Below are 45,100 nucleotides of genomic sequence, written 5' to 3' on the forward strand. Positions count from 1 at the left end.
CGCCGAAAGCCGACGGTGGTGATGTCAGCGTCAATGAAGACGATCTGCTTGCTTCTCGCAGCAGCGGTGAATCGGCGGGGTCCGATGCGAGTAAGGAATCCACCACCCAGGGCGGTACGTTCACGATCTCCGCTCCGGATGGCGTCCAGGGCCTGACTGTCGGTGGACTCAATGTGATCATCAACGGTAGTTTTGCAGCGGTCAGCGGCAGCACGCCACTGGGCAACACCTTGGCGATCACGGCCTACGATTCGGCGACAGGAACGGTCAGTTATACGTATACGCTGAACGACAATGAAGCGCACGCTTCTGGATTGGGAACGAATTCACTTTTTGAAGATCTCGCCGTATTGCTCACGGACCGTGATGGAGATAACACCCCCAGCACGTTGAGCGTGAATATTGTTGATGATGTGCCGACGGCGGTAGCAGACAGCAATGTTGGAACAGCGAGTGAGACAAATCTTACGCTGAGCGGCAATCTGATTAGCAACGACACCCAGGGCGCTGATGGTGCTGCGGTTGTTGGTGCCAGCCTCAGCGGCACCTACGGCTCGATCGTCATCGGTACAGATGGCAGCTACACCTACACGCTCAATGCAGCGGATGCTGATTTCGTTGCTTTGGTTGGTGGTGCCACCGCCACGGAAACCTTCTCCTACACACTGCGTGACGCGGATGGTGATGAGAGCACCGCTCAGCTGACCCTCAACATCCGCAACGATGATGACAGTGTCACGATCACCGATCTAACGCCGAAAGCCGACGGTGGTGATGTCAGCGTCAATGAAGACGATCTGCTTGCTTCTCGCAGCAGCGGTGAATCGGCGGGGTCCGATGCGAGTAAGGAATCCACCACCCAGGGCGGTACGTTCACGATATCGGCACCCGATGGCGTGCAGAGCCTGACTGTCGGTGGTCTCAATGTGATCACCAACGGTGTTTTTGCAGCCGTCAACGGCAGCACGCCACTGGGGAACACCCTGTCGATCACGGCCTACGATGCGTTGACGGGAACGGTCACTTACACCTATACGCTCAACGACAACGAAGCGCACGCTTCTGGATTGGGTACGAATTCACTCTTTGAAGATCTCGCCGTATTGCTCACGGACCGTGATGGAGATAACACCCCCAGCACGTTGAGCGTGAATATTGTTGATGATGTTGACACTGCCATCAATAATACAGCAACCCTTGTAGAGAACACCGGCAAGACTGACGTGGTCTTGATCTTCGATACCTCAGGTAGCATGCTTGGTGCGCGCTTAGCCGATGCCAAAGCAGCTGTTGCCAACTTGCTTTCCAGCGGAACCGTGAATTCGGTGTTCATTGTTGACTTCAATAGCGATGCTGATTTCAGCAACTCTGGTAGCAATGGTGGGTGGTACACCAACCTCGGATCCGGTTCAGGGGGAGCGCTAAATGTAATCAATGGTTTTGTTGCCGATGGGAGTACTGATTACGACTCAGCCTTGAGGGTCGTCAAAGCCAACTTCACCAACCCCCCTCCCGGTGGTGATCGACTTGTGTCGATCTTCCTTTCCGATGGCGAGCCCAATCAAACTGACGGAACTGATACTGTCGGCATCATTGAAAGTGACACCAATAACCCCGGCTTTGGTGGAATAGGAGAGGAGAGCCATTGGATCAATTTTCTCAAGGACAACGGATTTGATGAATCCTTTGCCATCGGCTTCGGTGAGCTTAGTGATACCGACAAGAACTTTCTTGAGCCGATTGCTTGGACGTCAACGGTTGGGTCAACCACCACCGTGGAAACTGCCGGCACCTATACCGGCACGAATGCTGGAGCCAATGATCCAAACGTGATCATTGCCAATTCAAATGCATCTGCTATTACCGATGCACTGCTCGTTGCCACGACACCTATTTCTGGTGATCTCCTTGCCGACGACATTCCTGGAGCCGACGGTCCCCTCACCCTGGTGTCCGTCACCTATGGCGCCTCCACGGTCACATTCTCTCCTTCAACCACTTCGGCCACGTTCAACGTGACCGACGCCTCCTCCCAGGCGGTTGGCACAGTCGTGATCTTCGCCAATGGCACCTACAGCTTCACAGCGGCAGCCAATGTAGACGTAGCCAATACTCGCTTTGCTACACCCATTACGTACGCGGTGAAGGATGGAGATGGTGATGTCTCTACGGCGACCTTAACCGTCAACATCACTGATACCAGTGAAGTTGTGGCCTACGACAACTTCAACGGTTCGGCTCGAGCACTGCCATCCACCTCCATCGTTACGACTACGCTTTCCGACTTCTCCTCGGCGGTCTCAATAGTCGACGACGCCGACAATTCCCTTGCCACAGCGATTGCTAATACGAGCAACTTGAATAAATGGATTGCTAGTTCAATCAGTTTGACCACGGTTGATGCCAGCATCGCATCGGGAAGTCTCCGGCTCGAAGATAATGACGACGACGGATCGGGAGTTGCCAGACTGATCGCTCCGGTCTTCACAATCAGTACAGCCAACTCTACCTTGAGTTTTGACTATGATCGCGGCAATGTGAATTCTGGCGATAACGTCTCTTGGACACTGTATAAGTTTGTTGGATCAAGCTGGACGGCTCAAAGCGGTGTAGGCTTCACCGGAAATCTGAATAGCGATCCTGGCCCTCCCAGTACCATCACCACCGGCGCATTGAGCACAGGGGATTATCGAATCGTGTTCAGCAATCAAGACGGGGGCGAATCATCTGATTCCCAGCTCTTCATCGATAACCTCAACATCAAGTTCACTGTACCAAGTGTGCAGGTAATCGCAACGACTGGCAATGTGATCACCAACCCCAACACTCTCATTGGTAGCAGTGATCCAGCCAATGCCGTAGACAGCCGCGGCTCGGAAGGCGCCTCGCTATCGATCTTCAATGGATCGAGCTACGTGGCGGCCACATCAGCGGGCGACACCGTCAATGGCTCCCATGGCAGCCTGTTGATCAAAGACGACGGCACGTATACCTATACACCGAATAGCGTTCTCTCCAACACCCTCCGGACGGACGAATTCACCTACAAGCTCACCCATCCGGATGGGGACAACGATACGGCCAAGTTGGTTGTGGAGATCCCCGCCAGCATCACGCCAGTTGCCCTCGACCTGAACGGAGATGGTATTGATTGGCTTCAACTGAATGAAGGTGCCAAGTTTGATTACGGTGCTGGTCTTGTTGCCACCGCCTGGGTTGGCTCTAACGATGGTCTGCTGGCCTACGACTACAACCAGGATGGGCTGATCAATGAAGCCAAGGAGATCGTCTTCACCACCTGGGCGCCCCACATGGCATCCGATCTGCAGGCCCTTCAAGCCTACTTCGATAGCAACTACGACAACGTGCTCAGCCAACTCGATGCTGGTTGGTCTAAGTTCGGAGTTTGGATCGACAGCAATAGCGATGGAGTGAACCAGCCCGGCGAGTTCATCTACCTCAAGGAGGCCGGCATCGAAAGCATCAATCTCACCTACGACCACACCAGCAGCCCATCCGTCGTTGCTGAAGGTGATGTGTCGATCCTCGGCACCTCCACATTCACCTGGGATGCTGCCCATGGTGGCGGTACGGGAACGGCCGCAGACGTGGCCTTTGCCGCGGCTCCTGTTGATGCCCCGGTTGCTGATACTTCAGTTCCAGCTGCCGATACCTTCATCCAGGATGTCGCCATTCCCGATGAGCAGGTGGTTGAGGCTGAGGTCGCTAGCGTGGCTGATCTAGTGGCGCAGTATGTGGGTGAGAACGCCGTTACAGATGAGGCGATGGCTGTGTATCAGCAGGAGCTGGCACTCACCGAGCTGCCGGCTGCGGCAGATCTGGCTGCTGATCCAGCAGGGATTGAGCCCACCGCCGATGCCCTGGCTGCGCTCGACGAGGTTGATGCGCTCCTGCCCGACGATGCCAGCGATGGCATTGCTACGGCCACCGACGTGGTCGACGACTTCTCCTACGCCGTTTGAGCCATGGCTGATACGGATGCCTCATTTGTAGCCGGTGATGTAATCGCCGGCTTGATCGAAACCTTCTTCGAAGCCGTGCGATCCTCGCCAGATCTTGCGGCTCAAGAGGCTCGCCCTGCTGAGCTTGTTTATGAGCTCGATCAGGTAGTTAGTACCTACCTCGAAGAGCAGCAGCTCTCAGCTGATGCCTACCAGCTCATTCAGCAGGATGTGCTCAACAACATCGCCCACGACCTTGCTGAACAGCACGAAGACCTTGCCGATTTCGACGTCAGTTTTGATGCGGCTGGTAATGCCGACCCCGCTGAGGTGATGGCCGCTATGGACCATCACTTCGAGACCCTGTTCAGTTCGGAGTCTTTTAGTGATGATGGGTCGGCCGCCTTAGGCTGACCTCCCAACGGTTGTCTGTGCCCCCCACTGCCCGTCTGCTGCTGGTTGATCCGGATACCCGCTCCTCTGATCTGCTCACCAAGCACCTCCATGTCCATGGCTTTGCCATCAGCGCCGTAGCCAGCACTGATGCCGCCCAGCAGCAGCTTCTAACTGCTGCGCCGCAGATGCTTTTGATCAGCGATGCTCTGCCTGATAGCGCTGCGCTTGTTTTTACCCGCCAACTGCGCGCCGCAGCTAATGCCATTCCCCTGCTGTTGCTCCTATCTCTTGATCACTACAGCTCCCGCGTAGCTGCCCTTGAGGCCGGCGCTGATGATGTCTTATCGCGCCCCTTTGCAATTGAGGAGCTGATAGCTCGGCTGCGTTCCTTAATACGCCGCAGCCGCATGGGGCTCAACCATGTTGATGGCACCGAGCTGCACTACCGCGACCTCACGGTCAATACCGATAGCCGCCAGGTATCGCGGGCAGCTACCCCGATTAAGCTCACCGTCAAGGAATACGACCTGCTGCTCCATCTGCTCCAGCACCGCGAGCAGGTGCTCTCCCGTCAGGACATCCTTTTGGCCGTCTGGGGGGACTCCTGGGTTGGCGACGAGAACCTGCTCGATGTCTACATCCGCTACCTGCGTAAGAAACTAGAGCGGCCCGAACTTGAACCCTTGATTCACACCGTTCGTGGTGTGGGCTTCATGTTGCAGTGAGCATCATCTGCACCGGCCCTGGGTTAGTCCCGAGTTGCCGATTTGAGGTGATCAGCAGTAAGCCGTCGGCACTGGCCTGAGCCACTAGCAGGCGACCAAAGGGATCACGATGCAACGGCGGCAGGTTGGCCACGACTAGCTTTTAGCCCTTTGCGGTGTAAGCCAGCTATGAAGAAGGGCCCTTCCACTTACGGCTGATTGCACCGTCATCCAGGAGCAGATTGGGGCCCTGCGCAGCCAGCTGGAGCAGGAGCTGGTGGATGGGTGATTAGATCCGACCCGCATGCATTCTTGATGCAGGAGCTCCGCGAAGCCGGCCTTCGCTGCTGAGGTCTTCATCGATCTCCGTTCAATGGATCCCGTGGCCGGCTCCCGTGTGCACCCAATGGGCACATTCTTCTGGTGTGGCGTGGAGAAGCTTGGGATACCAAGCCAGTGGGCTACTGATGGTGCCCCTATCTGCGAGGTCGACAGTTAGAGCGTTATCAGAATCAGTGACCCCTACAACGCGTTCGCTGGAATTAGCCATGGATCTATGTGAGGTATCACCCCTCCGTAACCCCCTCAATCCGGTCTTCGATCTCCTGATAGATCTCCTGCAGCTGGGCGATGTTTTCGTCGCTGGTTTCCCAGTAGCCGCGGCCATTTACTTCCAGCAGGGTGCCCACGATGCGGCGGAAGCTGTGGGGATTGAGCTCCATTAGACGCTTGCGCATCTCAGGATCATTAATGAAGGTTTCGTTTGCCTCCTCATACACAAAGTTGTCTACTGAGCCACTGGTGGCGCTCCAGCCCAGGGTGAAGTTGAGCCGTTTGGCCACCTCCCTCACGCCCTCGTAGCCGCTATTCAACATGCCCTCATACCACTTGGGGTTGAGCAGCTTGGTGCGCGAATCGAGGCGAATGGTTTCACTCAAGGAGCGCACCTGGGCGTTGGCCGTGGTGGTATCGGCGATATAACTTGCCGGTGCCTTGCCGTCATCACGCAGGCCAGCGATCAGCTTGGTGGGGTCGGAGTCAAAGTAGTGGCTCACATCGGTGAGAGAAATCTCGGCTGAATCCAGATTCTGGAATGTCACATCAGCGGTTTTCATGGCTGATTCGAATACTTCGCGGTTCTGGTTCATCTCACCTGGGTTGTCGGCGTTGAAGGCGAATGTCTTGCGAGAAAGATACATCTCTTGCAGCTCATTCTCCTCCTCCCAAGTGCTGTTTTCCACCGCCAGGTTTACGTTTGAGCTGTAGCTGCCGCTGGCATTGGAAAACACCCGCGTCGCCGCATCACGCAGGGACACACCCTGGGCCGCCGCCTGCTCCTGGGCGTGGCGCCTCACGTAGTTCATATCAAGGGGCTCATCGGCCTCAGCTGCCATCTTCACGCCCTGATCTATCAAGCCCATCTGGTTGATAAACAGGTCGCGGAATACGCCGCTGCAATTCACCACGACGTCGATGCGGGGCCTGCCGAGTTCCTCAAGGGAAATCAGCTCCAGCTTGTTGACCCGGCCCAGGGAATCTGCTACCGGCCGCACGCCGATAAACCAGAGGATCTGCGCCAGCGACTCGCCGTAGGTCTTGATGTTGTCGGTGCCCCAGAGCACGCAGGCGATCGTTTCGGGCCAGGCGCCCTGCTCGGCCTTTTGGCGCTCGATTAACCGGTCCACCACCACCTTGGCGGCAGCAATGGCTGCCCGAGTAGGGATCGACTGGGGGTCTAGGGCGTGGATGTTCTTGCCGCTGGGCAGCACGCCCGGGTTGCGGATCGGGTCGCCGCCGGGGCCCGGCAGCACGTATTCGCCATCGAGGGCCTTGAGCAGGCTCTGCATTTCCATATCGGCGCAGATCTGCTCAAGGCAGAAGCGCAGGTAGCCAAACAACTTGTCGAGCTCGGCTTGATCCACCCCTGGGAAGCCAGCCGCGCGGCAGGCACTCAGCCAGGGGCTGGGCAGTTGGAAGCCGAATTTCTCCAGCAGGGCAAACAACCAAGCGAAGTTCTGGCGCATAGTTACCCGGCCATCGGCGCCGGTCACCGCCTTCACCATCGAGCCCACCGCCGCGCGACACACCTCGGTGATCGTGCGGTTGAGCTCCACATCGACGAGCACACCGTCGTCGTTGCCTTTGTAGATGTCGGTAATCGTGCGGCCCCGGCTCTCGGCCAGCAGGGCCGGCAGGGAGCGCAGGCCATCTTCCTCGCGCTCGAGCGCGGCAATGTTCACCAGGGTGGCGATTGCTTCCTCGGCAGTTGGTGGCTTACCGATCGTGTGCAGGCCGCAGGGCAGCAGCCGGCTTTCGATCTCCATCAGCTGGCGGTACACCGCACCCACCACGCCATCGCGGCCGTCGAGGCCGATCTCCGAGGCATCGGCTTCGGGAAGCACCACGTCTTTGTCAAGGTTGCACTGGCGCGCCGTTTCCACGATCGCGTTGACTATCTGCACACCCCGGCTGCCTTCGCGCAGCTGCTGGTAGCTGCCCACCAGCTCGCCGAGTTCCTTGAGTCCCCGATAGAGGCCGGCATTTTCAGCCGGTGGTGTGAGGTAGCTGATCGTGGAGGCATAGCCGCGCCGCTTGGCGATGGTGGCTTCGCTTGGGTTGTTGGCGGCGTAGTAGTAAAGATTTGGCAGGGCACCGATCAGGGAATCGGGGTAGCAGGTTTCGCTCATGCCCATCTGCTTGCCGGGCATGAATTCCAGCGAGCCGTGGGTGCCGAAGTGCAGCACCGCATCTGCCTGCCACACCTTCTCCAGATAGGTGTAGTAAGCGGCAAAGCCGTGGTGGGGGCTGGCGCTGCGGGAATAGAGCAGCCGCATCGGGTCGCCCTCGTAGCCAAAGGTGGGCTGCACACCCACAAACACGTTGCCGAAGTGGCGGCCGTAGATCAGCAGGTTGGTGCCGTCGCTGTTCAGGTTGCCGGGGGGCTTGCCCCAATTTTCTTCAAGCCGCTCGGAATAGGGGGTGAGGCGCTCGTATTCCTCCACGCTCATGCGGTGGGCGATCGCCAGCTCCGGTGCACCCTGGAGGGCTTCTGGGTCGTTAATTACCGCCTCCATCAGCGCCTTGGGCGTGCGCGGCATGTTCTGTACGTCGTAGCCCTTGAGCTGCATCTCCTCCAGCACCCGGAAGATCGAGCCAAATACATCTAGATAGGCCGCCGTGCCCACGTTGCCCTTATCAGGGGGGAAGCTGAAAACGGTTATCGCCAGCTTCTTTTCAGCCCGGGGCTTGATCCGCAGGGAGGCCCAGCGGATTGCGCGCTCGGCGATTGCCTCGACCCGGTCTTGCAGGGTGTGGGCTTTGCCGGTGGCGTCGTCACGGCCGCTGAGCACGATTGGCTCAATGGCGCCATCGAGCTCGGGGATGGCGATCTGCAGGGCTACCTGCACTGGGTGCAGACCTAGATCGCTCTCCTCCCACTCCTGGGTGGTTTGAAACACCAAAGGCAACGCCACCATGTAGGGACGATTCAGCTTTTTAAGCACCTCAATTGCCTTGGGGTGGTCCTGCCTGGCCGGACCACCCACCAGGGCAAAGCCAGTCAGTGACACCACCCCATCCACCAATGGGAAGTCGGGGTTGAGCGGGTCGTAGAAGAAGGCATTCACCGGCTTGGTGAAATCGAGCCCGCCGCAGAAGACCGGAATCACGGTGGCGCCGCGATATTCCAGCTCCTGAATGATCGCCACGTAGTGAGCTTCATCGCCGGTGACGATGTGGCTGCGCTGGAGCACCAGGCCGATCACCGGACCATTGCGGGCCTGCTCGCTGAGATCGCCGCGGCTGGAATTCCAATTTAGATATTCCTTGAGATCTTCAAACATCCCCGGTGCCAGCGGGTGCCAGATGCCTAGGTCTGGGAATACCTCCGGCTCAGCCACAACCACCGCGGGCCGGTCGGCCGCCTCGCCAGAGCCTCCGCGGGGGAAGACGTACTTGTCGGCCAGCATCAACAGAAAATTCCGGAGATTGTCTGGCGTGCCGCCCAGCCAATACTGGAAGCTCAGCATGAAAGAGCGCGCATCTTGCGCCTTCTCCACCGGCAGGTATTTCAGAACAGTCGGCAAGGTATTGAGCAGCTTCAACATCGCGTCTTGGAAGCCAGCGCCGCCCGCTTCCTTGCGCTTTTTCATGAAGCTGGCAATGGCGCTCTTGCTTTGACCCAGCTGGGCCATCGAGAAGGTGCCGAGCTTGTTCAGTCGCATCACCTCCGGCATGGAGGGAAACACCACTGCTGCCTTGAGCCGATCGCGGTGCGGAGCCACTGCTTCCACCACCTTCTGAGCCAGATCTTCAATGAAGATCAGCGAAGCGATAAACACATCCGCCGCGGCCACGTCAGCCTGAAAATCGGCGTAGTTCTGGGGGTCGCGCAATTCCTCGATCAGGTAGCCGCTCAGCTCGATCGCCAGGGGGCCGTTCTGGGCATTGAGCGAGTTGGCGGCCTGGGTAAGGGCGTTTTGGTACTGGGGTTCGAGCACCACATAAACGGCCTTCATCACGGCACGGCCGTTCACGTCGCCGGGCGTAACGCGGCGGTTGGTGGAGCGAACCTGCGTGAACATCAGCGCCAATAAGGGGTTATTGGGGAATCTACGGATGTATCCGCCTTGATGCGAGGTCTTGCCCCACATGCCGCGCATAGGCTCGCTGCCAGCGCTTCTAGACCGCCATGGCTCCTGCACCCGATCCGGCCTCTGGGGCACCCATCCCCGTGGTGGTGGCCGGTGCCCTGGGCCGCATGGGCGCCGAGGTGGTGCGGTCCGTGCTTACGGCCCCCGATTGCACCCTGGTGGCCGCCATCGACACCACTCCTGACAAGGAGGGTGCTGACCTGGGCTTGGAGCTCGGCCTAGGCGAATTGGAGCTGGCGATCACCAGCGACTTCGAGGGGGCCATGTGCCAAGCCAGCCAGGCAGCGCGGCAGGGCGGCGCCGCCGTGCTGGTGGATTTCACCCACCCCTCGGTTGTCTACGAGCACACCCGCGCCGCGATCGCCTACGGCGTGCACCCGGTGATCGGCACCACGGGCCTCTCGCCAAGGCAGCTAGCTGATCTGGCCGGCTTCGCCGAGAAGGCGAGTGTGGGCGGTGCCGTGATCCCCAATTTTTCGGTTGGCATGGTGCTGCTGCAGCAGGCCGCCGCCGCCGCCGCCCGCTTCTACGACTTCGCCGAGCTCACCGAACTGCACCACAACCGCAAGGCCGATGCCCCCAGCGGCACCTGCATCAAAACCGCCGAGCTGATCGAGGAGCTGGGTAAATCCTTTAACCCCCAGCAGGTGGAGGAGCACGAAACCCTGGCGGGCTGCCGCGGCGGCCAGCGCGATAGCGGCCTGCGCCTGCACTCGATCCGCTTGCCGGGGCTGGTGGCCCACCAAGAGGTGATGTTTGGTGCTCCCGGCGAGACGTACACCCTGCGCCACGACACGATCGAGCGCTCCGCCTACATGCCCGGCGTGCTGCTCACCGTGCGCAAGGTGCGCCAGCTGGCTGGCCTGGTGTATGGCCTGGAGCGGCTGATCTGATGCTGCTTCCCTTGCGCCCCGGCGAGCTGCTGCGCCTGATCCCAGCGGTCGCCACCGGCCCCCAGTTCAACGCCTGCACCGGCAATCCCCGCAAGGTGCTGCAGCGGGTGCTGATCTCGGTGATCGGCGCGGTGATTGCCCTATTGATCAGCCAAACCCTGCTGTTCTCCAGCCAGTTTGGCCCGGTATTCCTGGTGGTGGGCTTTGTGTTTGCCCTCTACCTGCTCTGGGGACCGATCCTCGAGGCGGGCCAGAAAAATTCCACCCTGCGCCGCTATCCGGCTGCAGCCCTGTTTGAAGGCCAGATAGTCGATCTATATACCCGCGAAATCGTTGAGGAGCGCCGCGAACAGGCCAACAACGACGGCCGCCTGGAGCTGGTGGAAAACCGCCGCACCTGGCTCACCCTCGAGCTTGAGGACGAGGAGGGCTATCTCGGCAAGGTGCGCTTCCCCTTTGAAAAAAAACACCAGCAGATTCGTGCCGGCATGGTGGTGCGGGTGTTGGTGCTGAGCGAGCGCAAGGATTTTTCTCAAATAGGGGCGATCAGCGACGCCTGGCTGCCCCAGCTCAAGCTTTGGGTTGGTGAATACCCCTTCCTGCTGCGACCGGCCTTTGAGGAGCTCTGCCTGAAGCGGTTCCGCTGAATCCAGGCGCAGCATTTTCCCAAGCCGCAGTTACAAGCTGCAATATTGCGTTACAGTTGCGCAAAGCACGCGTCAGGTTTCCATGACTCAGATCACCCCCTCGATCGAAGCTGCCACCATCCGCGGCGCCACAGTTACCACCGAAGACGGCGGCCGCCTCAATGCTTTTGCCACCGAGCCCCGCATGGAAGTGGTGTCAACCGAAAGCGGCTGGGGCTTCCACGAGCGCGCCGAGAAGCTCAATGGTCGTATGGCCATGCTCGGCTTCATCGCCCTGCTTGCCACTGAATACGCCCTGGGTGGTGAGTCCTTCACCCGCGGCCTGCTTGGCATCGGCTGATCTGCCCGCTCTCGCAACAGCCTGAGCCTTTGCTACACCAACTGCCGCAGCTACACAGCTGCGGCTTTTTTGTGCCCGATCCCCGGGCTGATCCTCCATCGCCATGGTCGAGTCCAAACCGGTTCTGCGGGCCCTGGTGAATGGGGCGGGCCCCACCGGTGCCCTCACGGCCCTTGCCCTGGCGGACGCTGGCTGGCAGGTGCAGATCAGCGATCCCCTGCCCGCCGCTGTGCTGCTCGAGCGCAGCCGCGCCTACGCCTTCACCCATTCCAGCCAGCGCCTGCTGGAGCAGCTGGGGCTGTGGTCAGCCGTGCAGGAGTTGCTGGTGCCCTTCCGCTCCCTGCAGCTCCTTGATCTGGCCACCCAGCGCCAGGTGCCTTTCTGCTTGGCGGATCTGGGCTCGCGGCGGGCGGCGGCACCGGCGGCGGCCGTGGGCTGGGTGGGACAGCACCGGCCGCTGATGACCCTGCTGTTGGAGCGCCTGGGCTCCCATCCCGCCATCACCCTGGAGTTGGGCACGCCGCCGCCGCACGCTGCAGCCAAGCAGCCGCAGCACGACCTGATCGTGGCGGCCGACGGCCCCCACTCCCCTAGCCGGGAGGCCCTCGGCATTGGCGTGATTCAGTGGGCCTATCGCCAAAACTGCCTCACGGCACTGGTGCAACTCCGCGGCAGCGCCGACGACCAGGCCTGGGAGCTGCTGCGGCCCGAGGGGCCCTTTGCGGTGCTGCCCCTGGGCGATGGTCTGTTCCAGCTGGTTTGGAGTGCCCCAGCCCAGCGCTGCCGCCAGCTTGAAAGCCTCGGCGATTCAGCCTTCCTTGATGCCCTGGCAGGTGCCCTGCCAGACCAGCTTCAGCCCGATGCCCTGCTCGACGATCCGCGCGCCTTCCCGGTGGCCCTGCTGCTGGCCCGGCGCCTGCACCGCGGCCATACGGTGCTGGTGGGGGAGAGCGGTCACCGCTGCCATCCAGTGGGCGGCCAGGGGCTAAACCTCTGCTGGCGCGATGTGGCCACCCTGCATTGCCTGGCCCGGCGTGCAGCGGCCGGGCGGCTGGCCGTGCACCGCTTGCCGGCGGCCTATGCAAGGCGGCGTTGGCCGGATTTGCTGCTCACCCTGCTGGCTACCGATCTGCTGGTGCGGTTTTTCTCGAATCGCTCGCCCCTGCTGCTGCCCCTGCGCCACCTGGCCCTGCTGCTGCTGGCCAAGCTTGCTCCCCTGCGCCAGCTCAGCCTGTCCGCCATGACCGATGGCCCTTGCCAGCTGCTGCGCCGCTGATCAGCATGGGCTATCCGGGGCCGCATGTATGGTGATCAGCACCAGTTCCCAACCGCCGCCTTCGGCGGCGCTGCTGCGTCTGCTGCGCAATCAATTCGGCCTGAGCGAGAGCGCCCTGGCCCTGGGATTGCGCCAGGCCCAGCAGGAGCAAGCGCCCCTGCCGGTGGTGCTGTGGCGCTTCGGGCTGATCAGCCTGGAGCAGTTCGATGCCCTGCTGAGTTGGCAGGATCAGGAATAGATGATCAGCGACTCCACGGGCTGATCTTCAGGCAGCTTGCGGCGCCCTTCCAGGGCCGCCAGTTCGGCCACAAAGCCGAAGCCACACAGTTCACCACCAGCCGCAGCCACCAGCTCGGCGCAGGCCGCAGCGGTGCCGCCGGTGGCCAGCAGATCGTCGATGATCAGCACCTTGGAGCCATCGGCCAGGGCATCGCTGTGGATTTCCAGACGGTCGCTGCCGTATTCGAGGGCGTAGTCCACGCCCGTAACTGCCCCGGGCAGCTTGCCGGGCTTGCGCACTGGCACAAAACCCAATCGCACGGCGGTGGCAAGGGCTGTGCCCACGATGAAGCCCCGCGACTCAATGCCCACGATCAGGTCGGGCTGCAGCCGCTCGCACACTGCGCTCAGCTGACGGATCACTTCCTGCCAGCCGTCCGGGTCGCGCATCAGCGGCGTGAGGTCGCGAAACAGGATGCCGGGCTTGGGAAAATCAGGCACATCGCGCACAAATTCCCGCAGGTCTGGGGCCATGAACGTGACGGTTGGGTGCACTTGCTGGCATCATCGCAGCCATGCCCCTTGATTCATTCGCTCCTGAATCGGCCGCCCGGCTTCCCCGCCGCGGCCTCGAACGCCTCGACCTGCTCTTGCTCAGCGCCGAGGCCCTCGACCTCAACGGCGGTGAGGCAATGGTGTGGATGAGCGAGCAGATGGGCTTCACCACCCTCTTCCCAAACCGGGTGGAACTGTGGAAAAGCCGCTGCACCAACCCCCTGCGCCGCACCACTCGCCGCGAAGGTCTGGAGCCAGCTGAAACCGACGCCCTAATCCGCATTCTTTGCGCCTTGGCAGACCGCCTCTACCCCCTGCTGCGCGGTCTGCTCTCCAGCGCCGAGCCGCCTGAAGTGCTCAGCGAGCGTTGGAACCTATTCCGCAGCCGCCTGGCCGATCTGGTACGCCAGCGCATGAACCTCCGTCGTGGTGGCGTGCAACTGTTGCTCGATCCCGAGTCAGGTGCCCGCCAGTCGCGGCTGCTGATCCAAGCCCTGGCCCTGGGCTCCGGGGTTGGCGGTTTTGAGCGGCTGCGCGCCAGCCTGCTGGATGCCCAGCCATGATCCAGCCCCTGAGCCTGCAATGAAGCAAGTACTGCAGTTCGACCAACTCAGCTGCCGCCTCAAGGTGGAGGGTCTGCCGGATGTGTCGGTCGGACAGAGCGGCCAGAACCTCGGCATCATCACGGGCTGGAGCTTGGCCTGGGCCGGTCGCCCCGAGCTTGAGGGCCGCAAGGAGCACCTGCTATCCCTGATGAAGGTGGTGCTGCCCTACGCCCGCTACCTGATCAGTGGTGTGCCGCGTCGCTTTGGCGCCGAGCCCGAGCCGGTGGAGATAGGTCCGGGGCCAGAGGGCGGCCATGGCCTGCTGCTGCGCAGTAGCCAGCCGGACACGCCCCCATTACAGCTCAATCTCGATGATGCCGAGCTGGCCGATCTGGTGCGGGTGCTGGATCAATTGCGCCTCGATTCGCGGCTGCAGTTGCCCCTGGAGCTGCCTGAGACCATGCCTCTGAAGGGCCGCGAGCTGCTGGAGCGCCGCCCCCTTGCCCAGCGCCTTGCAGCGCCGCTGGCAGGGCTGCTGGCTGTGGTCGTGGCCTCTGGGCTAGGGCTGCTGATACCAGAACCCAAGCCCGGGATAGAGCCAACGCAGCGTCCAGCTGCCGCCCAAGCTAAATAGCAGCTATTGACGTAACCGGTTAGCTGGTCACACTTGGGTATCGCTGAGAGAGTTTGAATTGGGTCCATGGCGGCGCTGACCTGGTCGGAATTGCGGATTCGGGTGGCTCGACTTGGGGCCTCCCTCGATGTGGTCGTGCGCAGTGATCCGGAGGTTTGCGGGCTCAGCGGCGACGACTTCCGCATCTCCCTGCATCACGGCGGCCAGGGGGATTGCACCGTGGCAGATCTCTCCTTGATCGACTGCCCCAACGAGTTGGTGCTGATGGAATTCGAGCGCTGGATGCGCGGTGCCGGTTACGTCCTCGAGGTATGACCTCCCCCCGTAGCCGCGCCCTGCAATTGCCCACCACAGGCGTGTCGACCGGACGGGTATTTCGCCGCCGCCACCGCCCGGCCCGCTGGCGTCAGGCCGCTATCGCCCTGCTGCTGGGCGCTGCCGGCGCCGGGCTGATGCTGGCCTTGCTGCAGTTACCGGAGCGCTTCGACACCTTTTTGGTGCTGAGCACCGCCCTAGCCAACCTGATCGGCGGGGTGCAGCAGGCGCTTTGGGGACTGGTGCAATTGCTGGCGGTGGTTCTGCTGGTGCTGGCGGCCATTGCGGCCCTGGGCTTGGTGGTTGCTGGGATCATCCGTCTGGTGCGAGCTTTATGGCCCCAGCCCAGCCGCCGCAGCTAGTTATGGAGACTCTCAGCAATGGGAAAACACAAGAAAAGCGATAAAGCCCCCAACTCGAGCAAGCCCCAGCCACCCCTTTTGGGGTCCCTCAGCGATCGCTACTACCCGTCACCTTTGCTGGAAGATCTGGCCAGCAATGGGGGCCGGCTAGATCGCAAGGTTTACGAGAAAGAGCTCACTAGGCTGCAGGTGGAGCTGGTAAAAATGCAGTACTGGCTGAAGGCCTCTGGCTTTCGGCTGATCGTGCTGTTCGAGGGCAGGGATGCGGCCGGTAAGGGCGGCACGATCAAACGAATCACCGAACCGCTAAACCCCCGTGGCTGCCGGGTGGTGGCCTTGGGCACCCCCTCTGATCAACAGAAAACCCAGTGGTACTTCCAGCGCTACGTCGAACACTTCCCTTCAGCTGGGGAGATCGTCGTATTTGATCGCAGCTGGTACAACCGAGCTGGGGTGGAATCGGTAATGGGCTTCTGCACACCAGCCCAAACGGAGGAGTTTCTGCAGAGCTGCCCGGAATTTGAGCGGATGGTGGTGCGCTCTGGAATCGTGCTCCTCAAGTATTGGTTTTCAGTGAGCGATGCGGAGCAGGAAAGCCGCTTCCAGTCCCGTATCGAAGATCCCACCCGCCGCTGGAAGCTCAGTCCGATGGACTTGGAGGCCCGCAACAAGTGGGAAAGCTTTTCAGCCGCTAAAGATCATATGTTTGCTCACACCAACATCCCCGAAGCGCCCTGGTTCACCGTGGAGGCAGACGACAAACGCCGCGCCCGCCTCAATTGCATTCACCACCTGCTCAGCAAGATTCCCTACGAAGACATGACACCTCCAGCGATCAAGCTGCCGCCCCGCAAGCCACCCAAGGGCACGGCTCGTCCGCCACGCAACGAGCAGTTCTTCGTGCCCAACCTATATCCCTAGCTTTGTAGGCGCGCAAACCAGAGGCCAGCCAGCTGGTAGGAGCTCCAAAGGAACGCCAATAGAAACAACCAATTCAGCCAGGGGGGACGCTGGGGACTCTCTGGGGCCATGAACAGCCAGGCTGGGTTGGTAGCCCCCAGATTCGCACCACAGGAATTTGTAGGCCATAAAAAAGCAGGGATTGCTCCCTGCCTGATCACCACTCCCTTCATGGCGCTCAAGAGCAGCCTAGAAAAGATGGGATCAAGTGAGCCAAACCCATATCTTTTGAACCGCATCACGCAACGTGACGGTCTGTGCCGGCGCATTGGCCTGGGGCGGCAACCCCCGTAATATGCCGCAACTTCACTGATCCGATCTGGCCTGGAAATGGGCAACCCAATCAGTCGTGAACTGTTTTTGGCAAGGGCCCGATCCCGTTTTGGCGATCAATACGACTACGCAGCCATCCTCTACAAGAGCTACAAGACCCCAATCAAGATTCGCTGCAATATGCATCCAGTCAAAGAGATTTCGATCACCCCCGAGAAGCACCTTCAAACCACCGGCGGCTGCAAATACTGCCTAAGGGAGAAGCGCATAATCAATCTCGAAAGGGAGCTCAACCGCGGCTGCGCGGAGCCCGCCGTAGCAATGCGCCGCTTCAGCCACCTTCATGACTGATGCCAGACCAGCCCTGCAAGCACTTGCGGGGCTGGGAACTGCTGATGTCATTGGAACGGAGAGGGCGGGATTCGAACCCGCGGAAGCTTTCACTTCGCTGGTTTTCAAGACCAGAGCCATCAACCACTCGACCACCTCTCCAGAGGGTCGGTGCGGCATTGCCACACCGATGTTTCATCTTAATTGGTCAGTTGTTGCCCGGTTTAGCCAAAGGCAGTAGGCACTTGTCTGAATCGCAGCCAGCTGGGCCTGCCTCCACCAGCTCACCGCGGTCGTAGCGCTGAAGAGCTTCAAAGAAGCAGGTGGTGCTGCGCCGGGCGGCCACCTCAGCGTTGAGACGCAGGTAGGTTGCATGGTCGATTGGTTCAAATGGCAGCCGCGGGAAGGTGGCGTTGGCGTCAAAACGGGCCAATAGGGCTGCAGAGATGTAGCCCTCGCCTTGATCGATTGCCTGATAAATGGCATCTGCCAGGGCTTCTATTTCGTTTTCGCGAAACTCCACCGTGGCTGAGGTGTTGTGGGCTGTGTAGTGCTTCTGCACCTGCATGTAAAAGTCGAATTGGGCCAGGGCTGAGAAGTTGTTGATCTCCACCGCATCCGCACCGGGAATATTTGCCCAGCTCACTTCGGTGGGAATTTCCACCAGCCACTCGGTGCAGCGGGGATCAAACGGATCATCAAGCAGGCGGCCCTGTTCGTCCTTATCGCTTTGCGAGGGCACGATTGTGTAGCCGTAATCCATGCAGGCAAGGGCCACAGGATCGTTCTTGCGGAAGGTGATGCGGCGGATGAAGCGCTGGGCTTTGGGGGGGTGCCAGCCAGGTGATGCTCCGGTGAGCAGGCTCTTGGTGCCAGCGGGCTGCACGGTGGTGCATCGGTTGGGGCGGCGCAGGCCGTGACGATCGCAGTAGTCCCAAACCGCCGTATTGACGACCTGCTTCCAGCGGCTCAAGAATTCGGCCTCCTTTGCCTTGAAGGCCAGGCCTTCGGCCGTGTTGGGCCGCCCCGCTTCCCACCAGGTGAGCCAGGGCGTGCCAAAGGCGTGCACAAAGAAGTCGAATAGGCCGGTGAAGCTCACGCCTACGATCGGATCCCAGGCGCGGCTCTGGCGGTAGCGCTCCACCTCGAAGCGATGGTTGAGCAGGCAGGCCACGGCCAGGCCGGCGGCACGGAAGGCCTCCTCCTGGGACACCAGATCGGCGGGGTCGATCTGGTTGAGGTGGATTTCAGCCAGATTGCAGTGGAAGTCGGCGCCGAGGATCTCGCCGCAGGGGTTTAGCCCGTACCGGCCTAGGCGGTGCTCCAGCTCCGCGGCGCCGATTTCGGGGTGGTGGGTGGTGAGCCAGCGGCCGGCTTGCTCGCGGCCATGGTCGCAGTAGATGCCGATGAACTCTGTGCGCAGCTCTGGGGTGCTGAGCAGGTCGGCGTTGGAGCGGGCGATGGCCTCGGGAGCGAACTGGATCGCGCCTTCGCCGCTCTGGAACTGCTTAACAACAGCATCAAGCACCGTGGCCCGGTCGGGCCGGTTGTGGAAGACCCGGGTGTGGTTGGCCATGCGCAGGGAATCCCTTTCCGGATCGATGCTCCAGTTGCCCTCGCTGTCCTGCTGCCAGAGGTTCTCCTTAGCTCCGGCGGCGGAGTTGTCGTCAGCGCAGAACTGGCGCATGCCGGCGCTGCGGCGGATGTTGCCGGCCACGATCGTGACGGCAGCCTCATCGATCAGCAGGCAGCACTCCACCGAGGTGAGCTGGCGGCCCTGGGCCTTATTGAGGATCTGGGCTACGCGGCCGTAGAGGTCCTTGAGTTTCACCGGGTTGGCCATGCCACCGAAGCCCTTGAGGGTTTCGCCCACGGGCCGCACATCGGAGAGATCGACGCTGATTTCGATGGGGCTGGTGGGGTCAAAGCGCTCGTCGCTGCAGAGATTGAGCAGCAGCTGATAGCTGTCCACCCAGCCGCGGCGCGTGTCACCCACCTTGATGGCAACTCGGTTGGCCTCGATGCTGTGGCTGGTGTGCTCCTGCCGTTGGCCAGCCGGAGTGGCACCGATATCGGTCACAGCGGCGATGCTGAGCCGGTTGCGCACCGCCGGCAAGCGCCCAATCAGGTGCGGCTCGATGATGGCGCCGGTGCCGCAGCCCATCATCGCCAGGTCCATCATTAGACCGAAGGCTTCCCAGTCCACCAGGTTGGTGGAGGTGCAGTTGTAGGCGCCAGAGAAGTTGTGCTGTTGCTCGATCCATTCGGTGCCGCCGATCCACAGCCAGCGTCCTGAAGGCAGAGCTTTTTGCTGCTGCTGCATGCGGCGCATCAGCTCAACCTCCGCCTCGCTGAGGTTGCCGAGCTTGCTCAGACCGCCGAGGTTGCGCTCAGCCACCTGGTGCCAGCTTTCCCTGCCGGTCTCGGTCTTGCGGCTGTAGGTCCGGTAAAACACCGGGTTGGCAGCAGGAGCGGTGGCTGGAAAATCCAGAGCCTCGCCCGCCGGACTGCCGCTGGCGGCGGCAAAAGCCTTTTCCGCCGTAGCAGCTTCGGCGTTCTGACTGGCGGCTGTAGGGGGCGTGGCTGAGAGCGTCACAGGCAGTACGGCCCGAAGTTGAGCCGAACCATAACGCCACAGGTGGGGTGTGCAATGTCTGGTAGACACCAGCGACAGTGCACTGCCCAGCAAGGCTGCGCCACAGTGGATCTGGAAATCTTGAATTTTGATGCTGCGCATTCCGGAGCCGGAGCTGATGGACGAGGCAGGCCAGGTGCTGGCCTATGCCCAGGCCGATTTCGCCGCCTCCGATGCGGCGATGGTGGAGCGGCTAGCTCAGCTCTGCGCTGAAGATCCAGGCACGGCCTTGGTGGATCTGGGTTGCGGCCCGGGCAACATCAGCTTGCTTCTGGCCAGCCGTTGGCCTGCTGCAAAGGTTTTAGGGCTCGACGGGGCGCCTCGGATGCTTGCGGTGGCGCGCGAGCGCCTGGCCGGAGCGTCGCCGGATCTGGCGGCTCGGCTGCGCTTTGTGCAGGCGCTGTTGCCCCTTGCTGCCGCAGGCGAGCTTGAAGCTCACTTCTCGGCGGTGGTGAGCAACAGCCTGTTGCACCACCTGCATGATCCGGCGGCGCTTTGGCAGACGGTGGCCCAGCTCGGCGCCCCTGGGGCCTTTGTTTATGTCCAAGACCTGCGCCGGCCCGATAACGGCGAGGCAGTTGAGGCCCTGGTGGCTTCCGAGATGGAAGGAGCGCCCGAGGTGCTGCGGCGCGACTACCGGGCTTCCCTGCATGCGGCCTTCACCCCAGAGGAGGTGCAGCAGCAGCTGGAGCAGGCCGGGCTGGCCGCCCAGCTCCAGGTGGCGCCGCGGCAGGAGCGCTACTTGGAGGTATGGGGCCGGCTGGCTTAGGCGTTGTCTTGCTCGATGACAAACAAGGCGCATGCTTAAATCCTTCACTTCGAGATGCCTTCGGTAACTGAGAAGACTTTGCGAACGGTGGGTGTGTCTTTTAGGGGCTATATCCCTGCTCAGGGGTTAACTATGTTCCCCTGTGATAAGCAACAGAGGGCAAACCTAATGCAGGGTCTCCCCTACGTATACATATTGGCCGCCGGCGCCAACCCTATAGCCCAACTCGAAACCATCGCCACTGCGATGAATTCCATTCCGGACATAATCTTCTACAAGGACACGCAAGGCATTTGTCGCGGTGGCAACACCGCATGGTCCAATTTGCTCGGCAAGCCGCTCGATCAACTCATTGGCAAGTCCGATTTAGATCTCTTCCCAGAAGTAATGGCCAAGCCCTTCCAGTCGTATGACAAAGCCATGCTGGCTAGTGGTAAACCCACCCGAAACAATGAATGGTTGGTTTATCTTAATGGAAAGAAAGTTTATGTTGAGACGCTGAAAACGCCCTGGATAGGTAAGGACGGCAAAGTCGTAGGCGTGCTCGGCGTTTGCCACGAGATCAAGCCCGACTTCGCCATAAAGCCATGAATATCGCTCCATAAAATAAACCGGTGTCGCACTCTCGGCCAAGGTCTACCTGCTATTGCACGCCAATCAAGTTCTCCATATCTATCTAATCATTCGCCTGGGGCACGACATCCTGTCGTGCTGATGCGTAGTTAAAATGATTTAACGCTTTTGGGATCGTGGTTGTCCAGGGGGCCAGCGCTAGCGGTGATACTTTTTGCCCCCCTTACCTGACCCTCCCACCTGAAGACGCTTCGTGGTTTTCAGCGGAAGGGTGGCGCCTGGATCCAACCGCCATCGTCGACCAGCCGTTGCCGACCTCGCGGTAATCCCAGGCGGGTGCTCGGCCCCAGATGGCGCTCAAACAATTCGCCGTAGTTTCCAACCGCAGCCACCGCTCGGGCGCCGAAATCCGCGGGTAGCTCCAGCTGGCGGCCAAGGTCGGCCCCCACTCCCAGAAACCGGCGCTGCTCCAGTCGGCGGGGATCGCGCTGTGCTGCCGCCGCTTCCGCCTTCAGGTTTGCCTGGGTCAGGCCCAACTCCTCCGCGCGGATAAGGGCGTAGACGATCCAGCGCACCGCATCGGCCCATCCGGGATCTCCCTGGCGGGTGGCTGGAGCTAGGGGTTCCTGGCTGAGCTCCTCCTTCAGCAGCCTGTGCGCCTGGGGATTGCGGAAGGTGCTGCGGCGGGCTGCCAGCAGTGCCCTGCTGCTGGTCACGGCTGTGCAGCGGCCCTGCAGGTAGGCGGTGAGGCTCTGGTCGTGGGTTTGGAATTTGAGCGGCGTGATGGCGATGCTGTTGCGCCGTCCCCAGTCCGCCAGGTTTTGCTCCGTCGTGGTGCCCGTCACCACGCAGATGGGTTGGCCTGCCAGATCGGCGGCGGCACGGACACCGCTGGCCACCGGCACCAGCAATCCCTGGCTGTCGTAATAGACGATGGGCCCAAAGCTGATGGCGTTCCCCCCTGCCGCATCGCGGCTCAGGCTGATCGAGGTGTTGCGGGCCAAGAGGTCCACCTCGCCGCTCCCCAGTGCCGTGAACCGCTCGGCGGCACTGAGGTGAATAAAGCGCACCCGCTCCCCATCCCCCAGAAGGGAGGCCGCTACGGCGCGGCAGAGGTCCGCATCTAGCCCCTGTTCCCGGTTGCTGGGGCTCAGCCAACTGAAGCCTGGCATCGTGCCCTCAACGCCGCAGATCAGCTGCCCCCGGTTACGGATCAGCGCCATCGTTGAGCTGCCGCGATGATTTTCCGGAGCGGAGCAGCCTGAGCCGGCGAGGGCCATTGCCAGCAGGAGGCTGGGGGCTAGCCAGGTGGGCGTGAGCTGGCTCTTGCCTGTCAGGCTGTGCCGATGCCCAGCACCGAATCGGCCCCCCAGAGCGGTTTGAACGATCCCCACGCCACCAGCACTCCAGAACTGCAGGCCCTCGCCGAGGCGGTGAGTCGCCGCCGCAATTTTGCGATCATCTCCCACCCCGACGCGGGCAAGACCACCCTCACAGAGAAGCTGCTGCTCTACGGGGGCGCGATCCAGCAGGCCGGCGCCGTGAAAGCCAAGGGGGAGCAGCGCAAGGTGACCTCCGACTGGATGGAGCTGGAGAAGCAGCGAGGCATCTCGATCACTTCAACGGTGCTGCAGTTCGACTATGCGGGCAGCACGATCAACCTGCTGGATACCCCCGGCCACCAGGACTTCTCAGAAGACACCTATCGCACGCTGGCCGCCGCCGACAACGCGGTGATGCTGGAAGACGCGGCCAAGGGCTTGGAGCCCCAGACCCGCAAATTGTTTGAGGTGTGCCGCATGCGGCGCATCCCGATTTTCACCTTCATCAACAAGATGGATCGGCCAGGGCGCGAGCCCCTTGAGCTGCTCGATGAGATCGAGCAGGAGCTGGGTCTGGCCTGCTGGCCGGTGAACTGGCCGATCGGCAGCGGCGATCGTTTTCGCGGCGTGATCGATCGTCGCAGCCACGACGTGATCCTGTTTCAGCGCGCCGAGCGCGGCCGCCAGAGCGAGGAAAAGCTGCTCACGGTGCAGGAAGCCCGCGATACGGGGGCCGTGGAGCCGGAGCTCCTGGCTCAGGCCCTTGAGGAACTGGAGTTGCTGGAGGGGGCTGGTGCCGACCTCGACCTGGAGCTGGTGCACGCCGGTGAGCTCTCCCCTGTTTTCTTTGGTTCGGCGATGACCAACTTCGGCGTGCGGCCGTTTCTTGATGCCTTTTTGGAGCTGGCCCAGAAGCCGGTGGGCCGCGCCAGCAATGCCGGTGAGATCGATCCGATCGGCCCCGGTTTCAGCGGCTTTGTATTCAAGCTGCAGGCCAACATGGATCCGCGTCACCGCGACCGGGTGGCCTTTGTGCGGGTGTGCAGCGGCAAGTTTGAGAAGGACATGACGGTGCAGCACGCCCGCACCGGCAAGGCCATTCGCCTATCGCGCCCCCAGAAGCTGTTCGGCCAGGACAGGGAGGTGGTGGAGGACGCCTACCCCGGCGATGTGATCGGCCTCAATAACCCGGGCATGTTCGCCATTGGCGACACCCTCTATCTGGGCCAGAAGGTGGAATACGAGGGGATTCCTTGCTTCTCGCCGGAGATCTTTGCCTGGTTGCGCAACCCCAATCCATCGGCGTTCAAGAGCTTCCGCAAGGGTGTCAATGAGCTGCGCGAGGAGGGGGCGGTGCAAATCCTCTACGACACAGATGAAAGCAAGCGCGATCCGATCCTGGCGGCGGTGGGCCAGCTGCAACTGGAGGTGGTGCAATACCGGCTTGAGCACGAATACGGCGTGCAGACGCGGCTTGAACCGCTCGGTTTTGCGGTAGCTCGCTGGGTGGCCGGCGGCTGGCCAGCGCTGGAGCAGGTGGGGCGGATCTTTAATTGCAAGACGGTGCGGGATGCCTGGAACCGGCCGGTGCTGCTGTTCAAGAACAGCTGGAACCTGGGTCAGCTGGCGGAGGAGCACCCGCAACTGGAGCTGAGCGCCGTGGCGCCGGTGGTGAGCGGAGTGGAGCCGATCAATCTTTAAGCCGATCACCCTTTAATCCGTGCAGGCGCCCGAGCCCATGTCAAGCAGGGGCGATACCGGCGGTGCCCCCAAGCGCTCCATATCCTCACTCCATTCGGCAAGAGCCATGGCTTCCTTCCTGTCTCTGTGGAAGGCCTGCGGTCCGGTAGCTGTGCACCTGCTGATTTTATCGGTGGCGGTATTCACCGTGGGATTTGATCGCTGTGCGTTTTGGTGGCGCTGGTTTGCCCGTGGTCGCCGTTCCTGGCGGCAGCTGCGTACGGCGCTGGCGCAGGCACCTTCTGCGGAGCTCCGCCTTCAGTTGCTTGACGACTGTGACCACCAGATGACTTGGGGTGAGCCCTTGCTGCAGGCAGCAGTGGTGCTGGCTCCGCTGCTGGGCCTGATCGGCACGACGGCTGGCTTAATGGCTGTGCTGAAGCAACTAGGCAGCCAGCTGCTGCTGCCGCCCGGTGCTCCCTTGGCCGGCTACGGCGACGTGTTGCTTCCCACCCTGCTTGGTCTGCAGATCACTTTTGTGGCGATGGCGTTGCTGTTGCTCAACCAGGGGCTGCGCCGCTGGCAGTTGCGTCATTGCGCCAACCCCTGATGCAGCAGCCAAGCGCCGCACAACCAGGGCTCTTAACCGCCTTGGTGCCCCTGGTGGCAACCAGCATCACCGTGTTGCTGGCAGTTGCTGCCCTGCCCAGCCTGGTGCAGCAAGCCAACCTGAGAGTGCACCCCGAGCCCGCCCTTGGCGGCGGTGATGTGTTGGTTGTGGCCCGCGCCGCATCCGGCCGCTGGATTCTCAACGGTGCCCCCCAAGCGGATGAGGGCCTGCTTCGCCAACTGCAGGCTCGCCCGCCCGCGGTGGTGGCTGTGCGTTTCCAGCCCTCGGCTGGCTTGGCCAGCGCTGAGGTGGCCGCCTCTCTCGATTGGTTGCAGCACCACTCCCGCTTGCCGGTGCTGGTGGAGTGGCCGGGAGGAATGCGGTGAAGCAAGCCTGGCTGCTGCAACCCTTCTCCCATGCGCTGCTGGCAACGGCTCTATGCGCTTTTTCCCTGGGCCTGCTGCTGCTGCCCCAGGTGAGGCTGCAGCGCCCGTTGGCCCAGGGGGTAATCAGCCTGCACCTCGCTGCCGACGGTGGCCTGAGGCTCTGGAACCAGCCCATTGCCGCCGCCGAGCTGCGGCGCTTGCTTGCCGCACCGGCCCTGCGCAGCAGGGCGAATCGCTTGCGGATCGTGCCCGATCCCGACACCCCCTGGGGTGACGTCCGCCGCCTGCTCAGCCAGCTCGATTCCTTGCCACTGCACCTTGAAATCCAACTTCCTGCACCTACACCCAAAGCTGGCTGAGCCGATGGTGCGGCGCTGGGCTCCTGCCCTGCTGGCCGCCCTTATTTGCCAGTTGCTGCTGTTGATGGCCCTGCCCCAGCCCGGAAGCGATGGCCGCCGCGCTCGCCGGGCCGTGCTGGAAGAGGACACGGCCACCCTGCTGCGCTGGAGCCGCACGGCTTCAGGCTTTGGCACGACTAGCTCCCTGGCCACGATTCCGCTGCAAGGTCTGGCAGGCCTGCCGCCTCCGCCACCCTCCAGCCTGCCCGCTGGTGCTTTCGCCGGCGACTCCCAAAGCGAGCAGGGCCGCCGCCAGCCCTTTGCCGCCGCTAGCGGGCCGCCAACTAAAATCAATCCCGCAGGCCTGCCGCGCCAGCCCAGCGAGGCATTTCGCCTGGCCCGGCAAGTGGCTACGGGTGGGCGGCCCAGGGAAGCTGGCGCCGCCTTGGTTGCCCTGCAGCGGCGCCAGTGGTGGCTGCTTCCCGGCCAGGAGCGTGCCCTTCTAGCCCTATGGGATGGAGGCAAGGAGCAGGAATTACCAGCGAGCCTGGGCACCTTGCCCGAAGACATCAGCCTGCGCCTCAGCAGCCCGAGCGCCGCCGCGCCCCTGGCCCTCGCTGAGCTCCATGGCCGCTCCTTAATAGATGGATATCGGCTTTGGCTCTTCTGGCAGCAGGGCGAGAGCCTCTGGCTGTTGCGGGGGGCTTTGCTGGGGCCACCAACGCCACCTCCACCCGCCCTAACCGGGTCTTAAACCCGGGACTACCGAGCCTTTGCTTGGCAGCGCAGCTGGCTCCATAGCGTTGTGCCAGCCCACTGGCTTGCTCCACGATGGTGTTCACGCCCTCTCTTCAGCCGGGTCGCAGCGATAGCTTCCGCGATCTGCTTGAGACCAGCTACGAGAAGCGCAGTTTGGTGCACCTTGCGGCGGGCAGCCAGGTGCCCCTGCTTAAGCGCAGCGTTTGGCTGGTTGTGCGGGGCATGGTGAAACTCACCGCGATTTCGATCCATGGTGATGAGTTGCTGCTGGGGTTAGCCGGCCCTAACGAGCCCTTCGGCGATCCCCTCACCAATGTTGAGGCCTATGCGGCCAACACCTTGGTAGATAGCGACCTGCTCTGCGTCAGCTGCGAAGAAATTCAGCGCTCACCCAATCTGGCTATGGGCCTGCTTCAGGGCATGGCCTCTCGCTACCGCCAAAGTGAGGCCCTGCTTGCCCTGCTCGGCCTGCGCCGCATCGAAGATCGGGTGCGCGGGTTCCTTGAGTTGCTCGCTAACGACTACGGCCAGCCCTGTGAACAGGGTCTGCGCCTTCAGGTGAAGCTCACCCACCAGGAGCTGGCCAGCACCCTCAGCACCACCCGGGTCACCGTTACCCGGATTCTCGGCGCCCTGCGCGATGAGGGCTGGCTCCACATCGATAGCCAGCGGCGACTGGTGGTGAGCCATCTCCCCCAGCAGCGCAACCAGCATCGATGAATCAGCCGTCCATACGGCTGTTGCTCGTTTACTCCGACTGCACCGCAGCCACCTGCCTGCATCAAAAGCTTGGCGATGAGGGCTACGAAGTAACCGTTTGCACTGATGCAGAGCAGGCGACCTCCAAGCTGGGGCCAAGTTTCAACTGGGATTTGCTTGTGCTGGATGGCAGCCTGGGCGAAGCTGCCCGACAGCTGTGCCGCCAGGTACGCACGGCCCGCACGCCGATTCCGGTGCTGCTGCTATGCCCTGGAGTCTCCGAGACCGACCGGGTACGGGGCCTCGAGGACGGCGCCGATGACGTGCTGCCCAGTCCCTTTGGACTGGCGGAATGCCTGGCCCGCTGCCGGGCCCTGGTGCGCCGCCACCAACTCGGCTCGGAAAACTCGCTTTCCCTGCGCTGCGGCCGGGTTTCCATGCTTGTGGAGGAACACCGAGTGTGCCGCGATGGTGCCGAGGTGAGCCTGTCACCACGGGAATTTCGACTGCTTCACTTCTTTTTGAAGCATCCACGCCGGATCTGGAGTCGCGATGAGCTGCTGGCTCGGGTGTGGGGAGAAAGCGAGGCCGTGGAGCTCGATCCCAAGACCGTGGATGTGCACATCCGCTGGCTGCGACTCAAGTTGGAGGAGAATCCCGCCCAACCCAGCTTGATCACCACGGTTCGTGGCCAGGGTTACCGCTGTGGTTGAAGCAACGTTCTGGGGGGTTGAGCTGGCCGGCGAGAATGGCGACATGCAGCCTTCCTTGCTCGTAGTCGAAGACGACGAAACGATTCGCGAAACGATTCGCGAAGCCCTGGAGCTGGAGGGGTTCAGCGTCCAGGCCTGTGGCAATGGCCGCGACGCCCTGCAAATGCTGCAGCAGGCGCCCGATGGCCAACAATTTTCCCTGGTGGTGCTGGATTTGATGCTGCCGGGGCTGGGCGGGCTGGATGTTTGCCGGCAGCTGCGACAACACAGCAACCAAACGCCGATCCTGGTGGTGAGTGCCCGCGATACCGAAACCGACCGGGTGCTGGGGCTCGAGGTGGGTGCCGACGACTACCTGGTCAAACCCTTTGGCATGCGGGAGCTGGTGGCCAGGTGCCGGGCCCTGCTGCGGCGCTCATCTAGCCAAGCCAGCCGGGCCAAGGTGCTGGAGCACGCCAACCTCTGCATCTACCAGGACGAATGCCGGGTGACGCGGGACGGAGTGGAGGTAAACCTATCGCCGAAGGAATATCGATTACTGGAGCTGTTTATGCAAAATCCACGGCGGGTCTGGAGCCGCGATCAGCTTCTGGAGCAACTTTGGGGTATCGACTACATTGGCGATAGCAAAACCGTTGATGTGCACATCCGCTGGTTGCGGGAGAAGTTGGAGGAGAGTCCATCAGCCCCGGTGCATCTGATTACGGTGCGGGGTTTTGGTTATCGCTTTGGCTAGAGCCCTTGAGCTGCTGTTTGCGTTGAGCCTGGGGATAGGGCTAGGCCTGCTTGCCAGCCCACTTATCAGCCCCCTTAGCAGGCGTGGAGGGGCCTCCTGGCGGCGTCGAGCTGGCCTGAACCGCCCCCTGCCCCCAGCCCGGCAACTGCTGAGCTGGATGGATTCCGCCGCCATTGGCTGGATCCTGCTGGATCGCCAAGGCCTGATCGGCCATATCAACCCAAGGGCGGAGCGGATCTTGCAGCTTGATGCCGGCCGCCTATTGCTAAGCCAACCCTTCGGTGATGTCTACCCAGATCCAGGCCTGGCCAGCAGCATCCGCATCGCCCGCCGCCAGGATCGCCCCCAGCGGCTGGAATTGCACTCCGGCGGCCATGACCTAGACGCCATGGTGGTGCCGGGACGAGATGGCTGGTTGGTGGTGCAACTGCAGAGCCGCCGCTCCCTTGATGCCCAGCTCGAGCAGCAGGAGCGCTGGGTTAGTGATGTGGCCCATGAATTGAAAACCCCCCTCACCGCCCTGCTGCTGGTGGGCGATAGCCTCGCTGCCCAGGTAACTAGCCAGAATGCGCGACTGGTGGAGCGGTTGCAGCGGGAATTGCTGCGGCTGCAGGAGCTGGTGGGCGACCTACTGGAGCTCTCCCGCCTGGAAAACACCCTGCCGGGCACGGGCCCACGGGCCATGGTGGTGGATCTGCCCCAGCTGGTGGAGCAGGTATGGGCCAGCGTGCGGCCGCTGGCAGATCAACGCCAGATAGCTCTTGAGCTAGTTGCACCAGCGCAGTTGCGTTTGAGCGGCGACAATTCCCGCCTGCACCGGGCCCTGCTCAACCTTTTTGATAACGCCCTGCGCTACAGCCCCGATGGTGGGGTGGTGCGGGTCAGCCTTGATCGCCGCGGTGAGTGGTGCCAGCTGAGCGTGGCTGATCAGGGACCCGGGCTTAGCGAAGAAGACCTAGCCCATCTGTTTGAACGCTTTTACCGAGGTGATCCATCTCGGGCCCGAAGTAACCGGATCGGCAGTGGCCTGGGCTTGTCGATCGTGCAGCAGATCGCCGTTACCCACGGCGGACGGATCCAGGCGAGCAACCAGGCTGAAGGCGGCGCCGTGCTTGAGATGATCCTGCCGGGCGTAGTCGACAGCGTCAGCCCTGGCTAGGTTTATTAGGTATAGGCGAAGGGCTTGAAGCCATGCATTTTTGGGCTCCCGAGATTGATCCATCCCATCCGATGGACTGCACCCAGGCTGAGCGATATGCCCTGAAGCGTCTTAGCGATGGCACATTTCTGGCCATTGCCGGCGAGGATCAGCGACTCGTCGATGTTGATAGCACTTCTGATGCCTTTCTTTTTCATACCCACGAAGCTGCCCTGCGAGCCGCCACTGAGCTGAATCGCGGCGGCCGCGGTCCGCTAGATGTGGTGAAGATTGAGTGGGAGCAAGCCTGAGCGCCTCAGGGATCATGGCGAAGGCCACCACAAGTCCAGCTCTAGGGGATATCGTTACCAGTCTCTTGGTGTTCCTCCTGGTCGGACGACTTAGCGCAAAGCGGCCACTCTGGAAACTGGAGGTTATCGTCTCACCAGATGGAATGATCTCGAATTTTGAATATAATAGATCGGTTCGTGTTCGTATGAATCCTTGAGCCTTTTGTCCACTGCTCCACCACTTGCTCGTGAAGGTGGAAAGTATCAGTCATACTGGAGGCAGTTGAGATTGGTTTATGTCGCGGTTTGGTGCGCTGCTGCGGGCGGCCAACAACCTCAAACTGCTTGCCGCGATAGGTCGCAGTGGCGGCGATCTGAACTCGATAGCCGATCTGCTCGACAACATGATCGATAGTCCCCAGATGGTCGATTCGATAAGGCGCTTAAGGCGGTGGCTGGTGGAGCGGAAATGCTCGAGCAGCGCTATCCGCCGCTGCAGCCCGACATCGAGCGGCTGATCCAGCTTCCAGTGGGGAGCTTGGGCCGCAGCTACGCCGAGCTGATCCGCCGGCTCAACTACGACCCGGAATTTTTCCGGCCGCGCCCGATTGATAGCGAGGCCCAATGGCTCACCCAACGGGTAGCCACCACCCACGACATCCACCATGTGGTGGGTGGCTTTGGCACCTCAGCAGCAGGCGAAAGCGGCGTGCTGGCGATCACCGCCGCCCAAATCGGCTTTCCCGCCTATGTGCTGCTCACCACCGCCGGCCAACTAGCCAGCTTCCGCCTTCAGCTGCAGCGCTATGAGGAACTAGCCAAGGCGGTGGCTCACGGCATGGCGATCGGCCATCAGGCCCACTGCTTGATAGCGGCCCGGTGGGAGGTGGGCTGGGAGCGGTCCGTTGGCGATTGGCGCCTGGAGCTGGGAATAAATGATCCGGCTGATGGCGCGGCCTATGGATTGGCTGCCTAGAAATGAGGCTTATGGCCCCTCCAGCGGAACCACTGAGTCAGCTGCTTCTGTTTGATCCCCCTGACATCAGGCTCAATTGCCTTTCCGCTGCGCCAGTTTTGTAAAGGAGCCCTCTGAAGCAGCCCCGAGCGCACCCACTTAATATGTCCATGTCAACCGAAAAATTGAGTCTTAGGCCAATCGATCCTGAAGCGGACCTAGACAAGGCAGAGCCCTCTTCGATTCTGTATGGCGCTCCCGCTGGTGCGATGCAGCCAGATCAGGACTACCGGCTTCTGGAGCACTCCTATCGCAATTCACCTGAATACGCAGCGATGGTGGAGCGCTATCCCCTACTAAGGAGCTTGATATCAGCCTGCGTTTCTTCTGAACTGGTTGGTCATCCGCTAGTAATAGCTTGCGTGGAGCAACCTACTTTGACGCTGCAGTGGGATCGTAGCCACGGAGAATAATGTTTTGGCAATCCTCTCCATGGTCTATGCTGCACTACTCACTTAGTATCTAAGAGAATGTCTGAGATCGAGGAAATCAATAAGCTTGTCACTTTTGGACTTGTAGACGGCAAGCTTCGTATTCTCCAAGTCAATGCAAATGTCTGGGGGGACGTTACCGGTAGCATTCAGGGCAGTGTTCGCGGTGATATACATGGAGACGTTGAAGGAAGTGTAGAAGGATATGTCGGACGTGATGTTGGTGCAAATGTTGGCCGCCATGTTTTAGGTAATGTTAATGGCAATGTTGAGGGAAGCGTTTGGGGGGATGTCAAGGGTGATGTATGGGGTAATGTCTTTGGAAAGGTTGAGGGTAACACTGAAGAGTAGCGTCGCATTCTCTTGGGCTTTGATGTTGCCAGCGTATTTGGGCATCGGGAAATGATGCATTTAATTTTATCAGCTTGGCGGCTAATATGATTGGCTGCGGCTAATAATATAATCTATTTTGGAATTTATTCGGCTAGTGATAACAGCAATCCTCCTCCGGCGATGAGCAATAGTCCTGTCCAGCCAGTAGCTGAGGGGCGTTCGCCAAGAAAGGCGAATCCGATAAGGGCGACAAACAGCAAGCTGAGGCGGTCAATGGGCACCACTAATGACGCATCTCCCTGTTTCAATGCCCTAAAAAAGCAGAAGGAAGACAGGCCGCTGGCAATGCCGGACAGGGTTATGAATACCCAAGTCTGTTGTGATAGTTCAAATGGATTGCTCCATTTGCCGGTTGCAATGATTAGCAACGGCAAGAATATTGATATGACCACTGTGCGGATAAGGGTGGCTAGGTCGGCCTCAATGTTTTCAAGTCCTACTTTGCCGAGTACGGCAGAAGCGCTAGCAAAAATTGCTGAAAGTAAAGCCCATGTAAGCCAAAGGGGTAGGGCTGGAAACGGGCTCATTTGAATTTATTTTCCGTATCGGTCATGCTGGTTTCATTCTAGCCAAGTATCTCTGTTGAACTGTGAGCTATCAAACCTGCAATGTTATGCAGCGTGTCTCCCCCTGTCTCAGGAAGGAAGTCACCTCTTTGATTCGTGCATCAGGGGGCTCTGCGGAGCAATCGTCTCCGGTAGATGGCCGATTTTAACCCAGATCGTGCAACCGGTTTCGCTCCATGGCCTGTGCACGCTGCCGGGCGGATTGCGCAGCCAGCTGCCAGCCGGATAGGTGCTGTGTTCGTCATTGAATACGCCTGCGAGCACCAGAATCTCCTCCCCACTTGGATGGCTGTGGGTCTGAAACACCGTTCCCGGGGCCCATCGCACTAGGGCTAGGTGTTCAGAGCCAAAGGCGTGCAGCGGCAGCACATCCAACCCCCTGACCAGTCCTGGAATCCAGGCTTCTTTATTGGTGTTTTTCACCAGCTGCTGCTGATCTGCCGGGTGCATCTGGTGCAGCTTGACCAGGATGGTGCAGCCCGCTTCGCTGAATGGAGCATGGCTGGAGCCAGCGGGGTTGCGCAGGTAGGTGCCGGCTGGGTAGTCGCCTTGTTCATCTGAGAAAGTGCCCTCCAGCACCAGGATCTCTTCGCCGCCGCCATGAAGATGGCGCTCGAAGTGGCTGCCTGGGGCATAGCGCACGATCGAGGTTGCCCTGGCTACCTCGCCGCCATTGCGATCAAGTAGGCGCCGCTCCACCCCCGCCATAGGGGTTTGGTTCCAATTGAGAGCATTGGTGTCGAGCACCGCCCGCTGACTGAGGTCTGCATGGAGCTCCATAAGTTGGATTCTGGCCCCTAAAGGTTGAAACTAGTCGCTAGTGGTGCAGTCTTCTAGTCCAGTCGCGCTGCAGGTGACGTGACTGACCTGCCTGCTTACGTCCTGCCATGGCCCACCTGTAGCCAGGTGATGGTGACATCGGCAGCCCTATCTGGAATCCTTCTTGACTGAAATACAACGGTTGCTGAGGCTGGCAAATCCCTTAATTTTCGAGGCGCCCACAAGGGGATCCCACTTCTGCTCACTGATTCACCAAAATGGATCTTATTCTGTTTGTGCTGGCTTCTGGCTAGAGAGGCGTGACCTTTGCCAGCCGGTCCATGCCGACGTCTGATGACGATGCGCCCATTAACTGCCAAAGTGAATCGCACCTGACTGCCATAAGGGAAAGGAAATTGCGCAGAGAGATTGTTGCCATTGCCATGAGCCTGTTGATGCTGTTGACGGCGCCAAGCGCATATGCCAGCAGTGGCGCCGCGCAGCATTTCCTCTGTGAGGGCGACTCGCTGGATGCAATCGCCTTCAACGGGTCTGTGGATGCTGTAGATATCCCCAATAGCAACGACGACACAGTGCCTGGAGCCTTCATGGTGCTGCGCTGGCGCGAACTGAGTCTGCAATTACCACGTACCAATAATGCTGGGATTGCCAGTTACTCCGATGGGCGCTGGTGGTGGCAGGCCCTTGATCCAGATCACCCGGAATTCGCACAATTGCGCGGAAACGCTGAGCACTACAGCTGCGTTAGCGAGCATTGACTACAACTGGCTAAAGGTGCCTGCCCACCAGAGCCGGGGGCTGGTTGCCTGCTCTGGAACGCTATGGCTTGAGTTTTCATTTCGTGCGCTCCAGCCGAGTGGGGCGGGTTGGCACGGGCGCAGATCTTGTAAACCGCGGGGACCGATCAAGGGAGAGCCTTCAATACCAGGGCAGGAGCGGCTTCAGAAGCACGGTGGCATCGTTTCGGCCGTGAATCCGGCGAACTGGGTCCGGCGTTTGCGGTACCCTAATCACCTTTTGCTGGCTGTTCCCTGGCCAGTTTTTTTTCGGCTTGGTTGCCTCCGGCTACCTGCTCCTCAGCCTGCTTGTCGCGGGTCTTTATGTACTCGATCCCCAGGGAATCGCACGGGTGGATGGAACCGCTACCAGCTTTGGGGATCTTTTTCTTCAGCCTCCATACCTTGGGCTCGATCGGCTAGGGGGCATTGTTTCCGACAAGCCTTTACAGCAATCTGCTCATCACCGCCGAGTCCTTGCTGGGGTTGTTCGTGACCGCGTTGGTTACGGGTCTGGTCTTCAGCCGTTTTTCCCTTCCACGGCTCGGATCCTGTTCTCTGAGGAGGCCACGGCGGTCCACACCTACAATATCTTGCCCACGTTGATGTTCCGGTTGGCCAATGAACGCCGCAAGGCCATTGATGAGCGTTCCGCCGAAGGCCAGCGGATACGTCGCCTTTTGCGCGACCACTCCGCTGCGCCAATCGTTGTGGTTGTATCCCCACCAAGGGATTGCAGGCGGTTATGCCGGCACCTATTTTCGGGTGCCGGTTTTCACAGCGCACGAGATCACGGCTGGTGTCTGCTCACTCCTCATCTGCGCTGCCCAGGGGAATCAGCTTGATCTGCTTACGGCCAAGCTTGATCTCGAACTCATCGCCGGGCAGTAGGTCGAGCACGGCTGTATAGGCCTTGCCCACCAGCAGATTGCCGTTGCCCTGAACAGTTGCCACATAGCTAAGGCTGCGCCCACCCTTGCCCCTTCCGGCGGTATCGGTGCCGAGGCTTACACCCTTAGCGCCCAGCAGGGCCTCATAGAAAGCGGTGAAGTTGAGGCGCTCGCCGCCGTCTTTTTTGGTGCTCACATAGCCGCACTCACGCACGAGCTCTGACTTGGAGACATCGCCCAGTTCCTTGACCTTGGCGAGCAGGTCGGATCCGGTAATCATCTGATATTGGCGTGGTCCCCTGAATATACCAAGCCCACATGCTGTGTCAATCCACTACATCGGCAGGCAAGGCTTTGCCTCCACGGGCTCCAGTGTCAACCATCAATGCGGCTTCGCGATATTGCAAAATGCCACTGTCAGAGCTCGGTTTCACAGGCGTCTACGTCCCCGCTTCCATCGAGATAGCTGTGTCCCTGGATTAGCAACTCTTGAGCTCGGAAATAAGAGGCACACGCCACACCCCGGTGCGCCATAGACTCGCTTCCGCATCCCGGTATTCCGCATCCCGAGGCGGAGAACGTTGGCACTGACGATGGCCTGGACGCAGATGGCTAAGCGGCCGGTTCAACTGCTGCCCAAGGTGGGAGGTTGCCCGCTTGAGTTGCTGCAGCTTTGGCGCCTAATGTGTGCCGAGCAAAGGGAGCAACACCAGCGGCGTCATTAGGAAAAGTGTGGCTGGTTGTCTGTTGGGTTGGTTTTCATCAGGTAGCTAGTGCCTGAACAGCCGTTGATGCCTTAGCTGCCTATTTCCAGCTCGAGAGCTTCGGAAGCTGAGTTTGGCTTGCTGATCCTGCGCTATCTCGGTGAAAAGAATGCTTATAACATTTGCTTGAGCCCCTATGGCAAAAAACCAATCGATACAAGCATCGCCATGTTATGCCGCATCGCCTATCAAGGCTTTCACTATCGGCGCAAGAGCCAAGGCCAACTTGCGATGGCCATGGGCATCCAGGTGAATGCCATCCTCTGCCACAGTCACCACCTGATTGCAGTCGATAAAGCTGCAGTCGAATTGGGTGCATGATTGCTCGTATTGAGCAGGCAGCTCAGCGGAGCGAGCCATTGCATCTTTGAAATGATGGGCCATGAGTTCGGACATATTTCCAAACCTTGGTGGCGCAATCACTAATATTTTTGGTGAGCCCTTATCGATACTGGTGGCGCTATTAATAGCTATCTGCAAGAGTGCGCTGATGCCCCTCGCTGATTCATGAGCCGATGCATTTAGATGGTGCTTTAAATCATTGGTGCCAAGCATTATTATTAACAGATCAAGCGGCGCGTGGCTTTCGAGAACCGCCAGAATTGTGTTGCGAGCATTTCGACCGTCTCGAAATGGTTCATCGAAAACTGTAGACCTCCCATTGAGACCCTCTTCAATAACGTAATACGACTCTCCTAGGGATTCTTGCAGAACTCCGGGCCAGCGTTCCCTGCGAAGAAGGCGACCTGCAGTGAGCGGTATGTATCCCCAAGTATTCGAGTCACCAAAGCACAGTACTGATTTTTCTCTTGTCACAATCATTCCAGGTCGTGGCCTGACGATTGCTTAGCCGCATCCGCATCAACTGGCAGCGACAGCTTCACAAATGACAAAGTTGCAGGCTTCCGGCTGGCTCAGGCCCCATCCACGGCGATCATCGCCGCCTGGTTCAATTTCTGGGTTCCACGTCACGTGGATGCTGAGCAGAGCAAACGCCCATTGGTCCGCCGATATCGCCATGGGACGTCAGGCTGTCACCGAAGACGTAGAGCTGTTGAAACAGGCCCTTAATCTTTGGGCTAGAAGGGGTCGCCATGGAGGTTTTATGTTGCCTCCTAGGGACTGCACTGTTAATCCCCCATCGCATAGCCGTTCCTTCATTCGCAGTGGTTGCTGAAATGAATTTGCATTGAGCCTTTCGCTGCTCAGGCAGGCCATCGCTTCAATTCGTTCTTACTGGACCGGTGGCAGGTGAGCAGCCAGGAAGATGGCGCAGCCTTGCCAGCTCGAGGCCCAAAGTGATCGGAACTCAATCGGGAAGGAGAAGATAGGGTCCGTTGACGTTCAAGTAGAAGCATCGTGGGTCATTTAGAGCCCTTTGGCCTTCGCCCACGCCCCAGATGGGCGCGCTTCCTTTTGCCCCTGCTGGTCGCCCTGCTGGCGACGCAGTTGCTGGTAGCGGCCCCCCTGACCCGAGCTGCTGACGCTCCCAGCCCGGCCTTCATCAAACTGGATGGCCGCCGGGTGCTTGAAATCCGTGTCGCCGCCGGCGCCCAGACGCCAGCGCAGTTGGCGAGGGTGGCTAGCCAGCGGCTGGCCGAGCTGGCCGCCAACGATTCGATCCAGCCTGATCAGATCGTCCTGCAAGAGGACCCGCCGTACACCACCATCGGCGTGATGCGGGGAGAAATATTTGAGCCCCGCCTTTCAGTGGATGACCGCAACGCGGCCCGCTTTCAGCTCAGCCGCCAGCAGCTGGCCCAGCGCTACCTGGAGCAGATCCGCGCGGCGATCGTGCGCCACCGCCAAACCCACCGGCGTTTGGACTGGTTGCGGGGGGGCGCGCTGGCCCTGCTCGCCCTGGGTTTCTACATCCTGTGGCTGCGAGGCCAGATCGCCCTCAACCGGCGCCTGGAGCGCTGGATCAACGACCCCGCCAACCACCGGATCCGGGGGCTGCAGGTGGGGGGTAACCAGTGGCTCACCGCCGATCAGGAGCGCAGCCTCCTCGATCCCCTGCGCCGAATCGTGCACGGGGCCCTGCTGCTGCTGGTCAGCTACCTCTCCATTCCCCTTTTCCTGGGGCTGTTTCCCCCCACCCAGGCCCTCTCCGAAACCCTGCGGCGCCAGATCACTGGCCTCGTGGTGAGCGGTGCCCTGGCCGTTTCGAGGGCCATCCCCGACCTGATCTCCGTGGCGGTGATCCTGGGTCTGGCCGTGCTGCTGATGCGGGCGAGCAACGCCTGGTTCCGGTCGGTGGAGAAAGGGAACCTTCGCCTGAGCTGGTTTTACCCGGAATGGTCCCGGCCCACAGCCCGGCTGGTGGGCATCGGCATCCTTTTATTCGGTGTGGTGGCCGCCTACCCCTACATCCCAGGGGCCAACAGCAAGGCCTTCCAGGGGGCAGGCCTGTTCGTGGGCGTGCTGGCGGCCCTGGGCTCCAGTGCGGTGGCCGCCAACCTGATCGGGGGGTTGATGCTCACCTACACCCGGGCCTACCAGGAGGGCGACCGGGTCAGCATCAACGGCACCGTCGGCATCGTTCACGACTCCGCCCTGCTTGTGACCCGCCTGCGCACCCCCCGCAACGAGGTGGTGAGCATCCCCAACGCCACCGTGCTGGGGGCCTCGATCATCAATTACAGCCTGGCCCGTCGCGAGATCGCCCAGCCCGTGGTGATCGCCACCACCGTCACCATCGGGTACGACGTGCCCTGGCGCCAGGTTCACCGGCTGATGCTGGATGCGGCTGGCGCCACCGCAGGCATCAGCCAGGAGCTCCCTCCGTTCGTGCTCCAGACCTCACTTAACGACTTCCACATCAGCTACGAGCTCAGCGCCTATGTGGTGGATGTGGACACCTACCGCAGCACCCTCTCAGATCTGCTGGGGGCCATCCAGGACCAATTCGCCGGCGCTGGCGTTGAGATCCTCTCCCCCGGCTACCACGCCATGCGCAACGGCAACGGGAGCACGGTGCCTCCCTGGCCTTCCAAGTCCTTTGGCACCCCGACCCCTACTCCGCCCGCCGCCGGCTGAAGGCTGTCCGCTGGGCTGGTTCAGCTTTCGGCTGAGCAGGCAAATGCCCGGGACCAACGCTCCGGGCTTTGTTGTCTCTCCTGTCGATCAAATTGATAGCGCTGCCACCCCTGCCAGCACTGCACCGATGGCCGCCGCTGCACCGATCACCTGCAGCACGCTCCAGCGCAGCCGCAGCTGCGCAAATAAAGCCAACGCCACCACCACTGCCGCCCAAGGGTTGAAAATGCCGCCGGACCAGAGCACCGGCCCGGCGAAAAAAAGCGCCAGGCTGGCGATCACGCCCACCACGACGGCGGTGATGGCGCTCAGCGGCGCCCCGAAGCGCAGGTCGCCGCGCGTGGCTTCCACCAGCGGTGCCCCGGCCAGGATGAAACCGAAGGAGGGCAGGAAGGTGAACCACACCGTCACCAGCACCGCCGCCAGGGCCAGGGGCCAGGGGCTTAAGCCAGCTGCGATCGATTGATTCCAGCCGCCCATGAAGCCCACGAAGGCCACCACCATGATCAGTGGCCCCGGGGTGGTTTCGCCTAGGGCCAGGCCATCGAGCATCTGGCTGGCCGAGAGCCAGTTGAACTGCTCCACCGCCCCTTGTGCCACGTAGGGCAGCACGGCATAGGCACCACCAAAGCTGAGCAGGGCCACCCGCGTGAAAAAGCGGGCCATCAGCGCCAGGGTGCCGTTCCAGCCGCCAAAGCTCGCCAGAGCGGCCAGGGGCACAAGCATTACCAGGGCCCATACCAGCAGCGTCACCGCCAACCGCCGCTTTGAAAAGCGCGCATGGTCGGGCGAGGCGGAGTCATCGTCGTGAAGAGCGCCAGGCCGATCCTGCTTGGAGTCGCTCGATCCAGCCCCGTGGGGCTTGCTCGCCACCAGCAGGTTGGGCCGCCAACGGGCGGCGCCAAGGCCGATCAGGCCAGCGCTGATCACCACCACGGGATAGGGCAGATCCAGCAGTGCCAGCGCCAGGAAACCGGCAACCGCCAGGGCCACCAGCAGGGGCGTGTGCAAGGTGCGGCGGCCGATGCGCCAGGCGGCCATCAGCACAATTGCCAGCACCGCCGGTTTGACCACGGCGAACACCGAGGCCAGCAGGGGCAGCTGCCCCCAGAGGGCATAGATGCTGGCCAGGGCCGTGAGCACGAACACCGAGGGGATCACGAACAGCCCCCCGGCGATCAGGCCACCGGGAACACCATGCATCAACCAGCCCAGGTAGGTGGCCAGCTGCATGGCCTCCGGCCCCGGCAGCAGCATGCAGTAGTTGAGGGCGTGCAGGTAGCGCCGTTCCGAGAGCCAGCGGCGCCGGTCCACCAGCTCGCGATGCAGCAGGGCGATCTGCCCGGCCGGCCCGCCGAAGCTCACCCAGCCCAGCTGGAACCAGAAGCGCGAGGCCTCAGCGAGGCTGACAGGGCTGACGGATCCAGTGGTCACGGGCTTGGGCAATGGGGGCACGATCAATATCAACGCACAGTTCAACGCAAAGGAGTCTGGGCAGCGGCGGCGGGCCTAACCCCATGGCGACTGCGGATCTTGAGCAGCACCGCCTCATCGAGATAGGGCCGCTGGTGTAATGCGGGCGGCATACTCCAGCACAAAGCGGACCTACTCCAACTGCACACCGGGGAAGCACTCAACGAATTCGGTCATGGAGACCCCGTCTTCCAGGTTTTCAAACAGGGCAGCCACCGGGACCCTGGTGCCGCGAACCTGGTTCCGCGGAACATCCAAGCTCGCTTTGCATGCCCAGGCCATCTGTCGAGGGCTGTTGCTTTTCAGCGTTGGCAGCCTATGAGCGCAAATTGGCTCGTGTCTATTTTTAGCCAGCTACCTGGGACACCCTCGTCCCTAACTCCACTTCCAGCACTCCGCGCACCATGTTCATGCCGCAGTGGAAGGGATAGACGCCGGCTTTTGTGGGGGGCAACTCCAGGCTGGTGGTGGCATCAAGGGGCAGATCGAGGCTTTTGTGGAAGTCGGGGAAGATCACCTGGGCCAAGCAGCTGCTCGGATCGACTCGATGAAAGGCAAGCCGCATCGGCTGGCCGGCCTTCACCTTGATTCGTGAGGGTGCATAGCCGCCATCCACCACGATGGTGATCTCCTGCAAGCCTGCCTCGCTCTGGCGGGCCGCCACGCCACCGCCATGGCGACCCAGGAACCACCAGAGCTGCCAGGCGATGAGAAGCAAGCCAACCATGGCCACCAGCCCTTTGAGGGCCACGGGTTGATCGATGGTGCGCCAGAGGGGCGCTGCGGCAGCAAGGATCAGCATCAGGTGGTTGGAAGAGGTAGGCGCGCGGGGCGGAAGTTCCGCAGCCTCAGGGCATTGCTCACCACCGACACCGAGCTGAAGGCCATGGCGGCGCCAGCGATCATCGGGTTCAGCAACCAGCCGGTGAGCGGAAACAGCAGGCCAGCGGCGATCGGGATGCCGGCCACGTTGTAAGCGAAGGCGAAGAACAGGTTCTGGCGGATGTTGGCCATCGCGGCGCGGCTGAGCTCGATCGCTGCCGGCACGCCGGCCAGGTTGCCGGAGATCAGGGTGATGTCGCTGGCGGCGATCGCCACATCGGTGCCGGTGCCCATGGCGATGCCCACATCGGCCTGGGCCAGGGCTGGGGCGTCGTTGATGCCGTCGCCCACCATCGCCACCGGGCCCTCACCCCGCTCCTGCAGCTTGCGAATCACCGAGGACTTGTCGGCGGGGCGCACTTCGGCGATCACCCGCTCGATCCCCACTTGGGCGGCCACCACTTCGGCCGTGCGCTTGGCGTCGCCGCTGAGCATCACCACCTGCAGACCCAGACGCCGCAGGGCGGCCACGGCGGCTGCTGAACTGGATTTGAGGGGATCGGCCACGCCGAAGCAGGCCTCGATCCGCCCGTCCACAACCACGGCCGCGACACTCCAGGCAGCGGCCTCAAGACGCTCCACTAGGGGCTGGAGGGCGACGGTGTCGATGCCGAGTTCCTCGAACCAGCGGGGGGTGCCGACCCGCACCTGCTGGCCGGCGACCACCCCCTGCACGCCGCGCCCGGCCACGGCCTCGAAGCCCTCGAGCGCAGGCAGTGCACCGTAATTTAACTGGCTGCGGGCATAGGTCGTGATCGCTTCGGCCAGGGGATGCTCCGAGCGGGATTCCAGCGCTGCCGTGAGGGCCAGCAGGGTGTCGGCCGGCAGCACGCCGCCGGGTAGCCGTTCAAAATCGGTCACCTCCGGCTGGCCGCGGGTGAGGGTGCCGGTCTTGTCGAGCACGATGGTGCGCAGCTTGCCGGCCGTTTCCAGGGCTTCGGCGCTGCGGAAGATCAGGCCGTTCTCTGCCCCCTTGCCGGAGGCCACCATGATCGAAGTGGGGGTGGCCAGGCCCAGGGCACAAGGGCAGGCGATCACCAGCACACTCACCAGAAACAGCATCGCCAGCACGGGATTGCCGCTGATCAGGAACCAGACCACAAAGGCGGCAATAGCCAGGGCGATCACCACCGGCACGAACCAGCCCACCACCTGATCAGCCAGGCGCTGCAGCTGGGTGCGGGAGCTCTGGGCCTGGCGCACCAGCTCCACGATCTGGGCCAGCACCGTGTTGGCCCCCACCCGGCTGACTCGGAAGGTGAAACTGCCGCTGCGGTTCATCGAGGCGCCGATCACGGCATCGCCGGCAGCTTTGGCCACGGGGGTGGGTTCACCGGTGAGCATCGACTCCTCCACCCAGGAACTGCCTTCGCTCACCTCCCCATCCACCGGGATCTTTTCGCCGGGACGTACCTGCACCAGGTCACCGACCACCACCATCGACACCGGAACTTCAACCGGTTGTCCATCCCGCAGCACCCGGGCGCTGGGGGGCTGCAGCTGCAGCAGCCGCCGGATCGCTTCTGAGGTTTGGCCGCGAGCCCTGGCCTCCAGCAGCCGGCCCAGCAGCACCAGGGTCAGGATCACCGCCACGGTTTCGTAGTAGACGTCGGCGGGCAGGCCTTCCGCGATCAGCACCTGGGGGAACAGGGTGGTGAACAGCGAGGTGAGGTAGGCGATGCCGGTGCCGGCCGCCACCAGGGTGTTCATGTCGGCGAAGTGCTGCCGGAAGGCCGAGACGGCGCCGGTGAAGAAGTCACGCCCGCACCAGAACAACACCGGTGTGGTGAGGATCAGCTGGGTCCAGGGGCTTGTGAACCAGAAAGGCAGTAACGGAAGGCTGTGAAGCCCCAACATGTGGGGCAGGCTCGAGCCCATCACCAGGACGGTGAGGACGGCAGCAACGCTGACCTTGCGGCGCAGCAGGGTGCGCTCCCGGGCCAGCTCCCGCTCCATACCGTCTGCCGAAACGGCTGGTCCCTCGGCAGGGCAGCAGGGTGGGCCGAGGGAGGGGGCGCTCATTGTGTGCGTGACATCAGAGGCCTGGCGTTGGCGCGGAGCTATCTCTTCAAGCTAGTGATGTCCAGTTCGATGCAGAGCCATATCCCGTGATTTTCCTATTCTGGTTCTTGATATTTCTCCTTTGAGCTCAGTTATGTAGCAAGTGGATTACACTTGTCTCCGAGTAAAATAATCTCCGGATAATAGGGCTGCAGGTTGATTACCTCGAAGTTGTCCGTGTGGATTTCCAGCACTCAGGCCCTAGCCCTGCGGCTTGAAATCAGCAGGGCCATGCCGGAACCAATGACCACCAGCGTGAACAGCCCCAGCAGCCCTGAGTAATAGGGCTGCAGATTCAGCGGGCCAAAGCGACCGGAGTGAATCTTGAGCAGCCAGAAGGCGTCGATTCCCTGCTCGAGCAGCAGGCTGTAGAGCGAGCCGGTTGCGGCGGTGAGCAGTAGTGGTGCCGCCGCGATCGGCACTACCCAGCGGTGCAGCTGACGCCAGCGAGTTTTAGGCAAAAAAGGCATGGCGGTTTAGTGGTGACGCAGTTGCTGGTGCAGGGTTGCCTCATTGCTGCAGGGCATCCACTTACCGCTGTTCTGGTGAGTGCCTGTGCAGCCGAGCTCCTTGGCCCTTTGCTCGGCCTGCTGCTGGGTGTCATGAAGGCCCTTGGGGTGGGCGTGGCTGGTCAGCGGTGTTGCCGCCAGCGCCAGGGCGATCAGTGCCATGCGGCTATTCATGGAGAAGAGATCCATCAGAGGTGAATTGATCAGATCGAAAGAGTCAGATTAAAAGAGTTAGATTAAAAGAGTTAGAAGCGAAAGAGTGCGTCGTATTGGCTGTACTCCGGCTTGATCAATCCCTCCAGGCGCAGCATGCGGCGCAGCTCGATGATTTCAGCGCGCTGGGCCACTATGATCTCTCGCGCTAGCCGGCGAACGGTGGTATCGCTGCTCTTGTTGAGGGCGTCGTGGGCCATCTGCAGGGCACCGCCGTGGTGGGCGATCATCCCCTCGAGAAACCACACCAACCGGTTGGCTTTGGTGGGGGTGGAGCCCATCATCTGCATCGCCTGGATCTGGGCAGCGCCCATGCGCTCCAGGCTGCTCATGGAGTTGGGATCACCGCCCGGCCTGAGGGCCACTGGATAGACCGGCGCCTCTGGATACCAGGCCTTGCGCCACTGGGCCATCGCCTTGATCTCGCGGGCCTGCTCGCGCCAGATGCTGTTGGCTAGGGCGCCCACCCCGGGGTGGGCGATGTTGAACACAAACTCACTCATCCGCAGCGCACCGGTGTGGTGCTGCACCATCGCGTCGAGCCAGCGCAGGTCGTAGGTGGCACCGGCTGGGCCGACGTCATGGCTATGGCTGGCGTGTGCCTGGCTGGGGGAAGCGGCAGCAGGGGCCGCCTGATGCTGGTGATGGTGCTTGTGGGGATCGCCCTGGGCCAGGGCCGGGGCGGTCCAGATCCCAGCAAGTAATAGCGATGCAGCGAGGGAACGCATGGGTAGGAAGTTGGCTGTGTTCCTACGATGGGGTCTCCTCTTGGTGGAGAGTCAAGTGGCCGCACTACAACCGCCAGAGCTGCCGGCCCAGGAGCCCCAAAAGATCGGAGCGGTAGCTGCCCACTCGGGCGTTTCCGTAAAAACGATCCGCTTCTATTGCGATCAGGGACTGCTGCGACCATCAGGCCGCAGTGAGGGGCACTACCGGCTTTTTGATGCGTCGGTGTATGGAGAACTGGCCCTGATCCGCACCCTGCGGGGGCTCGAGCTCCCTCTGCCCACAATCAAAGCCGTACTGGAGGCCCGCCGATCGGGGATGTGCACCTGCGACAACCTGCAGGCCACGATCCGCGGCAAGGCCGGCGAGATCGAGCAGCGGATTGTCGATTTGAAATCCCTCCATGCCGAGCTAAACGGACTGCTCAGCACTTGGCAGAGCTGCGGCGGCAGGCCAGCTCAAGTAAGTGCAGGCATCTGAAGGAGAAACGTGCTGCCGGCGCCAGGGGTGATCTGCTGCTGGGCGGCAACACAGCTAAACCGCGCGACACCCTGGTGGGACCACAGCGATCTGGCCAGAACTGAAGGAGCCAAGCCCAACCACCCAGGCAACAAAAAAGCCCCCTTATTCAAGGGAGCTTTTGGGATTCCGTTATTGCCCAGCCGTAGCTGGGCTGTTGACTATCAACCGATTGCAGGTGCGGTCAGTGCCACGGGTGTGGCAGTAGCAGCAGCAAGGTCAAGGGGGAAGTTGTGAGCGTTGCGCTCGTGCATTACTTCCATACCCAGACCAGCGCGGTTCAGAACGTCTGCCCAGGTGTTCACCACACGGCCTTGGCCGTCGAGGATCGACTGGTTGAAGTTGAAACCGT

The 45,100-nt window shown here is 61.4% G+C and carries 50 protein-coding genes, 1 tRNA gene and 1 pseudogene; 32 read left to right on the forward strand and 20 right to left on the reverse strand.

Annotated elements, in window-relative coordinates:
* The coding region (locus KBY85_RS08700) for a hypothetical protein (protein ID WP_254961125.1) at positions 1–241 on the reverse strand (241 nt) is incomplete at its 3' end.
* On the opposite strand from KBY85_RS08700, the gene KBY85_RS08705 reads away from it, so the two are divergent.
* From KBY85_RS08705 to KBY85_RS08715, 3 genes are read left to right on the forward strand one after another with little or no spacing between them, the layout of a single operon-like run.
* Positions 231–3,983 (forward strand): Ig-like domain-containing protein, encoded by a 3,753-nt coding sequence (locus KBY85_RS08705; protein WP_254961127.1) that lies wholly within the window; start codon positions 231–233, stop codon positions 3,981–3,983. The genes KBY85_RS08700 and KBY85_RS08705 overlap by 11 nt on opposite strands.
* Before the next feature lie 3 nt (positions 3,984–3,986).
* Positions 3,987–4,376, forward strand: a complete 390-nt coding sequence (locus KBY85_RS08710) for a hypothetical protein (protein WP_254961128.1) — start codon at positions 3,987–3,989, stop codon at positions 4,374–4,376.
* Positions 4,377–4,393: 17 nt separating this feature from the next.
* Entirely contained in the window at positions 4,394–5,083 is a 690-nt protein-coding gene (locus KBY85_RS08715) for a response regulator transcription factor (protein ID WP_254961129.1), read from the forward strand.
* On the opposite strand, the gene KBY85_RS08720 is transcribed toward KBY85_RS08715, so the two are convergent.
* The 3 genes from KBY85_RS08720 to KBY85_RS08725 all read right to left on the reverse strand — a co-directional run bounded on the left by KBY85_RS08720 (position 5,070) and on the right by KBY85_RS08725 (position 9,645).
* Positions 5,070–5,216: a hypothetical protein gene (locus tag KBY85_RS08720; protein WP_254961130.1), complete on the reverse strand. Its 147-nt coding sequence runs from the start codon at positions 5,214–5,216 to the stop codon at positions 5,070–5,072. The two genes, KBY85_RS08715 and KBY85_RS08720, sit on opposite strands and share 14 nt — an antisense overlap.
* Before the next feature lie 216 nt (positions 5,217–5,432).
* Positions 5,433–5,729, reverse strand: a complete 297-nt coding sequence (locus KBY85_RS16070; RefSeq protein ID WP_396121838.1) for a DUF2442 domain-containing protein — start codon at positions 5,727–5,729, stop codon at positions 5,433–5,435.
* Positions 5,629–9,645 carry a magnesium chelatase subunit H gene (locus tag KBY85_RS08725; RefSeq protein ID WP_254961131.1) on the reverse strand — a complete coding sequence of 1,339 codons (4,017 nt, stop codon included), beginning with the start codon at positions 9,643–9,645 and terminating at the stop codon, positions 5,629–5,631. Before KBY85_RS08725 ends, KBY85_RS16070 begins: the two co-directional genes overlap by 101 nt.
* Before the next feature lie 107 nt (positions 9,646–9,752).
* On the opposite strand from KBY85_RS08725, the gene dapB reads away from it, so the two are divergent.
* The 5 genes from dapB (at position 9,753) to KBY85_RS08750 (ending at position 13,108) form a co-directional block, all read left to right on the forward strand.
* Entirely contained in the window at positions 9,753–10,607 is an 855-nt protein-coding gene (dapB, locus tag KBY85_RS08730) for a 4-hydroxy-tetrahydrodipicolinate reductase (RefSeq protein WP_254961132.1), read from the forward strand.
* Positions 10,607–11,254, forward strand: a complete 648-nt coding sequence (locus KBY85_RS08735; protein WP_106632998.1) for a hypothetical protein — start codon at positions 10,607–10,609, stop codon at positions 11,252–11,254. The genes dapB and KBY85_RS08735 overlap by 1 nt, the downstream gene beginning before the upstream one ends.
* 82 nt (positions 11,255–11,336) lie before the next feature.
* Entirely contained in the window at positions 11,337–11,594 is a 258-nt protein-coding gene (locus KBY85_RS08740) for a high light inducible protein (RefSeq protein WP_106632999.1), read from the forward strand.
* Positions 11,595–11,697: 103 nt separating this feature from the next.
* Positions 11,698–12,870: an FAD-dependent monooxygenase gene (locus KBY85_RS08745; RefSeq protein ID WP_254961133.1), complete on the forward strand. Its 1,173-nt coding sequence runs from the start codon at positions 11,698–11,700 to the stop codon at positions 12,868–12,870.
* Positions 12,871–12,898: 28 nt separating this feature from the next.
* Positions 12,899–13,108: a DUF2949 domain-containing protein gene (locus tag KBY85_RS08750; protein WP_106633024.1), complete on the forward strand. Its 210-nt coding sequence runs from the start codon at positions 12,899–12,901 to the stop codon at positions 13,106–13,108.
* Here the strand turns inward: KBY85_RS08750 and KBY85_RS08755 are convergent.
* Positions 13,099–13,623 (reverse strand): adenine phosphoribosyltransferase, encoded by a 525-nt coding sequence (locus KBY85_RS08755; protein ID WP_254961134.1) that lies wholly within the window; start codon positions 13,621–13,623, stop codon positions 13,099–13,101. The genes KBY85_RS08750 and KBY85_RS08755 overlap by 10 nt on opposite strands.
* Before the next feature lie 41 nt (positions 13,624–13,664).
* On the opposite strand from KBY85_RS08755, the gene KBY85_RS08760 reads away from it, so the two are divergent.
* The 6 genes from KBY85_RS08760 (at position 13,665) to KBY85_RS08785 (ending at position 17,084) form a co-directional block, all read left to right on the forward strand.
* Complete coding sequence (locus KBY85_RS08760) at positions 13,665–14,207, forward strand: DUF3038 domain-containing protein (RefSeq protein ID WP_254932307.1); 543 nt, start codon at positions 13,665–13,667, stop codon at positions 14,205–14,207.
* A 19-nt stretch (positions 14,208–14,226) separates the two neighbouring features.
* Positions 14,227–14,823, forward strand: a complete 597-nt coding sequence (locus tag KBY85_RS08765; protein ID WP_254932306.1) for a DUF4335 domain-containing protein — start codon at positions 14,227–14,229, stop codon at positions 14,821–14,823.
* A gap of 66 nt (positions 14,824–14,889) precedes the next feature.
* A complete protein-coding gene (locus KBY85_RS08770) occupies positions 14,890–15,138 on the forward strand; it encodes a hypothetical protein (protein WP_106633003.1) in 249 nt (82 codons plus the stop codon).
* Positions 15,135–15,500: a hypothetical protein gene (locus tag KBY85_RS08775; RefSeq protein ID WP_254961135.1), complete on the forward strand. Its 366-nt coding sequence runs from the start codon at positions 15,135–15,137 to the stop codon at positions 15,498–15,500. The genes KBY85_RS08770 and KBY85_RS08775 overlap by 4 nt, the downstream gene beginning before the upstream one ends.
* A gap of 18 nt (positions 15,501–15,518) precedes the next feature.
* Positions 15,519–16,421 carry a polyphosphate kinase 2 gene (gene ppk2 / locus KBY85_RS08780; RefSeq protein WP_254930494.1) on the forward strand — a complete coding sequence of 301 codons (903 nt, stop codon included), beginning with the start codon at positions 15,519–15,521 and terminating at the stop codon, positions 16,419–16,421.
* Positions 16,422–16,790: 369 nt separating this feature from the next.
* Complete coding sequence (locus KBY85_RS08785; protein WP_254961136.1) at positions 16,791–17,084, forward strand: hypothetical protein; 294 nt, start codon at positions 16,791–16,793, stop codon at positions 17,082–17,084.
* Between the two features lie 56 nt (positions 17,085–17,140).
* Here KBY85_RS08785 and KBY85_RS08790 read toward each other — a convergent pair.
* Positions 17,141–17,225 (reverse strand) — tRNA-Ser (locus tag KBY85_RS08790).
* Positions 17,226–17,271: 46 nt separating this feature from the next.
* Positions 17,272–19,554, reverse strand: coding sequence for a ribonucleoside-triphosphate reductase, adenosylcobalamin-dependent (nrdJ, locus tag KBY85_RS08795; RefSeq protein ID WP_254961152.1), 2,283 nt, complete (start codon positions 19,552–19,554; stop codon positions 17,272–17,274).
* 235 nt (positions 19,555–19,789) lie between these two features.
* Between nrdJ and KBY85_RS08800 the strand changes: the two genes are divergently transcribed.
* The gene (locus KBY85_RS08800; RefSeq protein WP_254930496.1) at positions 19,790–20,467 is read left to right on the forward strand and encodes a trans-aconitate 2-methyltransferase; all 678 of its coding nucleotides are present in this window, start codon (positions 19,790–19,792) and stop codon (positions 20,465–20,467) included.
* A 195-nt stretch (positions 20,468–20,662) separates the two neighbouring features.
* Positions 20,663–21,058, forward strand: a complete 396-nt coding sequence (locus tag KBY85_RS08805) for a PAS domain-containing protein (RefSeq protein ID WP_254961137.1) — start codon at positions 20,663–20,665, stop codon at positions 21,056–21,058.
* 242 nt (positions 21,059–21,300) lie between these two features.
* Here KBY85_RS08805 and KBY85_RS08810 read toward each other — a convergent pair whose 3' ends face one another.
* On the reverse strand, positions 21,301–22,320 hold the full coding sequence (locus KBY85_RS08810) for an amino acid ABC transporter substrate-binding protein (protein WP_254961138.1): 1,020 nt from the start codon (positions 22,318–22,320) through the stop codon (positions 21,301–21,303).
* A gap of 66 nt (positions 22,321–22,386) precedes the next feature.
* On the opposite strand from KBY85_RS08810, the gene KBY85_RS08815 reads away from it, so the two are divergent.
* The 13 genes from KBY85_RS08815 (at position 22,387) to KBY85_RS08870 (ending at position 31,508) form a co-directional block, all read left to right on the forward strand.
* Positions 22,387–24,063 carry a peptide chain release factor 3 gene (locus KBY85_RS08815; protein WP_254930499.1) on the forward strand — a complete coding sequence of 559 codons (1,677 nt, stop codon included), beginning with the start codon at positions 22,387–22,389 and terminating at the stop codon, positions 24,061–24,063.
* A gap of 106 nt (positions 24,064–24,169) precedes the next feature.
* Positions 24,170–24,652 (forward strand): MotA/TolQ/ExbB proton channel family protein, encoded by a 483-nt coding sequence (locus KBY85_RS08820; RefSeq protein WP_254961139.1) that lies wholly within the window; start codon positions 24,170–24,172, stop codon positions 24,650–24,652.
* Positions 24,652–25,038 (forward strand): hypothetical protein, encoded by a 387-nt coding sequence (locus KBY85_RS08825; protein WP_254961140.1) that lies wholly within the window; start codon positions 24,652–24,654, stop codon positions 25,036–25,038. The genes KBY85_RS08820 and KBY85_RS08825 overlap by 1 nt, the downstream gene beginning before the upstream one ends.
* Positions 25,035–25,397 carry a biopolymer transporter ExbD gene (locus tag KBY85_RS08830; protein ID WP_106633011.1) on the forward strand — a complete coding sequence of 121 codons (363 nt, stop codon included), beginning with the start codon at positions 25,035–25,037 and terminating at the stop codon, positions 25,395–25,397. The genes KBY85_RS08825 and KBY85_RS08830 overlap by 4 nt, the downstream gene beginning before the upstream one ends.
* Positions 25,357–26,130, forward strand: a complete 774-nt coding sequence (locus KBY85_RS08835) for a hypothetical protein (RefSeq protein WP_254961141.1) — start codon at positions 25,357–25,359, stop codon at positions 26,128–26,130. Before KBY85_RS08830 ends, KBY85_RS08835 begins: the two co-directional genes overlap by 41 nt.
* 77 nt (positions 26,131–26,207) lie before the next feature.
* Positions 26,208–26,855, forward strand: a complete 648-nt coding sequence (locus KBY85_RS08840) for a Crp/Fnr family transcriptional regulator (protein WP_106633013.1) — start codon at positions 26,208–26,210, stop codon at positions 26,853–26,855.
* The gene (locus tag KBY85_RS08845) at positions 26,852–27,547 is read left to right on the forward strand and encodes a winged helix-turn-helix domain-containing protein (RefSeq protein WP_254961142.1); all 696 of its coding nucleotides are present in this window, start codon (positions 26,852–26,854) and stop codon (positions 27,545–27,547) included. Before KBY85_RS08840 ends, KBY85_RS08845 begins: the two co-directional genes overlap by 4 nt.
* Before the next feature lie 43 nt (positions 27,548–27,590).
* Positions 27,591–28,283: a response regulator transcription factor gene (locus tag KBY85_RS08850; protein ID WP_254930511.1), complete on the forward strand. Its 693-nt coding sequence runs from the start codon at positions 27,591–27,593 to the stop codon at positions 28,281–28,283.
* A complete protein-coding gene (locus KBY85_RS08855; protein WP_254961143.1) occupies positions 28,264–29,442 on the forward strand; it encodes a cell wall metabolism sensor histidine kinase WalK in 1,179 nt (392 codons plus the stop codon). Before KBY85_RS08850 ends, KBY85_RS08855 begins: the two co-directional genes overlap by 20 nt.
* A gap of 32 nt (positions 29,443–29,474) precedes the next feature.
* Positions 29,475–29,732, forward strand: coding sequence for a hypothetical protein (locus tag KBY85_RS08860; RefSeq protein WP_254961144.1), 258 nt, complete (start codon positions 29,475–29,477; stop codon positions 29,730–29,732).
* Positions 29,733–30,007: 275 nt separating this feature from the next.
* Complete coding sequence (locus KBY85_RS15960) at positions 30,008–30,229, forward strand: hypothetical protein (protein ID WP_315859533.1); 222 nt, start codon at positions 30,008–30,010, stop codon at positions 30,227–30,229.
* Complete coding sequence (locus tag KBY85_RS08865) at positions 30,181–30,687, forward strand: Coq4 family protein (RefSeq protein WP_315859532.1); 507 nt, start codon at positions 30,181–30,183, stop codon at positions 30,685–30,687. Before KBY85_RS15960 ends, KBY85_RS08865 begins: the two co-directional genes overlap by 49 nt.
* Positions 30,688–31,196: 509 nt before the next feature.
* Entirely contained in the window at positions 31,197–31,508 is a 312-nt protein-coding gene (locus KBY85_RS08870; protein ID WP_254961145.1) for a hypothetical protein, read from the forward strand.
* A gap of 125 nt (positions 31,509–31,633) precedes the next feature.
* On the opposite strand, the gene KBY85_RS08875 is transcribed toward KBY85_RS08870, so the two are convergent.
* Entirely contained in the window at positions 31,634–32,077 is a 444-nt protein-coding gene (locus KBY85_RS08875) for an EamA family transporter (protein ID WP_254930507.1), read from the reverse strand.
* Positions 32,078–32,197: 120 nt separating this feature from the next.
* The gene (locus KBY85_RS08880; RefSeq protein ID WP_254961146.1) at positions 32,198–32,896 is read right to left on the reverse strand and encodes a cupin domain-containing protein; all 699 of its coding nucleotides are present in this window, start codon (positions 32,894–32,896) and stop codon (positions 32,198–32,200) included.
* Positions 32,897–33,195: 299 nt separating this feature from the next.
* Here KBY85_RS08880 and KBY85_RS08885 point away from each other — a divergent pair, with 299 nt between their 5' ends.
* Entirely contained in the window at positions 33,196–33,654 is a 459-nt protein-coding gene (locus tag KBY85_RS08885) for a hypothetical protein (RefSeq protein ID WP_315859531.1), read from the forward strand.
* 825 nt (positions 33,655–34,479) lie between these two features.
* Here the strand turns inward: KBY85_RS08885 and KBY85_RS08890 are convergent.
* Together KBY85_RS08890 and KBY85_RS16075 are read right to left on the reverse strand one after the other, a co-directional pair.
* Positions 34,480–34,842: an AbrB family transcriptional regulator gene (locus tag KBY85_RS08890; RefSeq protein WP_254930509.1), complete on the reverse strand. Its 363-nt coding sequence runs from the start codon at positions 34,840–34,842 to the stop codon at positions 34,480–34,482.
* A gap of 655 nt (positions 34,843–35,497) precedes the next feature.
* Positions 35,498–36,148 carry an SGNH/GDSL hydrolase family protein gene (locus KBY85_RS16075; RefSeq protein ID WP_396121839.1) on the reverse strand — a complete coding sequence of 217 codons (651 nt, stop codon included), beginning with the start codon at positions 36,146–36,148 and terminating at the stop codon, positions 35,498–35,500.
* Between the two features lie 594 nt (positions 36,149–36,742).
* Between KBY85_RS16075 and KBY85_RS08900 the strand changes: the two genes are divergently transcribed.
* Entirely contained in the window at positions 36,743–38,365 is a 1,623-nt protein-coding gene (locus KBY85_RS08900) for a mechanosensitive ion channel family protein (protein ID WP_254961147.1), read from the forward strand.
* Between the two features lie 87 nt (positions 38,366–38,452).
* Here the strand turns inward: KBY85_RS08900 and chrA are convergent, their stop codons facing one another.
* From chrA to KBY85_RS08935, 7 genes are all read right to left on the reverse strand, one after another.
* Complete coding sequence (gene chrA, locus KBY85_RS08905) at positions 38,453–39,799, reverse strand: chromate efflux transporter (protein ID WP_254961148.1); 1,347 nt, start codon at positions 39,797–39,799, stop codon at positions 38,453–38,455.
* Positions 39,800–39,970: 171 nt separating this feature from the next.
* Positions 39,971–40,096: a DUF433 domain-containing protein gene (locus KBY85_RS08910; protein ID WP_254961149.1), complete on the reverse strand. Its 126-nt coding sequence runs from the start codon at positions 40,094–40,096 to the stop codon at positions 39,971–39,973.
* Between the two features lie 88 nt (positions 40,097–40,184).
* A complete protein-coding gene (locus tag KBY85_RS08915) occupies positions 40,185–40,640 on the reverse strand; it encodes a cupredoxin domain-containing protein (RefSeq protein WP_254932076.1) in 456 nt (151 codons plus the stop codon).
* Complete coding sequence (locus tag KBY85_RS08920) at positions 40,640–42,742, reverse strand: copper-translocating P-type ATPase (RefSeq protein ID WP_254961150.1); 2,103 nt, start codon at positions 42,740–42,742, stop codon at positions 40,640–40,642. Before KBY85_RS08920 ends, KBY85_RS08915 begins: the two co-directional genes overlap by 1 nt.
* A 233-nt stretch (positions 42,743–42,975) precedes the next feature.
* The gene (locus KBY85_RS08925; protein ID WP_254932078.1) at positions 42,976–43,251 is read right to left on the reverse strand and encodes a hypothetical protein; all 276 of its coding nucleotides are present in this window, start codon (positions 43,249–43,251) and stop codon (positions 42,976–42,978) included.
* Positions 43,252–43,257: 6 nt separating this feature from the next.
* Positions 43,258–43,479 (reverse strand): DUF3721 domain-containing protein, encoded by a 222-nt coding sequence (locus tag KBY85_RS08930; protein WP_254932079.1) that lies wholly within the window; start codon positions 43,477–43,479, stop codon positions 43,258–43,260.
* A gap of 56 nt (positions 43,480–43,535) precedes the next feature.
* Positions 43,536–44,231 (reverse strand): DUF305 domain-containing protein, encoded by a 696-nt coding sequence (locus tag KBY85_RS08935; RefSeq protein WP_254961151.1) that lies wholly within the window; start codon positions 44,229–44,231, stop codon positions 43,536–43,538.
* Positions 44,232–44,274: 43 nt separating this feature from the next.
* Here KBY85_RS08935 and KBY85_RS08940 point away from each other — a divergent pair, with 43 nt between their 5' ends.
* A complete protein-coding gene (locus KBY85_RS08940; RefSeq protein WP_254961153.1) occupies positions 44,275–44,709 on the forward strand; it encodes a MerR family transcriptional regulator in 435 nt (144 codons plus the stop codon).
* A gap of 203 nt (positions 44,710–44,912) precedes the next feature.
* Here KBY85_RS08940 and KBY85_RS08945 read toward each other — a convergent pair.
* Positions 44,913–45,100 (reverse strand): annotated as a pseudogene (locus KBY85_RS08945) (photosystem II q(b) protein); the annotation flags it as partial.

Source organism: Cyanobium sp. BA5m-10 (assembly GCF_024346255.1).
Lineage (GTDB): Bacteria > Cyanobacteriota > Cyanobacteriia > PCC-6307 > Cyanobiaceae > Cyanobium_A > Cyanobium_A usitatum.

What these genes read in the sequence shown, in the direction of transcription:
- KBY85_RS08935 (WP_254961151.1), bottom strand. Translation starts at nt 44,231, where the DNA reads ATGCGTTCCCTCGCTGCATCGCTATTACTTGCTGGGATCTGGACCGCC.
- KBY85_RS08725 (WP_254961131.1), bottom strand. Translation starts at nt 9,645, where the DNA reads ATGTTCACGCAGGTTCGCTCCACCAACCGCCGCGTTACGCCCGGCGAC.
- KBY85_RS08825 (WP_254961140.1), top strand. Translation starts at nt 24,652, where the DNA reads ATGCAGCAGCCAAGCGCCGCACAACCAGGGCTCTTAACCGCCTTGGTG.
- KBY85_RS08750 (WP_106633024.1), top strand. Translation starts at nt 12,899, where the DNA reads ATGGTGATCAGCACCAGTTCCCAACCGCCGCCTTCGGCGGCGCTGCTG.
- KBY85_RS08920 (WP_254961150.1), bottom strand. Translation starts at nt 42,742, where the DNA reads ATGAGCGCCCCCTCCCTCGGCCCACCCTGCTGCCCTGCCGAGGGACCA.
- KBY85_RS08930 (WP_254932079.1), bottom strand. Translation starts at nt 43,479, where the DNA reads ATGGATCTCTTCTCCATGAATAGCCGCATGGCACTGATCGCCCTGGCG.
- KBY85_RS08760 (WP_254932307.1), top strand. Translation starts at nt 13,665, where the DNA reads ATGCCCCTTGATTCATTCGCTCCTGAATCGGCCGCCCGGCTTCCCCGC.
- KBY85_RS16070 (WP_396121838.1), bottom strand. Translation starts at nt 5,729, where the DNA reads ATGGCCGCGGCTACTGGGAAACCAGCGACGAAAACATCGCCCAGCTGC.
- KBY85_RS08870 (WP_254961145.1), top strand. Translation starts at nt 31,197, where the DNA reads ATGTCTGAGATCGAGGAAATCAATAAGCTTGTCACTTTTGGACTTGTA.
- KBY85_RS08840 (WP_106633013.1), top strand. Translation starts at nt 26,208, where the DNA reads ATGGTGTTCACGCCCTCTCTTCAGCCGGGTCGCAGCGATAGCTTCCGC.
- KBY85_RS08890 (WP_254930509.1), bottom strand. Translation starts at nt 34,842, where the DNA reads ATGATTACCGGATCCGACCTGCTCGCCAAGGTCAAGGAACTGGGCGAT.
- KBY85_RS08860 (WP_254961144.1), top strand. Translation starts at nt 29,475, where the DNA reads ATGCATTTTTGGGCTCCCGAGATTGATCCATCCCATCCGATGGACTGC.
- KBY85_RS08770 (WP_106633003.1), top strand. Translation starts at nt 14,890, where the DNA reads ATGGCGGCGCTGACCTGGTCGGAATTGCGGATTCGGGTGGCTCGACTT.
- KBY85_RS16075 (WP_396121839.1), bottom strand. Translation starts at nt 36,148, where the DNA reads ATGATTGTGACAAGAGAAAAATCAGTACTGTGCTTTGGTGACTCGAAT.
- KBY85_RS08925 (WP_254932078.1), bottom strand. Translation starts at nt 43,251, where the DNA reads ATGCCTTTTTTGCCTAAAACTCGCTGGCGTCAGCTGCACCGCTGGGTA.
- KBY85_RS08755 (WP_254961134.1), bottom strand. Translation starts at nt 13,623, where the DNA reads ATGGCCCCAGACCTGCGGGAATTTGTGCGCGATGTGCCTGATTTTCCC.
- KBY85_RS08745 (WP_254961133.1), top strand. Translation starts at nt 11,698, where the DNA reads ATGGTCGAGTCCAAACCGGTTCTGCGGGCCCTGGTGAATGGGGCGGGC.
- KBY85_RS08880 (WP_254961146.1), bottom strand. Translation starts at nt 32,896, where the DNA reads ATGGAGCTCCATGCAGACCTCAGTCAGCGGGCGGTGCTCGACACCAAT.
- KBY85_RS08915 (WP_254932076.1), bottom strand. Translation starts at nt 40,640, where the DNA reads ATGCTGATCCTTGCTGCCGCAGCGCCCCTCTGGCGCACCATCGATCAA.
- KBY85_RS08815 (WP_254930499.1), top strand. Translation starts at nt 22,387, where the DNA reads ATGCCCAGCACCGAATCGGCCCCCCAGAGCGGTTTGAACGATCCCCAC.
- KBY85_RS08785 (WP_254961136.1), top strand. Translation starts at nt 16,791, where the DNA reads ATGGGCAACCCAATCAGTCGTGAACTGTTTTTGGCAAGGGCCCGATCC.
- KBY85_RS08735 (WP_106632998.1), top strand. Translation starts at nt 10,607, where the DNA reads ATGCTGCTTCCCTTGCGCCCCGGCGAGCTGCTGCGCCTGATCCCAGCG.
- KBY85_RS08845 (WP_254961142.1), top strand. Translation starts at nt 26,852, where the DNA reads ATGAATCAGCCGTCCATACGGCTGTTGCTCGTTTACTCCGACTGCACC.
- KBY85_RS08710 (WP_254961128.1), top strand. Translation starts at nt 3,987, where the DNA reads ATGGCTGATACGGATGCCTCATTTGTAGCCGGTGATGTAATCGCCGGC.
- KBY85_RS08800 (WP_254930496.1), top strand. Translation starts at nt 19,790, where the DNA reads ATGCTGCGCATTCCGGAGCCGGAGCTGATGGACGAGGCAGGCCAGGTG.
- dapB (WP_254961132.1), top strand. Translation starts at nt 9,753, where the DNA reads ATGGCTCCTGCACCCGATCCGGCCTCTGGGGCACCCATCCCCGTGGTG.
- KBY85_RS15960 (WP_315859533.1), top strand. Translation starts at nt 30,008, where the DNA reads ATGTCGCGGTTTGGTGCGCTGCTGCGGGCGGCCAACAACCTCAAACTG.
- KBY85_RS08875 (WP_254930507.1), bottom strand. Translation starts at nt 32,077, where the DNA reads ATGAGCCCGTTTCCAGCCCTACCCCTTTGGCTTACATGGGCTTTACTT.
- KBY85_RS08740 (WP_106632999.1), top strand. Translation starts at nt 11,337, where the DNA reads ATGACTCAGATCACCCCCTCGATCGAAGCTGCCACCATCCGCGGCGCC.
- KBY85_RS08850 (WP_254930511.1), top strand. Translation starts at nt 27,591, where the DNA reads ATGCAGCCTTCCTTGCTCGTAGTCGAAGACGACGAAACGATTCGCGAA.
- KBY85_RS08765 (WP_254932306.1), top strand. Translation starts at nt 14,227, where the DNA reads ATGAAGCAAGTACTGCAGTTCGACCAACTCAGCTGCCGCCTCAAGGTG.
- ppk2 (WP_254930494.1), top strand. Translation starts at nt 15,519, where the DNA reads ATGGGAAAACACAAGAAAAGCGATAAAGCCCCCAACTCGAGCAAGCCC.
- KBY85_RS08820 (WP_254961139.1), top strand. Translation starts at nt 24,170, where the DNA reads ATGGCTTCCTTCCTGTCTCTGTGGAAGGCCTGCGGTCCGGTAGCTGTG.
- KBY85_RS08810 (WP_254961138.1), bottom strand. Translation starts at nt 22,320, where the DNA reads ATGGCCCTCGCCGGCTCAGGCTGCTCCGCTCCGGAAAATCATCGCGGC.
- KBY85_RS08775 (WP_254961135.1), top strand. Translation starts at nt 15,135, where the DNA reads ATGACCTCCCCCCGTAGCCGCGCCCTGCAATTGCCCACCACAGGCGTG.
- KBY85_RS08865 (WP_315859532.1), top strand. Translation starts at nt 30,181, where the DNA reads ATGCTCGAGCAGCGCTATCCGCCGCTGCAGCCCGACATCGAGCGGCTG.